Annotated in this window: 47 protein-coding genes (1 of these 47 running past the window's edge); 36 read left to right on the top strand and 11 right to left on the bottom strand. The window is 66.9% G+C overall.

Going from position 1 to position 50,708, the window contains the following annotated elements; genetic code table 11:
• Window positions 1-144: 144 nt before the first annotated feature.
• Complete coding sequence (locus ACFC0O_RS03820) at window positions 145-672, bottom strand: dihydrofolate reductase family protein (RefSeq protein ID WP_375953564.1); 528 nt, start codon at window positions 670-672, stop codon at window positions 145-147.
• A 1-nt stretch (window position 673) separates the two neighbouring features.
• Window positions 674-1,594 carry a helix-turn-helix domain-containing protein gene (locus tag ACFC0O_RS03815; protein ID WP_375953563.1) on the bottom strand — a complete coding sequence of 307 codons (921 nt, stop codon included), beginning with the start codon at window positions 1,592-1,594 and terminating at the stop codon, window positions 674-676.
• Between the two features lie 212 nt (window positions 1,595-1,806).
• Here ACFC0O_RS03815 and yajC point away from each other — a divergent pair, with 212 nt between their 5' ends.
• From yajC to ACFC0O_RS03790, 5 genes are all read left to right on the top strand, one after another.
• Entirely contained in the window at window positions 1,807-2,181 is a 375-nt protein-coding gene (gene yajC / locus ACFC0O_RS03810; protein ID WP_364632300.1) for a preprotein translocase subunit YajC, read from the top strand.
• A 97-nt stretch (window positions 2,182-2,278) separates the two neighbouring features.
• Entirely contained in the window at window positions 2,279-3,991 is a 1,713-nt protein-coding gene (secD, locus tag ACFC0O_RS03805) for a protein translocase subunit SecD (protein ID WP_375953560.1), read from the top strand.
• Window positions 3,991-5,220 (top strand): protein translocase subunit SecF, encoded by a 1,230-nt coding sequence (secF, locus tag ACFC0O_RS03800; protein ID WP_364632304.1) that lies wholly within the window; start codon window positions 3,991-3,993, stop codon window positions 5,218-5,220. Before secD ends, secF begins: the two co-directional genes overlap by 1 nt.
• A 133-nt stretch (window positions 5,221-5,353) precedes the next feature.
• Window positions 5,354-7,006 (top strand): ABC transporter substrate-binding protein, encoded by a 1,653-nt coding sequence (locus tag ACFC0O_RS03795; protein ID WP_375955923.1) that lies wholly within the window; start codon window positions 5,354-5,356, stop codon window positions 7,004-7,006.
• 35 nt (window positions 7,007-7,041) lie between these two features.
• Window positions 7,042-7,614: an adenine phosphoribosyltransferase gene (locus tag ACFC0O_RS03790; RefSeq protein WP_375953558.1), complete on the top strand. Its 573-nt coding sequence runs from the start codon at window positions 7,042-7,044 to the stop codon at window positions 7,612-7,614.
• A 34-nt stretch (window positions 7,615-7,648) separates the two neighbouring features.
• On the opposite strand, the gene ACFC0O_RS03785 is transcribed toward ACFC0O_RS03790, so the two are convergent.
• A complete protein-coding gene (locus ACFC0O_RS03785) occupies window positions 7,649-7,930 on the bottom strand; it encodes a hypothetical protein (RefSeq protein ID WP_364632310.1) in 282 nt (93 codons plus the stop codon).
• Between the two features lie 195 nt (window positions 7,931-8,125).
• Between ACFC0O_RS03785 and ACFC0O_RS03780 the strand changes: the two genes are divergently transcribed.
• Entirely contained in the window at window positions 8,126-9,316 is a 1,191-nt protein-coding gene (locus ACFC0O_RS03780; RefSeq protein WP_375953556.1) for a PucR family transcriptional regulator, read from the top strand.
• Window positions 9,317-9,323: 7 nt separating this feature from the next.
• On the opposite strand, the gene ACFC0O_RS03775 is transcribed toward ACFC0O_RS03780, so the two are convergent.
• Entirely contained in the window at window positions 9,324-9,611 is a 288-nt protein-coding gene (locus ACFC0O_RS03775; RefSeq protein WP_375953555.1) for a hypothetical protein, read from the bottom strand.
• A gap of 158 nt (window positions 9,612-9,769) precedes the next feature.
• Here ACFC0O_RS03775 and ACFC0O_RS03770 point away from each other — a divergent pair, with 158 nt between their 5' ends.
• From ACFC0O_RS03770 to ACFC0O_RS03740, 7 genes are all read left to right on the top strand, one after another.
• A complete protein-coding gene (locus tag ACFC0O_RS03770; protein WP_375953553.1) occupies window positions 9,770-11,752 on the top strand; it encodes a peptidoglycan DD-metalloendopeptidase family protein in 1,983 nt (660 codons plus the stop codon).
• Between the two features lie 165 nt (window positions 11,753-11,917).
• Entirely contained in the window at window positions 11,918-13,513 is a 1,596-nt protein-coding gene (locus ACFC0O_RS03765) for an ABC-F family ATP-binding cassette domain-containing protein (RefSeq protein ID WP_375953551.1), read from the top strand.
• A gap of 207 nt (window positions 13,514-13,720) precedes the next feature.
• Complete coding sequence (locus ACFC0O_RS03760) at window positions 13,721-16,078, top strand: RelA/SpoT family protein (protein ID WP_375953549.1); 2,358 nt, start codon at window positions 13,721-13,723, stop codon at window positions 16,076-16,078.
• A 134-nt stretch (window positions 16,079-16,212) separates the two neighbouring features.
• Window positions 16,213-16,848: a pyridoxamine 5'-phosphate oxidase family protein gene (locus ACFC0O_RS03755; protein ID WP_375953547.1), complete on the top strand. Its 636-nt coding sequence runs from the start codon at window positions 16,213-16,215 to the stop codon at window positions 16,846-16,848.
• 9 nt (window positions 16,849-16,857) lie between these two features.
• A complete protein-coding gene (locus ACFC0O_RS03750) occupies window positions 16,858-17,208 on the top strand; it encodes a hypothetical protein (RefSeq protein WP_375953546.1) in 351 nt (116 codons plus the stop codon).
• An 89-nt stretch (window positions 17,209-17,297) separates the two neighbouring features.
• The gene (locus ACFC0O_RS03745; RefSeq protein WP_375953544.1) at window positions 17,298-18,614 is read left to right on the top strand and encodes a serine/threonine-protein kinase; all 1,317 of its coding nucleotides are present in this window, start codon (window positions 17,298-17,300) and stop codon (window positions 18,612-18,614) included.
• Window positions 18,615-18,687: 73 nt separating this feature from the next.
• The gene (locus tag ACFC0O_RS03740; RefSeq protein ID WP_375953542.1) at window positions 18,688-18,999 is read left to right on the top strand and encodes a pyrimidine/purine nucleoside phosphorylase; all 312 of its coding nucleotides are present in this window, start codon (window positions 18,688-18,690) and stop codon (window positions 18,997-18,999) included.
• A gap of 70 nt (window positions 19,000-19,069) precedes the next feature.
• On the opposite strand, the gene ACFC0O_RS03735 is transcribed toward ACFC0O_RS03740, so the two are convergent.
• Complete coding sequence (locus ACFC0O_RS03735; RefSeq protein ID WP_375953540.1) at window positions 19,070-19,996, bottom strand: dienelactone hydrolase family protein; 927 nt, start codon at window positions 19,994-19,996, stop codon at window positions 19,070-19,072.
• Between the two features lie 100 nt (window positions 19,997-20,096).
• Here ACFC0O_RS03735 and ACFC0O_RS03730 point away from each other — a divergent pair, with 100 nt between their 5' ends.
• Window positions 20,097-21,068, top strand: a complete 972-nt coding sequence (locus ACFC0O_RS03730) for a zinc-binding alcohol dehydrogenase family protein (RefSeq protein WP_375953539.1) — start codon at window positions 20,097-20,099, stop codon at window positions 21,066-21,068.
• Between the two features lie 64 nt (window positions 21,069-21,132).
• Here the strand turns inward: ACFC0O_RS03730 and ACFC0O_RS03725 are convergent, their stop codons facing one another.
• Window positions 21,133-21,894 carry a 3-hydroxyacyl-CoA dehydrogenase gene (locus tag ACFC0O_RS03725; protein WP_364632831.1) on the bottom strand — a complete coding sequence of 254 codons (762 nt, stop codon included), beginning with the start codon at window positions 21,892-21,894 and terminating at the stop codon, window positions 21,133-21,135.
• A gap of 324 nt (window positions 21,895-22,218) precedes the next feature.
• On the opposite strand from ACFC0O_RS03725, the gene ACFC0O_RS03720 reads away from it, so the two are divergent.
• The 14 genes from ACFC0O_RS03720 to ACFC0O_RS03655 all read left to right on the top strand — a co-directional run bounded on the left by ACFC0O_RS03720 (window position 22,219) and on the right by ACFC0O_RS03655 (window position 36,064).
• The gene (locus tag ACFC0O_RS03720) at window positions 22,219-22,875 is read left to right on the top strand and encodes a hypothetical protein (RefSeq protein WP_375953537.1); all 657 of its coding nucleotides are present in this window, start codon (window positions 22,219-22,221) and stop codon (window positions 22,873-22,875) included.
• 18 nt (window positions 22,876-22,893) lie between these two features.
• Window positions 22,894-23,769, top strand: a complete 876-nt coding sequence (locus tag ACFC0O_RS03715) for a MinD/ParA family protein (protein WP_375953535.1) — start codon at window positions 22,894-22,896, stop codon at window positions 23,767-23,769.
• Window positions 23,766-24,419, top strand: coding sequence for a hypothetical protein (locus ACFC0O_RS03710; RefSeq protein ID WP_375953533.1), 654 nt, complete (start codon window positions 23,766-23,768; stop codon window positions 24,417-24,419). The genes ACFC0O_RS03715 and ACFC0O_RS03710 overlap by 4 nt, the downstream gene beginning before the upstream one ends.
• Before the next feature lie 105 nt (window positions 24,420-24,524).
• Window positions 24,525-24,779 (top strand): hypothetical protein, encoded by a 255-nt coding sequence (locus ACFC0O_RS03705; RefSeq protein ID WP_375953531.1) that lies wholly within the window; start codon window positions 24,525-24,527, stop codon window positions 24,777-24,779.
• A gap of 43 nt (window positions 24,780-24,822) precedes the next feature.
• Window positions 24,823-25,113 (top strand): hypothetical protein, encoded by a 291-nt coding sequence (locus ACFC0O_RS03700; RefSeq protein ID WP_364632339.1) that lies wholly within the window; start codon window positions 24,823-24,825, stop codon window positions 25,111-25,113.
• On the top strand, window positions 25,113-25,376 hold the full coding sequence (locus ACFC0O_RS03695; protein WP_375953529.1) for a hypothetical protein: 264 nt from the start codon (window positions 25,113-25,115) through the stop codon (window positions 25,374-25,376). The genes ACFC0O_RS03700 and ACFC0O_RS03695 overlap by 1 nt, the downstream gene beginning before the upstream one ends.
• Window positions 25,377-25,428: 52 nt before the next feature.
• Window positions 25,429-26,253 carry a hypothetical protein gene (locus tag ACFC0O_RS03690; protein WP_375953527.1) on the top strand — a complete coding sequence of 275 codons (825 nt, stop codon included), beginning with the start codon at window positions 25,429-25,431 and terminating at the stop codon, window positions 26,251-26,253.
• A 56-nt stretch (window positions 26,254-26,309) separates the two neighbouring features.
• Window positions 26,310-27,788, top strand: a complete 1,479-nt coding sequence (locus ACFC0O_RS03685) for a hypothetical protein (protein WP_375953525.1) — start codon at window positions 26,310-26,312, stop codon at window positions 27,786-27,788.
• On the top strand, window positions 27,785-29,275 hold the full coding sequence (locus ACFC0O_RS03680) for an SCO6880 family protein (RefSeq protein WP_375953523.1): 1,491 nt from the start codon (window positions 27,785-27,787) through the stop codon (window positions 29,273-29,275). Before ACFC0O_RS03685 ends, ACFC0O_RS03680 begins: the two co-directional genes overlap by 4 nt.
• 6 nt (window positions 29,276-29,281) lie before the next feature.
• Entirely contained in the window at window positions 29,282-32,761 is a 3,480-nt protein-coding gene (locus ACFC0O_RS03675; protein WP_375953522.1) for a hypothetical protein, read from the top strand.
• A 23-nt stretch (window positions 32,762-32,784) separates the two neighbouring features.
• Window positions 32,785-33,066 (top strand): transposase, encoded by a 282-nt coding sequence (locus ACFC0O_RS03670; protein ID WP_364632351.1) that lies wholly within the window; start codon window positions 32,785-32,787, stop codon window positions 33,064-33,066.
• A gap of 190 nt (window positions 33,067-33,256) precedes the next feature.
• Window positions 33,257-33,784: a hypothetical protein gene (locus ACFC0O_RS03665; protein ID WP_375953520.1), complete on the top strand. Its 528-nt coding sequence runs from the start codon at window positions 33,257-33,259 to the stop codon at window positions 33,782-33,784.
• 37 nt (window positions 33,785-33,821) lie between these two features.
• Window positions 33,822-35,681, top strand: a complete 1,860-nt coding sequence (locus tag ACFC0O_RS03660) for a type IV secretory system conjugative DNA transfer family protein (RefSeq protein WP_375953518.1) — start codon at window positions 33,822-33,824, stop codon at window positions 35,679-35,681.
• Window positions 35,678-36,064: a DUF4913 domain-containing protein gene (locus ACFC0O_RS03655; RefSeq protein WP_364632357.1), complete on the top strand. Its 387-nt coding sequence runs from the start codon at window positions 35,678-35,680 to the stop codon at window positions 36,062-36,064. Before ACFC0O_RS03660 ends, ACFC0O_RS03655 begins: the two co-directional genes overlap by 4 nt.
• A 114-nt stretch (window positions 36,065-36,178) precedes the next feature.
• On the opposite strand, the gene ACFC0O_RS03650 is transcribed toward ACFC0O_RS03655, so the two are convergent.
• Entirely contained in the window at window positions 36,179-36,733 is a 555-nt protein-coding gene (locus ACFC0O_RS03650; RefSeq protein ID WP_364632359.1) for a hypothetical protein, read from the bottom strand.
• A gap of 425 nt (window positions 36,734-37,158) precedes the next feature.
• Window positions 37,159-37,947 (bottom strand): peptidylprolyl isomerase, encoded by a 789-nt coding sequence (locus ACFC0O_RS03645; RefSeq protein WP_375953516.1) that lies wholly within the window; start codon window positions 37,945-37,947, stop codon window positions 37,159-37,161.
• A gap of 128 nt (window positions 37,948-38,075) precedes the next feature.
• Between ACFC0O_RS03645 and hisS the strand changes: the two genes are divergently transcribed.
• The 3 genes from hisS to ACFC0O_RS03630 all read left to right on the top strand — a co-directional run bounded on the left by hisS (window position 38,076) and on the right by ACFC0O_RS03630 (window position 41,443).
• The gene (hisS, locus tag ACFC0O_RS03640; RefSeq protein WP_375953514.1) at window positions 38,076-39,356 is read left to right on the top strand and encodes a histidine--tRNA ligase; all 1,281 of its coding nucleotides are present in this window, start codon (window positions 38,076-38,078) and stop codon (window positions 39,354-39,356) included.
• 143 nt (window positions 39,357-39,499) lie between these two features.
• The gene (locus ACFC0O_RS03635; RefSeq protein WP_375953512.1) at window positions 39,500-40,147 is read left to right on the top strand and encodes a hypothetical protein; all 648 of its coding nucleotides are present in this window, start codon (window positions 39,500-39,502) and stop codon (window positions 40,145-40,147) included.
• A gap of 285 nt (window positions 40,148-40,432) precedes the next feature.
• Complete coding sequence (locus ACFC0O_RS03630; protein ID WP_375953511.1) at window positions 40,433-41,443, top strand: malate dehydrogenase; 1,011 nt, start codon at window positions 40,433-40,435, stop codon at window positions 41,441-41,443.
• Window position 41,444: 1 nt separating this feature from the next.
• Here ACFC0O_RS03630 and ACFC0O_RS03625 read toward each other — a convergent pair whose 3' ends face one another.
• Window positions 41,445-42,317 carry a TIGR03619 family F420-dependent LLM class oxidoreductase gene (locus tag ACFC0O_RS03625; protein ID WP_364632369.1) on the bottom strand — a complete coding sequence of 291 codons (873 nt, stop codon included), beginning with the start codon at window positions 42,315-42,317 and terminating at the stop codon, window positions 41,445-41,447.
• 252 nt (window positions 42,318-42,569) lie between these two features.
• Between ACFC0O_RS03625 and ACFC0O_RS03620 the strand changes: the two genes are divergently transcribed.
• On the top strand, window positions 42,570-43,319 hold the full coding sequence (locus ACFC0O_RS03620) for an SDR family oxidoreductase (RefSeq protein WP_375953509.1): 750 nt from the start codon (window positions 42,570-42,572) through the stop codon (window positions 43,317-43,319).
• A 157-nt stretch (window positions 43,320-43,476) separates the two neighbouring features.
• Here ACFC0O_RS03620 and ACFC0O_RS03615 read toward each other — a convergent pair whose 3' ends face one another.
• Window positions 43,477-44,988 carry a hypothetical protein gene (locus ACFC0O_RS03615; protein ID WP_375953507.1) on the bottom strand — a complete coding sequence of 504 codons (1,512 nt, stop codon included), beginning with the start codon at window positions 44,986-44,988 and terminating at the stop codon, window positions 43,477-43,479.
• Window positions 44,989-45,035: 47 nt separating this feature from the next.
• Window positions 45,036-45,365: a type VII secretion target gene (locus ACFC0O_RS03610; protein WP_364632376.1), complete on the bottom strand. Its 330-nt coding sequence runs from the start codon at window positions 45,363-45,365 to the stop codon at window positions 45,036-45,038.
• Between the two features lie 177 nt (window positions 45,366-45,542).
• On the opposite strand from ACFC0O_RS03610, the gene ACFC0O_RS03605 reads away from it, so the two are divergent.
• The 4 genes from ACFC0O_RS03605 to ACFC0O_RS03590 form a co-directional block, all read left to right on the top strand.
• Window positions 45,543-46,532 carry an NAD-dependent epimerase/dehydratase family protein gene (locus ACFC0O_RS03605; RefSeq protein ID WP_375953504.1) on the top strand — a complete coding sequence of 330 codons (990 nt, stop codon included), beginning with the start codon at window positions 45,543-45,545 and terminating at the stop codon, window positions 46,530-46,532.
• Window positions 46,533-46,582: 50 nt separating this feature from the next.
• On the top strand, window positions 46,583-47,599 hold the full coding sequence (locus ACFC0O_RS03600) for an Rv2578c family radical SAM protein (protein WP_375953502.1): 1,017 nt from the start codon (window positions 46,583-46,585) through the stop codon (window positions 47,597-47,599).
• A gap of 132 nt (window positions 47,600-47,731) precedes the next feature.
• Complete coding sequence (locus ACFC0O_RS03595) at window positions 47,732-49,654, top strand: 2-oxoacid:acceptor oxidoreductase subunit alpha (protein ID WP_375953500.1); 1,923 nt, start codon at window positions 47,732-47,734, stop codon at window positions 49,652-49,654.
• On the top strand, window positions 49,651-50,708 hold the 5' portion of the coding sequence (locus ACFC0O_RS03590) for a 2-oxoacid:ferredoxin oxidoreductase subunit beta (RefSeq protein ID WP_375953498.1). The gene runs 22 nt beyond the window's last position; the window shows 1,058 of its 1,080 coding nt (coding positions 1-1,058); its start codon is at window positions 49,651-49,653; its stop codon lies beyond the right edge, outside the window. The genes ACFC0O_RS03595 and ACFC0O_RS03590 overlap by 4 nt, the downstream gene beginning before the upstream one ends.

The following is a 50,708-nucleotide window of genomic DNA, read 5'->3' as shown; positions in this document are numbered from 1 at the left end:
CGATTCCCCCCACCGCCGCGTCGTGCCGTGGGGGCGTGCCCGGGGGGTGGGGTTGGGGGGGGGACGGGGCCGCGGGGGCGGGGGGGCGGCCCCCCCCCCCGCGGCCAGGTCTCACGACATCGGCGCTATTTCACGACATCGGCGCTATTTCACGACTTCGAAACGGGCGCAGACGAGTTCACCGTTCAGAGCCGTTTCGACCGCGCGCAATTCCTGTTTGCGCGGCAGCAGCGGCGCACCCGAGCCGAGGGTGACCGGCGCGTACGAGACGATGATCTCGTCGAGTAGACCGTGCTCGGCGAATTCCGCCGCCAGCCCGCCGCCGCCGACCACCCACAGGTTCTTGTCCCCGGCGGTTTCGACCATCTGCCGATAGATCTCCGGAATCGGAGCACTGGTGAAGCGGATATCGCGTCCGGGCTTCGCCTCGAATTCGCGATGCGTCACCACCCACGCGGGCATGGTGTACGACCACTCGTCGGGTTCATGCTCGATCACCCACTGATAGGTGTTGGCGCCCATGACAATCGCGCCGATCTCGGCGATGAACGGGTTGTAGCCCATCGGCCCGTCACTATCGGCTTTGCGGGACAGCAGCCAATCCAGGGAATGCTCCGCATCGGCGATGAATCCGTCCAGACTGCTGGCGGTGTAATAGGTGGTGAAGGACATCTCAACCTCTCTGTCGCAGCCACATAATGGGATCCCCGTGGCCGATTTCCATTGCGTCATCGGGTGATTCAGCGCGCAGCCAGGCTCGGACGAGCAGTCTGCGATGCGCCGAATAGGTCAGTACATGTGCGATCACGCTGCCCAGCACGAAGCTCTCCGGCGGTTCGCACAGCGCGTCGATGAGGGTGTCGTTCCAGCCGCCGCGCCCATCGATCTCGCGCACGGCGGCGAGCCAGCGCGGGGTGACCTCCTCGAATCGCGCGCGCAGCGCCGCCGGATCGTCTGCCGTCGCGGCCGGGGTGTCCGCACCCTCGATCGCGGCCAGCCAGACCTCCCTGGTCCGGATCAGGTTGGCCAGCACCCCGGCGATGGATTCCTCCACCCCGTCCCACTCCAGCACCGAGAACCCCGGTGCGCGCACCTGCCGATACCGTTCATCGGTCAATCCCGCCGCCCGCTCCAGCAGTTCGCGGGTGTCATCGACGTCGTGGTGCAGCATGATCGCCGTCGGGTCCATATCGGGTCGTCCCTTCGGTTCGCTCTCCACCCACAGGGACATGGGCGGATGAAAGTGCACACCGTTGGCCGCCGGGAGCCAGCGCGCCGCCCGCTCGGTGCTCGTTCCGCTCGGCGGATGCCCGTACGCCCGGCTGTATGCCCGGCTGAACCCCTCGACCGAGTCGTATCCGGCCTCGAACGCCACCTCGGTGACGCGTTCGCCCCGGCTCAATTGCCAGGCGGCGCGTTCGAGCAGCACCCGCCGCCGCAGCGCGACCGGGGATTCCCCGGTGCCGCGGGCGAATTGCCGGGAAAAGTGGAACGGCGACGAGAACGCTTCGGCCGCCATATCTCCCAGCGTCGAATTGTCCTGCGCCAGCACCGCGTCCAGCAGTTCACGAAGTCGATCTCGTCCGATGTGCACCTGATAAGTCTTGCGTGCGAGCCGCCCGCCGCGCTTGACCGATCTTGCTCTGTGTCGGCCATTCGCCGGGCGAGGTGTCGTCCGCACGTCCGGCCAACTCATTCGCCCTGGGCGAATCCAATACAGGTCGGCGCGCCCTATCTCAGGTTCTCCTGGCAGACTGTCGGGGAAACGACCCATTCGACCACTCAAATTAAGGGCTGACTTCGACGATGGACCTTCTGCTGCCGCTGCTGCTGGTTGCTCTGCTCATCCCGATGTTCCTGGGGGTCCGCCGCCAGAAGCGGGAGATGGCCAAGGTGACCGAGATGCAGGAAGCCCTGAAGGTCGGCGACCGGGTGGTCACCACCTCGGGCCTATTCGGCACCGTCGTCGAGGCCGATGACGATTCGGTCGATATCGAGATCGCCGAGGATGTCGTCACCACCTGGCTGCGCGCGAGCATCCGCGAAATCCGCAAGGACGACGCCGCGGTCACCGAGGAGTCGACCGACACCGATACCGAGGCCCCGGCCGTGGAATCGGTGTCCGACAGCGTTCCCGCGTCGGAGAACTCCGAAGACGCCCCCAAGCTGTCCAAGGACTGACATTCCCGCGCGCCGTCGGCCCGCCGCGATCCGGCGGCCGACGGCGCTGCGGTGTGCCCGCTCGATCCATCACTGATCCGCCTAGGAGATAAGTACTGTGCCACCTTCCCAGGGAACGGCGCATCCGTTGCGCCTGCTCGGCGTCTACGCCGCACTGGTGGCCGTGATGTTCGGCCTGATCTTCTTCACCGGAGACAAAACGGCGAGCCCCAAGCTCGGCATCGACCTACAGGGCGGTACCCGCGTCACGCTGACGCCGCGCACCCCCGACGGCGGCAAGCCCAGCCAGGACAGTCTGCGCAAGGCGCAGAGCATCATCGAGCAGCGCGTCAACGGCCTGGGTGTCTCCGGTTCCGAGGTCGTCATCGAGGGTGACAACCTGGTCATCACGGTTCCGGGCGAGGACGGCGCGCAAGCCAAGGCGCTGGCCACCACCGCCAAGATGTACGTCCGCCCGGTGATCCAGGCCATCGCGCCGCAGGTGAAGAACGGCCAACCGGTCAACCAGCAGCAGCAACAACCGCAGCAGCAGCCGGCCGCGCCACCCGCCTCGGTCTCCCCGAGCGCCCCGGCCGATGCGCCGCCCGCTGCGGATGTCGCGCCGACCAGTGAGGCCCCGGCACAGCAGAACCGGGTGTTCCCGGCACAGGCTCCCACCACTCCGCCGACCGCGCCCCCGGCGCAGCCGACCCCGCAGCAGACGCAGAAGGAGATCGCGGACGCGAAGGCCCTGCGCCAGAGCACCGATCCGACGATCCAGCAGACCGCCATGCTCACCATGGACTGCACCAAGCCGGATCCGTTGCAGGGCAACGACGATCCGAACCTGCCGCTGGTGACCTGTGGCGTCGAGGGCAATGAGGTCTACCTGCTCGACAAGAGCCGCCTGGACGGCCAGGAGATCAAGGACGCCTCCGGACAGTACGTCCAGAAGGAATCCAAATGGGTTGTGTCCGTTGACTTCAAGTCCGGCGGCGCCGACACCTGGGGCAAGCTGACCACCGAGTACTACAACAAGCAGCTGGCCTTCGTGCTCGACACCAAGGTCGTCAGCGCGCCCGTGGTGCAGCAGGGTGGCCAGTACGGCGGTAGCACCTCGATCTCGGGTCCGGGTATCAACAAGTCCTCCGCGCAGGAGCTGGGCAATACCCTCAAGTACGGTTCGCTGCCGCTTTCGTTCCAGACCTCGGAGGCCGAAACCGTCTCCGCGACACTGGGTTTGAGCTCGCTGCGGGCCGGTCTGATCGCCGGCGCGATCGGTCTGGTCGCGGTGCTGCTGTACTGCCTGCTCTACTACCGCATGCTCGGCTTCCTGGCCGGCTTCTCGCTCGTCGCCGCCGGTGTGGCGGTGTACGCGCTGATCATCCTGCTGGGCCGGTCCATCGGCTTCACCCTCGATCTCGCCGGTATCGCCGGTTTGATCATCGGTATCGGTATGACGGCGGACTCGTTCGTCGTCTTCTTCGAACGCATCAAGGACCAGATGCGCGGCGGGCGCAGTTTCCGCTCCGCGGTCCCGCGCGGCTGGCAGCGCGCACAGCGCACCAACCTCTCGGGTAAGACGGTCTCGCTGATCGCGTCCGCGGTGCTCTACATCCTGGCCGCCGGTCAGGTGAAGGGCTTCGCGTTCACGCTGGGTCTGACCACGGTGCTCGACATCATCGTGCTCTACCTGGTCACCTCGCCGCTGCTGATGCTGGCGTCGCGCTCGACCTTCTGGGCCAAGCCGTCGGTGAACGGTCTCGGCGCTGTTGCTGAAATTGCCCGGGAGCGCAAAGCGGCGTCCGGCGTCCTGGTGAAGGAGGCGTGATGGCGCGCGACAACAGTTCGGTTCTGGATATCGATTCCGAACTCGACTACGAATCCGAGCGGGCGACGCGTAAGCACAGCCTGTTCGAGCGGTTGTACACCGGCACAGGCGGTTTCGAGATCGTCGGACGGCGCAAGCTGTTCTACGGTCTCGCGGCGCTGCTGCTGCTGATCGCGATCGCCTCCATCGCGGTGCGCGGTTTCACCCTGGGCATCGACTTCGCCGGTGGTTCGCGCATCCAGTTGCCCGCGGGCGACGGGGTCACCACCTCGCAGGTGGAGAAGGTCTACGCCGACACCCTCGGCCATGACGCGGTCGCGGTGCAGAAGGTCGGCTCCGGTTCGGCCGCTGCCATTCAGATCCGGTCCGACAGCCTGGACAAGGATCAGACCGACAAACTGCAGAACGCCCTGTTCAACGCCTTCAAGCCGAAGGATTCGAACGGGCAGCCCAATATGAACGCCATCTCCACCGCGGAGATCAGCGAGACCTGGGGTGGCGAGGTCACGCATAAGGCGCTGCTGGCGCTGGTGGTCTTCGTCGTATTGACCATGGTGTACATCGCGATTCGCTTCGAACGCGATATGTCCATCGCGGCCATCGGCTCGCTGTTCTTCAATCTCGTTGTGACAGCGGGCATCTACTCGCTCGTCGGTTTCGAGGTGACGCCCGCGGCGGTCATCGGCCTGCTCACCATTCTGGGTTATGTGCTGTACGACAACGTGGTCGTCTTCGACAAGGTCGAGGAGAACACCGAGGGCGTACTGCATCTGACCAAGCACACCTACGGCGAGAAGGCGAACCTGGCGGCCAACCAGACGCTGATGCGCTCGATCAACACCACCATCATCGGCATTCTGCCGATCATCGGCATGCTGGTGGTCGCGGTATGGCTGCTGGGCGTCGGTACCCTCAAGGACCTCGCGCTGGTGCAGCTGGTCGGCATGATCGTCGGCGCGTACTCCTCGATCTTCTTCGCGGTGCCGCTGCTGGTGACCATCAAGGAGCGCTTCGGCCCGGTGGCCGCGCACACCAAGAAGGTGCTGGCGCGTCGCTCGGGTGCGGTCAGCGGACGGGCCACCGAGGCCGCCGCGCAGCGTGCGGGCGCGGCCAGCCGTCCGGTGGCGGCGGGTGCGGGCCGCGAGGGCTCGGCACCGCGTTCCCGCGGGGGCGATGCGCCGCGACCGGGTACCCGACCGACCGGGAAACGAACCAAGCGAAGGCACTGAGCGCAGGGGGTTGCGGCAAGTGATCGGAAACAAAGCTCGCCGCGACAGCGCTTCTGTCGTGGCTCGCCACGGAGGAATCAACGCGGCTCGCCGCGGTTCGGTCATCGTGCTCGCCGGTGTGGTCGCCGCGGGCATGGTGGCGGGCTGCGCCGGGAAGAATCAGGTCCCGTCCATCGGGTACGGCGTCGACACCGCCGTCGCCAGCTATAACGGCGGCAGCACGCTCGGCGCGAACAGCGGTGCGGCGGCGGTGTTCTCGCGGGTGATCACCGGGTTCTTCTACACCGGACCCGATGGGCAGCCGGTGGCCGATACCGATACCGGCACCGCCAAGGAGGTGCCGGGCGAGGCGCAGACCATCCAGTACCGCCTGAATCCGGACGGTAAGTACTCCGATGGCGCGCCGACCTCCTGTGACGATCTGGTCATGGCGTGGGCGGCGCGCAGCGGGCGCTTCACCAAGGCCGGTCCGGGCGGACCGGTGCCCATGTTCGATGCCGCGAGCACGGCCGGATACAGCGATATCGAGCGCGTGGACTGCCAGCCCGGATCCAAGGACGCCACCGTGGTGTTCCGGCCGGGCCGGCACTATACGGCGTGGAAGACGCTGTTCAACGCCTCCGAGCTGATGCCCGCGCATGTGGTCGCCACGGCGGTGAAGGTGCCGAATGTGGTGGCGCCCTTGCAATCCGGTGATCAGGGCACGGCCGAGCGGATCGCCGATTTCTGGAACAACGGCTGGAAGCTTGCCCCCGGCAAGCTGGATCTGACCGCGCTGCCGTCCTCGGGCCCGTACCGGATCGAATCGTTCAGTGATAAGGACGGTCTGGTACTGGTCAAGAACGAGAAGTGGTGGGGCAATGCCGCCAAGACGCCGCGAATCGTGGTGTGGGACAAGAACACCGATCTCAAGGCCAAGGTCGATTCGAAGGCCGTCGGGGTGCTCGATATCGGTGCGGGCGCGCTCGGCGATGCCAAGCTGAGCGGGTTCTCCTCGGAGAATCTGCCGGGTCGCGGGGTGGAGCAGCTGGTGCTGAGCACCGGCGGGGTGTTCCAGAATGTGGCCGCGCGCCGCGCGTTCGCGCTCTGCGTGCCACGCCAGGCGCTGTTCGACAAGCTCGGGCATCCGGGCTACAAGGTCGATGTGGGCCTGGGTGCGGGCATTCTGAATTCCCGTACGGTGCAGCAGGATTCGCTGTACTACCCGGCCATCTCGGGTCCGGGTGACAAGTACAACAAGGGTGACGGCGGCGCGGCCGGTCAGGCCATGGCCTCCGCCGGACAGGCCAATGCCACCATTCGCATCGGCTATCTGCGGCCCGATGAGCGGCGCGCGCAGACCGTCGCCATGATCGCCGACGCCTGCAAGGCCGGTGGCGTCACGGTGGTGGACGCGGGCGCCCCGGACTTCTCCCCGCAGCAGCTCGTCGACGGCAAGGTGGATGCCATCCTCGGCGGTACCGCCGCCATGCCGGGACCCTCCGGATCGCTCACAGCTACCGATGCGATCGCCGCGCTTCACACAGGTCAGGGGCTCAATTTCAATAGGTTCGGCAATGGCCGCTACGATGCCATCGCGGATCAGCTTGCGGCGGAGGACAACTCGACCACCGTGCTGAACTTGCTCAACGAGCAGGAAAACCTGCTCTGGAGCGAGATGCCGTCCATCCCGTTGTTCGCCTCCCCGCGCACCATCGCGTTCGGGGACGGACTGAAGGACGGGATCGCCAGCCCCACTCGGGCGGGCGCGGGTTGGAATATGGATCGCTGGGTGCTCGAACGGTGAGTGACCGTGGTGGCGAGGTGACGAGGAGTGGGTCTATGAGCAAGCATGGAATCGCGGATACCGCTGAAACGGTGGAGCAGCGCACCGCCAGGGCCGCGGACTCGGTACAGCGGCTGACCCGCTGGCATGACGACTTCCCGACTCCGGGAGTGCGTTTCGCCGATCTCACGCCGGTGTTCGCCGATGCGGAGGGCTTCCGCACGGTGCTGGACTGCTTCGCCGCGTGCGCGCCCGATGCCGATCTGGTCGCGGGCGTGGACGCGCGCGGCTTCCTGCTCGGTGCGGGCGTGGCCGCGATCCTGGGCACCGGTGTGGTGGCGGTGCGCAAGGCGGGCAAGCTGCCGCCGCCGGTCATCAGCCGCGAGTACACCCTCGAATACGGTTCGGCCGCACTGGAGATCCCGGCCGACGGTATCGATCTGAAGGGTCGTCGCGTACTGCTGCTCGACGATGTGCTGGCCACCGGCGGCACCCTCGCCGCCGCCGCCGAGCTGTTCCACGCCGCGGGCGCCGAGGTCGTGGCCGCGGCCGTGGTGCTCGAACTCGGCTTCCTGGGTGGGCGGGATCGCCAGGGCGATTACCCGCTCACCTCGATCGTCACGCTCTGAGCCGTTCGTCGCGATTGGGCCGTCGACGCCCGGGTCACGCCACGACCCGGGCGATCAGGCCGGTGACGAACAGCCAGAACACCGCTGCCAGACCGTAATTGATGACGATGTCCAGATTGCCGTTGCCGGTGTGGAACAGTCCCGGGAAGAACAGCGCGAGCGGTTCCGCCCAGCCCTTGATCAGGGTGAAGAAGCGATTGGACTGGTCCGCGCCGAAGACCAGCAACAGGATGTAGACGACTTCGACTATCGCGAACAGAGCACCGATGCCGCCGATCAGGCGGGCGGCCATGCTCTCCCGGTAGGTTTGATACATGTAAGGCATATATGGGCGATTCCCCATGTCAGCCGATTGAAACGCGGGCGGAGCCCTGCGATTTCCGGGTGCTCGGCCGCGCTCCCGGGTCCGTGAGTTTGTGCGGATGACAGGATATGGACCAGTCGGTGTCTTGATTGCCCTGTTGTGTCCCGTTGTGCTGCGCGGGGATTCGTTCGCGCCCACAATGTCGAGATGAGTACTGCACCGGGGGAGCAGACACCCTTCACCGAATTCTTCAGTGCGCACCTACCCGAGGTGGCCCGCGAGGTCGTCCACGCGGTGGTGCGCACCGTGCCCGATTACGAACAGTTGCCGACCGAATTGCTGGAACAGGACCTGATTCGCCGCTCGGAGGAGAATCTGCGGCTGTTCCTGCGGCTGGTGAGCGAACATCGGGAACCGCGCGCCGGGGATCTGGACGAGATGATCGAGGTCGCGGTACGCCGTGCGCGCGAAGGCATTCCGCTGGATTCGGTGCTCTCGGTGTATCACCGGGGCGCGCTGGCAGCCTGGAATTTCCTGGCCGCCGCCGCGCAGACGTCGGAGCAGCGCGAGGAACTCATCGCCGCGGTACCGCAATTGCTGGGTTATCTGGGTGCGGTGATACCGGGCGTCGCGGCCTCGTATCTGCGCGAGCGCCAGGATCTGCACTGGGAGCAGCGGGAAGTGAAACGCGCTCTGGCGCAAGCGCTGCTACAGGGTAAGCCCGCCGAGATGCTGGCCGACCGGTTCGGAATCACGCTGGGGTCGTATCACGTGCTGGCGCTGCGCACCTGTGGCGGCGCGGAGACCGCGGACGGTGCGCGGCCCGCCATGCGCGTCATCCACGGTGAGATCGACACGCTGTCACCGCACGCGCTCACCGTGCTGGATCGCGCGGGCGGCTGGGTGCTGGTGCCCGCCACCGAATCCTCGGCGCGGCTCGATGCCGCGATCGTCCGCATCGCCACCGCCGCGGGTGTCCGGGTGATCGCCGGAACGGCTACCGCCGCAATGGTTTCGGAGATTCCGCCGCGCGCCGAGGAGGCCGGTGAGATCGCCCGGCTCGCACTGGGTTTGGGCAGACCGACCGGTGTGTATCGAATGGCCGATCTGGCATTGCAGTATCAGTTCGCCCGGCCCGGACCCGCGCGCACCTGGCTGGTGGGCCTACTCGAACCGCTTACCGGACATCCGCATCTGATGGAGGCCTTACGCGCGTTCCTCACCCACGATCACAATCGGGTGGCGGCTGCGGAGTCCCTGGTGGTGCACCGCAATACGCTCAACTATCGATTGAACCGGATCGCCACCCTCACCGGTTACGATCCGGGCCGCTCCGAGCACACACCGCTGTTCGCCGCGGCGCTCACCGCGTTCGATCTGGCCACCGCCGAGATGTAGCGCACGCTCAGCGCGCCACCATCCGGGCGACGAAACCGCTGACGACAAGCCAGAAGACTGCCGCCAGACCGTAATTGAGGATGATGTCGATGGTTCCGTTGCCGGTGTGGAACAGTCCCGGGAAGAACAGCGCCAGCGGCTCGGCGAACCCCTTGATGAAGGTGAAGAACCGATTCGACTGATCGGCCTGCAACACCAGCAGCAGGATGTACAGGCCCTCGGTGAGAGCGAACAGTGCCCCGACGCCGCTGATTATGCGGGCGGCGGTGGCCTCATTGCGGGCGACATAAGGCATTGGCGAAGGATGCCCGTTGTGTGCCCTTCGAAAACCGCGAACCGGCGGGTCGCGGACGACGCGCTGGCTCGCCAAACCGAATGGCTGGTCCGTGATTCGGCGTGTCCGGCATGGCATGATGACCGAGTGATCACGACGGCCACCGGAAGCGTTCTGGCGTGAAGGCCAAGTACCTCATCGGCGGTGCCGTCGGACTCATTCTGAGCCTGGTAACCCTGGTGCTCGTGGTCATCCTGCCCGCCACCGAGTCGACCTGCGGTGCGGGCACTCCCGGAATTCCCGCGGCCACCAGCGCGCGCACCGAACCCAATTGCCCCGCCACCGGTTCGGCCGCCGAGGCCGGACTGCAGGAGGGCGCGCTGCGCGCATTGCGCTGTGTGGTGGCGCGTTTCGGCATGATGGATATGCGCGGGGTCATCGCCGATGACGCGTACCCGGATCATCGCGAGGGGCGCGCGGTGGAATTCATCGTCGGCAATGATCAGGCCAAGGGCGATGCCATCGTCGACTTCCTGCGCGACAGCGCCGCGAACTTCCATGTCGACTATGTGCTGTGGCGGCAGCGCAGCTGGACTCCGGAGGCTTCCAGCGGTATTCAGTGGACGCCCATGGAGGATCGCGGGGATGCGGCGCGCAATCATATGGATCGCGTGCAGGTGACCATCAAGGCCGTCACCGCCACCTCGACCGTATCCGGCCCGACCGAGGTGTCCCTGGCCGCCATGCCAGGAACGGTGAACGAGGCGGGCAAGCTCACCGGTGCGGGCCGTCGCCAATACCCCATGGCCGCAGGCACTTTCACCGTCTCGGATCCGTTCGGCGCTCGCGGCGGCACCCACCTGGGCGTCGATATGGCGGGTGCGGCGGGTACGCCCATCTACGCTGCCTCGGATGGTCTGGTGGTCGCCTCGGGTCCGGCGTCGGGCTTCGGCGACTGGATCGTCATCGACTCCCTCGACGAGAGCGGCCGCCGCTACTCCACCGTGTACGGCCACATGTACGAGTCCGGCATCTTCGTGCACACCGGTGACATCGTCACCATGGGCCAGCACATCGCCGATGTCGGTTCCAACGGCGAATCCTCCGGTCCCCATTTGCATTTCGAGCTGGTCCCCGGCGGTCGCCTGACCGGCGGCCATCAGGTCGACCCGATGGCCTGGCTGTCGGGTTCCTCGCTCCCGACCGCGACCGTCCCGAACAACTGCGAGAACGGATTCGGTTCCGCCGGAGGCAATCTCGCCCCCGGTAAGGTTCCGGCCGAACTCGAGGTCTGGTACCGCCGCGCCGGTTCGCTCTGCCCGCAGATCAGCTCCTCACTGCTGGCCGCGCAGGGCGAGGCCGAATCCGGCTTCCGCCGCGGCCTGACCTCACCCGCCGGCGCGGAGGGTCTGGCCCAATTCCTGCCCAGCACGGCGGCTTCGCTGGCCCCGGACGGTCAGCCCTATGTCATAGACGCCGACGGTAACGGCACCGCCAGCCTCTGGGACGACGGTGACGCCATCATGGGCCAGGGCCGGTATATGTGCGCCATCGCCCAGGCGGTGCAGGGCTGGATCGATCAGGGCAAGGTGACCGGTGATGTCACCGCCCTGAGCCTGGCCGCCTACAACGCCGGTGAGGGCGCGGTGCTGGCCTCGGGCGGTATGCCCAATCAGGTGCCCGGTCACTTCAGCGAAACCCGTCCCTATGTGGCGAGAATTTTTGCCGCCGAGGCGAACTTCCGCAGTATGGGCAGCGCGGGCCGCTTCACCCCCGACGCCGCTGCCGCCCTCGGGCCGCAGATCGCCGAGGCGGGTCACGAATGGCTCGGCACCCCATACGTTTTCGGTGGCGGCACCACATCGGGCCCCAGTGACGGCGGTTTCGACGAACCCGGCCTGACCGCCGCGGCCGTCTTCTCGGCCAGCAACGGCACCATTTCGCTGCCCGGTACCGCCGAACAGCAGTGGGAGATCGGCACCGAGGTGGCGCTGCTCAAGGCCAAATCCGGTGACCTGGTCTTCGGCAACTTCGGCCCCCGCGGCCCGGCCACGGTGGGCATCTACCTGGGCAACGGCCGCATGCTGCACGCCGAACCCGGTGGCAAGGTCGCCGAGGTTCCGCTGTTGAACGGTATGAAGGCCCGCCGCATCGGCCAGTGAGCCCGCTCACGAAATAGACACTTGCACTGGTTCGTTGGCCTTGGTTAGAGTGGCAAACGTTCTTGCCCCGATCGATCGGAGACAATGCGTTGATTTCCTGAGGTAACCGCCGCGTGGCCCGCAGTCCTTGCGCGCCGCATCTCGCGAGTACCTGTGGGAGTCCGCATGTCATTACCTGTTATTTCCATTTCCGATCTCGCATTCGCATGGCCGGACGGCACCCCTGTTTTCGATGGTCTCGATGCCCGGCTCGGTCCGGGGCATATCGGCCTGGTCGGGAGCAATGGCGCCGGTAAATCCACGCTTTTCCGCCTGATCACCGGTGAACTCCAGCCAGGCCGTGGCTCGGTGACCGTTCCCGGGGTGCGCGGATATCTGCGGCAGGACCTCGGTCTCGCGGCGGGTCAGCGGGTGGATGCCGTACTGGGGATCGCCGAGATCCGGAAAGCGTTGCACCGCATCGAATCCGGAACCGCCGATGCGGCGGACTTCGATATCGTCGGGAACGCCTGGGATATCGAGGAACGCGCACTGGCCTTGCTCGGGCGACTCGGATTGCACTATGTGGCAGGCGATATCGCGCAATTGGATCGGCGACTCGAAACGCTCTCCGGTGGCGAGACCGTACTGCTCGGGCTGGTGGCCGAACTGCTGCGCGAGCCCGAGATCCTGCTGCTGGACGAGCCGACGAACAATCTCGATCAGGTGGCGCGCGAGCGGCTCTACGACGTGGTCGGGCAGTTCGACGGCACCGTGTTGACCGTCAGCCATGATCGGGAACTGCTGGAACGGGTGGATGCCGTCGCCGAGCTGCGGCAGGGCGAAATCCGTTTGTTCGGCGGCAATTTCAGTGAGTACGAGCGCATTGTCGAGGCCGAGCAGGAGACCGCGCGGGCCGCCATTCGCGATGCGCGCGGCGATGTCCGCAAGCAGGCCCGGGAATTGGTGGAGACCCATATCAAGCTCGATCGGCGTAAGCGGTACGGGCAGAAGATGTGGGATCAGAAGCGCGAACCCAAGATCGTCATGGGCAATCGCAAACGCGAGGCCCAGGTATCGGCGGGCAAGTTGCGCAATCAGCACATCGGGAAACTGGAGGACGCCAAAGATCAGCTCACCGAGGCGCAGGAGAAATTGCGCGATGACCGGGAGATTCGGGTCGATCTGCCCGATACCCGGTTGTATCCGGGGCAGGATGTCATCGAATTGGATGAGATCACCCTGGCGTGCGGGCCGACCGTATCGCTGAAGGTGATCGGACCCGAGCGGATCGCGCTCACGGGGCGCAATGGCGTGGGCAAAACCACTCTGCTGCACCGTATTCGGCAGGAATCGCCGAAGGTGCCGTGGCGCATGCTGCCGCAGCGCCTGGACGTCTTCGACGAGAACCTGTCGGTCTTCGAGAATGTGGCCGCGACCGCGCCGCACGCCTCGCCGGAACGGATTCGGGCGCAACTGGCCCGTTTTCTTTTCCGGGGGAGCGCCGCGGATGTGCTCGCGAGCGCGCTCTCGGGCGGGGAACGGCTGCGCGCGGCGCTGGCCATGATCCTGCTGGCCGAACCCGCCCCGCGACTGCTCCTGCTCGATGAGCCCACCAATAATCTGGACCTGCCCAGCCTGCGGCATCTCACCGAGGCGCTGGCCGGATTCCAGGGTGCGCTCATCGTGGTCAGCCACGATCCGCGCTTCCTGGCGGAGATCGGGGTGACGCGCCGCCTGGAGCTCACCGCGGACGGTCTGACAGACGCCCCGGTCGACTAGGGGATGCGGTTTCGGGACCGGAGCAATCCGGACGCAATGCCGCCGCGAACTGTCGGTGCGGGGGAGTAAGGTTCAACGCTCCGGGCAGGTCCGGTCAGGCGGCGTTCGGCGTTCCGGTCTCGAAACGTTTCCAGGACTAAAGTGGGTGGTCTACGTGGTTGGACGGTCCGGTACGGTGTTCCGATCGAGGCCGGGAGAGGTGGTGGCATGACACAGAATCTGGAGAAGGCGAACGCCGGGCAATCGGAGAATGGCGAGTCCGCCGCTCCCGTGCCCGGCGCTCCTGTGCGTCCAGCCTCGGCCGCCGTCCCCACTTCCGCGTCCCGCCGCGTGCGCGCCCGCCTCGCCCGCCGGATGACCGGCCAGCGCGGTATCGCCGCTGTGAAACCGGTGCTCGAGCCCTTGGCGACGGTGCATCGCGAGCTGTATCCGAAGGCGAATCTGGCTCTGCTGCAACGGGCTTTCGATGTCGCCGATGAGAAGCATCAGCATCAGTTCCGGAAGTCCGGCGATCCGTACATCACCCATCCGCTCGCGGTCGCGAACATTCTCGCCGAGCTCGGCATGGACACCACCACGCTGGTGGCCGCGCTGCTGCACGACACCGTCGAGGACACCGGCTACTCCCTGGACGAGCTCACCAATGAGTTCGGCACCGAGGTCGCCCACCTGGTCGACGGCGTCACCAAACTGGACAAGGTCAATCTGGGCGCGGCCGCCGAGGCCGAGACCATCCGCAAGATGATCATCGCCATGGCCCGCGATCCCCGCGTACTGGTGATCAAGGTCGCGGACCGGCTGCACAATATGCGCACCATGCGCTTCCTGCCGCCGGAGAAGCAGGCCAAGAAGGCGCGCGAAACCCTCGAGGTCATCGCCCCGCTGGCGCATCGCCTGGGTATGGCCACGGTGAAATGGGAGTTGGAGGACCTCGCCTTCGCGATCCTGCACCCCAAGAAGTACGACGAGATCGTGCGCCTGGTCGCCGACCGCGCGCCCTCGCGCGATACCTATCTGGCAAGGGTGCGCGACGAGATCGTCAATACCCTCGCCGCGAGCCGCATCAACGCCATCGTCGAGGGCCGCCCCAAGCACTACTGGTCGATCTATCAGAAGATGATCGTCAAGGGCAAGGACTTCGACGATATCCATGACCTGGTCGGCATCCGCATCCTCTGCGATGAGGTGCGGGACTGCTATGCCGCTGTGGGCGTTGTGCATTCGCTGTGGCAGCCCATGGCCGGGCGTTTCAAGGACTACATCGCCCAGCCGCGGTACGGGGTCTACCAGTCGCTGCACACCACGGTGGTCGGACCGGACGGCAAACCCCTGGAAGTGCAGATTCGCACCCAGGACATGCACCGCACCGCCGAATTCGGCATCGCCGCGCACTGGCGGTACAAGGAGACCAAGGGTAAGCATTCCAACGACTCCACCGAAGTCGACGATATGGCGTGGATGCGTCAGCTCCTCGACTGGCAGCGGGAGGCGGCCGATCCGGCCGAATTCCTGGAGTCGCTGCGCTTCGACCTGAAGTCGCCGGAGATATTCGTCTTCACCCCCAAGGGTGAGGTCATCACGCTGCCGCAGAAGTCCACCCCCGTGGACTTCGCCTATGCCGTGCACACCGAGGTCGGCCACCGCTGCATCGGCGCACGCGTCAACGGGCGATTGGTCGCGCTGGAACGCCAGTTGGAGAACGGTGAGGTCGTCGAGATCTTCACCTCCAAGGCGCAGAACGCCGGACCCTCCCGGGACTGGGCGAATTTCGTGGTGTCCCCGCGCGCCAAGGCCAAGATCCGGCAGTGGTTCGCCAAGGAACGCCGCGAGGAAGCTCTCGAGGCGGGTAAGGACCAGATCTCCAAGGAGGTCCGCCGGTCCGGGCTGCCTTTGCAGCGTCTGATGAGCGCGGACGCCATGACCAGTCTCGCGGCCGAGCTGCACTACGCGGATATCTCCGCGCTGTACACGGCGGTCGGCGAGAGTCAGGTCTCGGCGCATCACGTCGTGCAGCGTCTGATGGCGCAGCTCGGCGGGGTCAGCGATGTCGAGAACGAGTTGGCCGAAAGGTCAACGCCGTCAACGGTTCCCTCGCGGCAGCGGCTCACCGGCGATGCGGGCGTGGAGATTCCGGGTGCGCCCGGTACGGTCTCCAAGCTCGCCAAGTGCTGCACCCCGGTGCCCGGCGACGAGATCATGGGCTTCGTGACCCGGGGCGGTGCGGTCAGCGTGCACCGCACCGACTGCACCAACGCGGATTCCCTTCGCGCGCAACCGGAACGGATCATCGAGGTCAAATGGGCCCCGTCGCCGTCCTCGGTGTTCCTGGTCGCCATTCAGATCGAGGCGCTCGATCGCACCCGCCTGCTCTCCGATGTCACCAAGGTGCTGGCGGATGAGAAGGTCAATATCCTCTCGGCGGCGGTCACGACTTCCGGTGACCGCGTTGCCATTTCGAAGTTCACCTTCGAGATGGGCGATCCCAAGCACCTCGGCCACCTGCTGAACGTGGTGCGCAATGTGGAGGGCGTCTACGACGTCTACCGGGTGACTTCGGCCGCCTGATCCGCACGACTCCGCACGGCGGCGCTTCCCATCCGATGGGAAGCGCCGCTTTTTCTTTCCCGCATCGGGAATCAAAGCCGCGTGACTAACTGTTCAAGCACGTATAGGCGGTTAAAATGTGAAGGAGTCGTGTCATGACGGGGCACTATGCGCAGGTGGCGTTCACGCCCGCCGTGCGCGAGCATCAGCGCGAACACGGCAGTCTGCGTGCCTATGAGCGGATGGCGGCGGTACCCGAGGTGCCCGATCGCCTCGGCCCGAACGAGGCGTTGTTCATCGCCGAACGCGACAGCTTCTACCTCGCCACGGTCGGCGAGACCGGCTGGCCCTATATCCAGCATCGCGGCGGCCCGCGCGGATTCCTGAAGGTGATCAACGCGAACACCCTCGGCTTCGCCGACTTCCGCGGCAATAAGCAGTACATCAGCCGCGGCAACCTCGATCATGACGGCCGCGTCGCACTGTTCCTGATGGACTATGCCGCCAGGACCCGGTTGAAGATCATGGGCCGGGCCGGAGTGGTTGAGGCGCAGCAGGATCCGGACCTCATCGCCGCACTGGGCGATAAGGACTATCCGGCCCGGATCGAGCGCGCGCTGCTCATCGAGGTCGAGGCGTTCGACTGGAATTGCAGCCAGCACATCCCCGAGCTGTATCCGCGCGAGGAAGTCCTCGAGGCGGTGCAATCCCTGCACGACCGCATCGGTGAACTCGAACGCGAGAACGCGCGCCTGCGGGCGACCCCGCCTGGTTCCGATCTTGGTCGGTAGCATCGAGCGATGCCACTGATCGAGGTCACCTACGCCGCCCATGTTCCCGAATCCGCCCTGCCCGCCCTGGCTGATGTTCTGCCACATCTGGTTTCGACCGCGGTGGAATGTCCGGAGGAGCCATACGACGGCGATCTACAACCGGGTGATGTCGAAATGCGCTTCCGCGCCCTGGGACCGTTCGATGTGAGCGGTCTGGACGTCGTGATCGAGGTGCGCTCCAAGTTCTTCGAGAGCCGCGCGAAGAACCGCCAGGACCGGGCCGATGCATTGCACGCCGCCCTCGAAGCCGCCACCGGCCTGGAGAACTTCGGCGTCTACCTCACCTTCCCGATCGCCGCCTGGGCGCAGTCGGAATAGGCTCGAACACCCAAAAACGTTGGGTGGCACTACGATCGTCGTGCACGCCGTGCGGTGGCGTGTGAGTGATCGGGGGTCGTATGGCTGGAATGTTCGAACCAGCCCATGCCGTGTGTGGTCGATATCGGCTCGTCGAGGTGCTGGGTTCGGGTGGTTTCGGGCGGGTGTGGCGGGCGCACGATGAGGCGCTCAATGTCGAAGTGGCACTGAAGGAAGTGACGTTCGCGCGGATTCTGCCCGATGACGAACATCAGGAATTGCTGCTGCGGGCCAAGCATGAGGCGCGCAATGCCGCTCGGCTGCGGGATCATCCGAATATCGTCGGCGTCTACGACGTGGTCATCGAGCACGGGATTCCGTGGACGGTCATGCAGATCGTCAACGGCCAATCACTGGAGCAGCGGGTCAAGACGGGCGGGCCGCTGTCGGTCGAGGCCACCGCGGATGTCGCCGAGGCGCTGCTGAACGCCCTCGAGGCCGCCCATGACGCGGGCGTCGTGCATCGCGATGTGAAGCCCTCCAATGTCATGCTCGCCGCGGGCGGCCGAATCCTGCTGGCGGACTTCGGAATAGCCGTGCACGAATCCGACACCCTGGTCACCAAGACCGGGGTGCTGATCGGCTCGATGGAGTTCATGGCACCGGAACGCACCGGCGATAAACGCAGCGAACCACCGAGCGATCTGTTCTCCCTCGGCGCGACCCTGCATTACGCGTGCACCGGTATCTCCCTGTTCCACCGCGATAACGTGACCGCCACCCTCAGCGCCGTACTCTTCGAACCGGTGCCGCCGATGCCCGCGGCAGGACGCCTGGAACCGCTCATCACCGCGTTGCTGGCGAAGGATCCGGCCGAGCGCCCGAGTATTCGAGCCGCCCGCGCCCTGCTGAATCGCCCGCAGCACACCGTGATTCGCCCCGAGAAGGCACCGGAGCCGATGCGCGAGCGCGCTCCGAACCCGCCCGTCCCTGCCCCGGAGTCCCCGCCCGCACCCGAATCTCGCCCGGCGCGAGCGCCTTTCGGCAGAACCCGGCTACTGCGCACCCTCGCCGTCGCCGTCACAGTGATCATTCTCGGCACGGCCACGGTGCTGACCCTCTACCGGAACAGCGTCTGGTTCTCGAGCTTCGCCGATGACACCTTCGACCTGGCCGATGGCCTGTCCGTCGCCCCCGGCAGCTGCATCCGGAAACGCGACAGCGCCAACCCACCCCGCACCGCCGTCCCGTGCGCCGCCGCCGAAGCCGAATGGCTCATCGTCGATCGCCTCCATTTCGCCGCACCCCAGCCCACCGATGACGCGGCCAAAACCGATTTCAACCTGCGCTGCGATCGCACCGGCGGCGTCTCCTTCACCTACCCGGCACCCTCCGAACTCGAACTCTGGTGCCTGCGCCGCCGCTGACCCGGCCACCGCGCGGCGGGTGTCCGGGCCACCGGTAGGCTGACCTCTCCCAGCGTCACTACCAGGAGAGTTCATGACCGCGTTCGAGAATGTCAGTGTCACCAAGAAGGCGAATGTCTACTTCGACGGCAAGTGCGTCAGCCACAACATCACGTTGGCCGATGGCACCAGCAAGTCGGTCGGCGTGATTCTGCCCGCGACGCTGACCTTCAATACCGGCGCGCCGGAGATCATGGAACTCATCGAGGGTGAGGCCAAGGTGACCCTCGCGGGCTCGGACGAGACCGTCGTCTACCGGGGCGGCGAGTCGTTCTCGGTGCCCGGGGACAGCAGCTTCCAGATCGAGGTCGTGGAGCCCGTGCACTACGTCTGCCACTTCGGCTGAGCTTCCGGTCGCGCTCTCGGCGCGCACCGCACGCCCGTGTCATCCCCGCGATGACACGGGCGTTGTGCTGTCAGTCCAGGTGCTGGGCGTACCAGTCGGTGACGCGCCGCCAGGCCATGATGGCGGCGGTCGGGTTGTAGCGGGGCCCGGTGTCGTTGAAGAAGGCGTGGTCCGCGCCGTCGGCGACGAAGGATTCGTGAGTCGCGCCGATCTTGTCCAGGGCGGCTTCGGCGGCGGGGCGGGAGGCGTCGACGCGGGAGTCGAGAGCGCCGTAGACGGCCAGTACCGCGGCCTTGGTCTTGATCTCACCGTTGTCGGGGAAGGGGCCGTAGAACGGGGTGGCGGCCGCCAATTCCGGTGTGCCGGTGGTCAGTAGCAGCCAGACCAGGCCGCCGCCGAAGCAGAAGCCGGTGGCGCCGAGCCGCTTTCCCGGTGTGCGGCGGCCGAGTTCGGCCACACCGGCCTGCAGATCGGCGACGAAGCGTTCCTGGGGGAGTTTGCCAAGGGCCGCGGTGGCGGCGGCCGGATCGGTGAAGGTGGCGGTGCCACCCTCTTCGGAGAGCAGGTCCACGGCGAGGGCGTTGTAGCCGATGCCCGCGAAACGCCCTGCGATGGAACGGATGTGGTCGGTGAGGCCCTTGTTCTCATGGATCACCAGGACACCGCCGCGCGGTTGCGCGGCTGCGGCCCAAGCCGCCTGCAAGGTGCGGCCGTCGGGGCCGGGGAAGGTGATGGCGGCGGTAGGTAGCGCGGTCGCCGATCCGGGCGGCGGACCGGCTGGTGCGCCGGAACTCGGCGCGGCGCCACCGGTCGCCGATGTCGCTGGGGGAGCACCGGATTCATCGGCCTTATCGGCGCAGGCGGCCAGCAGCGCCACGGCGGCCGGTGCGCCCAGCCCGAGCATGCCCAGCCGGCGCAGCGCCTCGCGGCGGCTGAGCAGGCCCTCGACATGGTCGGTGGCGATTTCCTCTGCGATATAGCGCTGCAGCGGCGTCATGAAGATCAGCCTAGGCGCATTGCGGGCGAGCCGGGGAACACAACGGCCTTGTCTTCGTTATGACTTCACGTCGCTGTAAATCAGGATCTGGAGGTGCCGCATGCGCGGTGTGCGTTTCGAGGAGTTCGGCGGACCGGAGGTACTGCGGGTGGTCGAACTCGATATCCCCGAACCCGCCGCGGGCGAGGTGACCATCGATATCGCCTACATCGGCGTGAACTTCGCGGATCTACAGGCGCGGTCCGTCGGTTACCGGGTGCCCGGACTGCCGTTCGTGCCGGGTCTGGAACTGTCCGGCCGGATTCGCGCCCTCGGTGCGGGCGTCGAAGGTTTCGAGATCGGCCAGCCGGTCGCCGCGATCACCGAGGGCGGTGCGTACGCCGAGGTGGTGCGGGCCAAGGCCGCCACGGTGTTCCCGGTTCCCGAGGGCGTCGATTTGCGAACGGCCGCAACGCTTCCCACCGTGCTGCCGACCGCGTACGCGCTGGTGCACACCGTGGGCCGGGTGCAGCCGGGGGAGACCGTGCTGGTGCAGGCCGCCGCGGGCGGTGTCGGCACCGTGGCCGGACAGGTGGCCAAACTGGCCGGTGCGGGCGCGGTCTACGGCGTGGTTTCCAGTGCGGCCAAAGCGGATTACGCGCGCAAGCTCGGCTACGACGACGCTTTCCTCACCGACACGTTCGATGACGAGGTGCGCGCCGCCACCGACGGCCGCGGTGTGGATCTGGTGCTGGACCCGGTCGGCGGTGAGACCATGCGCCGCAGTCTGGACACCCTGGCCCTGTTCGGCCGCCTGGTGTCCTTCGGCAACGCCGGCGGTGAACCCGCCTGGCAGATCGGCCAGCCCGAGCTGTACCCGCGCGGGCGTTCGATCGCGGGCTTCTCGATTCTGAGCCTGACCGCGAGCGAGCCTCAGGTGCTGCGCGAAATCGCCTCGCACGCCTTCGAATTGGTGACCAGCGGCAAGGTCGAACTGCCGATCACCGCCGAATTCCCGCTCGCCGAGGCGGCCGATGCCCATCGCCTGATGGACAGCCGCACCTCGACCGGGAAACTCATCCTCGCGGTCTGAGCCGCGAAACCGGCCGGGAGTCAAAGACTTCCGGCCGGTCCCGATGTTCAGGCGTTACCGGGATCTACCGCGGCGCCATGCGGATCGCGCCGTCCAGCCGGATGACCTCACCGTTGAGCATCGGGTTCTCCACGATGTGGCGCACCAGCGCCGCGTACTCGGCCGGATCGCCGAGCCGCGCCGGATGCGGCACCTGTGCGCCGAGGGCCGCGATGGCCGAATCGGGCAGCGTGGCGAAAAGGGGCGTGTGGAACAGGCCCGGCGCGATGGTCATCACGCGAATCTTGATCGGGGCCAGGTCACGTGCCACCGGCAGGGTCAGGCCCACGATGCCGCCCTTGGAGGCGGAGTAGGCGGCCTGTCCGATCTGGCCGTCGAACGCCGCGACGGAAGCGGTATTGACAATCACTCCGCGTTCGCCGTCGGCCTCCTCGGTCGCCGAAATGCGCTCCGCCGCCAGGCGAATGACATTGAACGTGCCGATCAGGTTCACGTTGATGATCTTCTTGAACGCGTCGAGCGGGAACGCGCCCTGCTTGCCGACGGTCTTGATCGCATTGCCGATTCCGGCGCAGTTCACCGCGATTCGCAGCGTGCCGAGGCCCTGAGCTGCATCGAGGGCGGCGGTCACATCCTCTTCGCTGGTCACGTCACCGGGCGAGAACACCACGCGCTCACCGAGTTCCTCGGCCACAGCCTTGCCGTCGGACGAGGGAAGATCGAGGATAACGACCTTCGCGCCGGCCGAGTGCAGTTCGCGCACGGTGGCCAGGCCGAGTCCCGACGCGCCACCGGTAACGACCGCGGCGATGTCTGCTGTCTTCACAAAACCTCCAAATATCTGGTCTTGTGAATGTAGATTCTGCTGTGGCGGTGCGGAAGAGCGGGTCCCCGGCGTGGTGCGCACACCATGCTCGCGGGCCTGCTATCGCACGCGCGCGTGAAAACAGGAGTGCGCTTCCGGCGCGTCGACGCGCTGGAATCCTGCACATGCGAAATAATTTCCGACTGGGACCGTCCTGACTGCGACGCACCCGGCGGCGCGGTGACGGCGGGCCGCCGTACGACGATCGATCGTCCCGTCACGACCAACCGCCGAGAGGGTCCGACGATGCAGCAAGACTCGCCTGGCTCCACGGAGACCCGAGCAATGTTGAAGTCGTACAAAAAAGTCTCGCGCTGGTATCCGGCGCTGGAACCGGTGGCAGCCGACGGGAGTACGCCCGCACCCGCGGATGCCAACGGCGAGACGGTCTTCGGCGGCGAGGACGGCCCCGCGCGCTTCCCGCACTACATCCAGGATGACGAGCCCGAGCTGGAAATCCCGCCGGTGCCCGAATCGGTGCTCAAGCGCACACACTTCTCCGGCGCGTGGTCGGATTGGATGACCGATCGCGAGACCGTTTCGTACACACCGAAACTCCGTTATCGCGATTCCACGGTGGTCGAATTCCCGTGGGAGGGTGAGCAAGACGATGCGCGCCCGGATGCCGCCACGGCACTGCTGGACGCCGTCGACACCGAGGCGGAGGCGCCCGCGCGCCCGGCTCCGGTGTCCCCGGCGCAGTTTCGCCGCAGACGGCTGTACGCACTCGGATTCCTGATCGTTGCCATCCTGTTGCTAGCCGCTGCCGGTGGAGTTGCCCTATATGTGCTCAACTCACACGGCGGCACTTCGCAATCCATCGGCACACTCGGTATGGACTCGCAATCGGGTACGAGCGACCTCCCGGCGGCGTACAACAAAATGACGGCCACCGTGGCGATCGGCGACCATATCCCTACCGCGGGCACACCGGCTGGATAAGAGGGAGAGCTGACAGAGATGGATCAGGACTGGAGCCGCTGGCTCGACGAAGTGCCCGAAGAGGGCGAATCGTCGGACAGTGCCGCGCGTTCCAAGGCTCCGGTGGTGCGGCTGCGCAAGCGTCGCGGCGACTCCGGTGAGCCCGGCCCGGCGCAACGGCCGATTCTGGTGGTCGGCGGATGCGGTGGCGCGGGCGTGACAACGACCGCCCTCGGCATCGCCGGTGAGATCGGTGCCGCGGGTGCGCAAACTGTAGCCGTGGACGCCACTTTCGCGGGCAGCGATCTCGCATTACGTGGCGCCGATGAGCATTTGAGCCCGATCAGCCTGCAATCGTGGCTCTACGGGCGCGGTGACGATGAGGCCGCACCGCTCAAGGAATGCCTGTCCCGCGCCACCTCCGGCATCGGCCTGCTGTGGCGCGATCCGGCCCCGCTGCGCCGCCGCGCGACGTACCTGACGGTCGCGCGCGCCATCAACGACTCCGGGTACACGCCCGTCTACGACGGCGGCAGCCCGATCGCGAGCCGGCATCTGCGGCCGCTGCTCGAGGACGGCGATATCGCTCTGGTGCTTGCGATCCCGGCGCGCGTGGACGCCGCCAACCGGTTGCGGGTCACCCTGGAGTGGCTCGACGATCAGTTCGGCGGACCCGGCGAGGGTCAGGGCGGCGGAATTGTCGGCGATACCACAATCGTCGTCTCACATCAGTTGCCGGGCAGCGACTCTCGGATCGCTGATCATTTGCGGGAACACCTCGACGGTTGGGTGGGCGATATTCTCGAGCTGCCGTACGACCCTCACCTGGCCCGCGGAGAGCTGGTGCGGCACAGCGACCTCGCGGCCGAGACACGCCGTGCGTATCGCCGCCTGCTTGCTGGAGTGGCATCATGACCGCAGCCATGAAGGAACGCCGATCTTCCTCCGAGACCGCTATGGCGGCAGGCGTGGTGCCGCCCCCGGAGGCCCGCCGCGCACCGATTTGGGACCGACCCGTACCCGGCGGCGGCCGCGCACCCCTGGTGTGGCTGCTCGGCGTACACGGCGGCGCGGGCGCGAGCACCCTCGCGCATGTGCTTGCCCCGGCGGCGGATTCGTACCGCCGCTGGCCCGGCGTCTTCGATCGCGAATCCCCGTTCGTGGTGCTGGTCGCCCGCGAAACCATCTCCGGCCTGACCCGCGCCCATGACCTGCTGCGCCAGCATCACGCGGGCCTGGCGGGCGACTGCGAGGTGCTGGGCCTGGTGACCGTGGCCGCCCGCCCGGGCCGCATCCCCGCCGAAATCCGCCGCTATCGTGATGTGGTCGGCTCGCTCGCCGGTCAGGTCTGGCAGATGCCCTGGCATGAGGAGTGGACGCTGGTCGAACCCGATCAGCTCCCGATCTGGTCGCCCGGCGATCAGCCGCCGGTGCAGCGCAAGCGCAAACCCGATGCGCTGCAAGAGGTTACAACCGATGTCCGGGAACTGGGCCTGAGCATCGTCTCCGCCGCGCAGGAGGCGCTGGACGCCCCCCGCCCGGCGCCCCCGGAAGCCGGGGAGTGATCATGTACAGCGATGTAATGCGCTGCGCGCGAGCCCATTCCGCGCGAGAGTTGTCCTGTGACGCCGTGATCGACGGCGCCCCAGGCTGTTTGGAGATCCGAAACCATGATGCTCGCCACCCTGCACGCCGCCACCGAGGTGCTGGCTCAAGTCGGCAACCCCACACCCGAGGCGCCGCCGGAGTCGGACAAGTGGATGAAGTTGGTGCGCTACGCCGTATGGCTGCTCGTGGTTCTGGGTGTTCTGGCGGTGCTGGCATGCATCGTCGCCGCAGTGGTTCTACTGATCCGGCACCTGTCGCGGCCACGGCCGCCACAGGGTCCATACGGGCCGCCCCAGGGTCCGTACGGACCTCGTTGAGCGACATTGTGATTGACGATTTGCTAGTGAATAAGGACAGACAATGAGCATGATCCTCGCCGTGCACGACGCGTATGGGCAGTTCCTCGCCCAGGTCGGTAATCCGACCCCCGAGGCGCCGCCCGCATCCGACAAATTGCTGAAGCTGGTTCGGTACTTCACCTGGTTCGTGCTGTTGTCCGGAATCATGGGAATCACCTACGCGGGCGGCAAGTTCGCCTGGGAGAAGTGGACGGGAGGCGGTTTGGAGTCGCCGAAGATGGTGGCAGGGGCCATGATTGGTGGAATCATCGCCACCAGCGCCGGAACCATCATGAACGCTGTGATCACCTAATGTCCGCCACAGTGGCCGTACTGGCCTACAAACAGATGCCGGCCGATGTACTGCGGCCGATGATGCAGCTGATCGACTGGCTGCTGTGGTGCGTACTGCTGTTCTGCCTGGCCTGGATGATCCTCTCGGCGGGGCGGCTGTGGTACGCGTTCCGCGACGATCTGGCCGCCAATGACGCGACGCACGGGGTGGTGGTGAGCCTGCTCGGCGCGATCATGGCGAGTTCGGCCAGCGGCATCGCACTCGCGCTGCTCCCGACGTAAGAGTTCAGGCATCGCAATTGTCCAGTGACGAAAAGACTTTGGAGGCGCCGTCATGAGCGAGAAGGAGTCGCCCGAGCGCGACCGCGTCTCGTTCGGCGTCATCGCCTCGGCCGCCGTGGTGGCGTTGATCATCATCGCGGGCATCGTGGTGTACATCAACCACGGCGACAGCACCCCCTCGGCGGCGAAACCCGATGGGACGGCCCCCACCACCTCCGAACCGGGCGCGACCGGTTTCGCCTCGCCCGAGGTGGATCTGTTCGGCCGCCGCGTAGACATACCCAATAACGCTGCCGGGCAACCGCTTCCGCAGCAGCCGAGTAAGCGCAAGGCCACCGATCAGGATTGGCTGACCGCCGCCCCCGAGGGCACCGTCGAGCCGCACGGCTGGCAGCGGGTGTACGGCGCATCGGTACCCTTCTCCACCTCCGACGGCCCCACCCGGCTGGAAGACGGTCTGGCCGTTGGCTATTCGCACACGCCCCAGGGTGCGGCGCTGGCGGCGGCGCAGATCACCTATCGCCTCAACGCCCGCCCCGCCGACCGTGAACTCTATGTGCGGCAGGTGCGTGTTTCCGCCCAGCAGGTGTCCGCCTACGACCAGGCGCTCGCGGATCAGCGACTGCCGAAACAGCAGCCGGAGAAGGTGACCCGCTATCTGGTCGCCCCGGACGGCTTCCAGATCGAGAACTACGCCGACGATATGGCCATCGTGCGGCTGGCCGCACGCGGTCCGGTGCTCGACAGCAGACAGACCTGGGCCGCGGTGCGACTGATCATGGTGTGGGACGCCGGTGACTGGCGCCTCAAACCGTCGAGCTCCAAGGCCTCGCAGACCGAATACGTGGACTCCCTGGCCGGGTGGACACGGTGGTAGACGAACGAGTGGTGACCAGTGAAGTGGCCCAGCGACCCATTGAGGGGTGGAACCACATGGTGAGGCGTATCTTTACGATCCTCGCGGTCGTGTTCACCGTCATGATCGCTACGCCGACCGTGGCGTACGGACAGGACTACGGATTCGATCCGGCCTGCAACCAATTACACGACTCGCTCGACGGTCTCGGCATTCCGGGGCTGTCCCTGGGCGATGCCGCCTCGGCCGCGTGCAAGGCGGGCAATGTCGCGACCCATCCGACCGACGCGGCCGCCGCCGTACGCGATAAGGCGTGGGACTCCACCTTCGGCAAGGTGGTCGACTCGCTGATGAACGGCCTGGGCGAGGCGCTGATCCTGGCATTGACGTTCTGGATGAAACTGCCCAATGAACGGGTCAGCGATTCCGGATCGCTCTTCACCAAGATCAACGACTACACGTATCAGGTCCAGATACTGCTGTTAATGGTCTCCGTAATCCTTTCCGGCGCAAAGCTCGCCGAGGCCAGACGCGGAGCCGCGGTCAGTGAGGCCGCCGAATCGTTCCGAATGTACGCGCGCGTGGTCTTCAGCTCCTGGATGCTGGGCGCGGTGATCGTCGCCGCGACACAGGCTTCGGACAAGTTCTCCGAATGGGTGATCAACGACGCCACCAACGGCCAGGCCAAGGATCTGGCCGAGCTGATGGTGAAAACCTCGAAGCTGCAAGCGTTCTCGCCCGGCCTGGTGTTGATCATCGCCATCGTCGGCCTGCTCGGCGCGCTCGCGCAGATCGTGCTCGCCATCGTGCGCCAGGGTCTGCTGGTGGTGGCCGCGGGCGTATTGCCGCTGGCGGCAGCGGCTTCGGGCACCAATACCGGTAAACAGTCCTATCCCAAGCTGATCAGCTGGATCATCGCGTTCATGCTCTACAAGCCGGTGGCGGCGATCGTCTACATGATCGCCTTCGTCACCGCGGGCAATACCGATGATCTGACCTCGACGGCCGGTCTGCCCGACGCCGATCAGGCGCAGCGCATGCTGGTCGCCATCGTGCTGCTGTGCAGCGCGGCCTTCGTGCTCCCGGCGCTGATGCGCCTGGCCACCCCCGCCGTCTCCATCGTGGGCAGCGGTGGTTCGGGTCTGACCGCCACCACCGGCACCCTCGTCGGTGTCGCCGCGGTCGGCGCGGTCGGTACCCGCGCGGTGGCCGTGAAGGCAACGGCCGCACCGGGAGCCGCGGGATATGTCGGACCCGGCCGCGGCGGACGACCGCCGGGCGGTGGTCCGCGCGGTGGCGGCGGAGGCGGCGGTCCGCGACCGCCCGCACCGCGTCCGGCTCCGAGTGGCGGCGGCGCGGCGGCCGCGAATCCTTCCGGTCCGGGGACCTCGGGCGCAGTACCGTCAGGCGCGGCGCGGTCCGCGGCGAACCGGGTCGCCCAGGTCCGGGCGGCCACCGCCAGCCTGAACAAGGCCGATGCCGCCGCCGGCGATCTCGCCGGTGACCGCTGGGCCAACCGCGCACCCGACCTCGGCAGGAGCACCATTCCGCGATGACGATGACCGATACCTACGAGCGCCGGGCCTACGGTCTGTGGCAGAAGCCGCGCAGCGCAGGACTTTTCGGTCTGCGCTGGGGCGAGACCCTGGTCGGTTTCGCCGTCGTGATCAGCGGCCTGCTCACGGCGATGATCTTCGGGCCGATGCCCGCGCTCGTCGTCGCGGTATTCGGTCTGATCGTGATGGTTCCACTGGTGTGGCGGACGGGGGGCCGCTCGGGCTACGAGAACGGATTGATGATGTTCCATTGGTTGCGCGGCCGCAGCAAGGGCGAGCACGTCTACCGCGGCGGCCGGTTCTCCCGGATTCCGGGCGGTGTGACCCGGCTGCCCGGGCTGATGGCGCCGTCGCGGCTCTACGAGGGCATCGACGCGGGCGGTTACAGCTTCGGCATGATCCACCTACCCCAATTCGGCCAGTACACGGTCGTTTTGCGGGCCTGGCCGCAGGGGCACGAGGCCGTCGATCAGCCGGTCATCGACCGCTGGGTGTCGGCCTGGGGCACCTTCCTGGCCTCGCTCGGCCAGACGTCGGACATCGTGGCGGTGGTACCGGTCATCGACACCGTGCCCGAGACCGGAAACCGTTTGCTCACCGAGGTTTCCGCGATCACCCGCCCCGAAGCGCCGGATCTGGCGCAGCAGGTCATGTACGAGCTGGCCACCGAACTGCCGCAGGAGCGAGTGCAACTGCTGCCGCGCGTGGCCATCACGTTCAAGGCGACAACCGCTGAGCGGCGCAAGAATCCGGCGGAGGAGGCGGTCGAGATCGGCCGTCGCCTGCCCGGTATCTGCGCGGCGCTGGCGGAGGCGGGCGTGCGCGCCCAGCCCATGTCGGCCGACGATGTCATCTCCTTCATCCGCCGCAGCTACGATCCGGCCTCGCAGGCCGATCTCGAGGTGGCGGCGGGCGAACCCGGTGGGCACGGGCTGGATTGGGCCGATGCCGGACCGGTCTCGCATGAGGAGCGCTGGGATCACTTCATCCACGACGGCGGCCGCTCGGTCACCTGGGAGATGGACACCGCACCCGAGGGCGCGGTGGACGAGCGCGTGCTGCAGCGCCTGCTCGCCCCGAATCCCGAAGTGCCGCGCAAGCGCGTGACCATCGTGTACCGCCCGCACTCCGCGGGCGACGCCGCCCAGATCGTGGACGACGATTTCAAGAACGCGCTGGTGGCGCAGCAGAGTGAGCGCGGTGTCGTCTCGGCGGCGGCGTCCATTCGCGTCGGCGCCACCCAGCAGGCGCGTGAGGAGCAGGCCAGGGGTCACGGTGTGACCCGCTTCGGGGCGCTGGTGACCATCACCGAACCCCTGCGCGGCGATCTGCCGCGCATCGAAGCCATTACCCGCGATCTGTCCACACAGTCGCGTTTGAAGATCCGGCGCTGCTATCGCTACCAGGCGGCGGCCTTCGCGGCCTCGCTCGGCTGCGGGGTGATCCTGCCGGAACACGCGACAATTCCGAAAGCGCTTGCGGGGTAACCCTTCATGCCACGTGACTTCGAACCTCCGGTCCGGGAACGCGATACCGCGCCGCCCGCCCGCCGTTCCACGCGCCGGGACACGCCCCCGGAACCGGACCTCATCCCGGAGGATCCGGCGCTGCCGGTGACCCGCGTGGCCCGCGATGAACACCGCCCGCGCCGCGGCACCCTGCCGGATCGCCGCATGCTGCGCCGCGATCCGCTTCCCGACGGTCCGGTGCAACTCGGCCCGGATCCGGAATCGGCGGAGCCGGAACAGCATTCGAATTCGGAGACGCCCGCGGGCCCGGATGCGCGGAACCGGGAGGAGCTCGCCGGCACGGCTGCGGAGTCGCGGCCGGAGCCCGAGGTGGTTGCGCCGGAACCGGAGCCCGATCCGTGGTCTCGGGCCGGGCTCGGCGGAGTCGCGGATAGTGCTGTGCCGGAACTGTTCTCGGAACCGGAGCCGGAACTCTCCGCCGAGGAGGCGCAGGATCGCGCACGATCCACCGATGCGCTGCGATCGAGTGCGAGCTGGTCACTCGGCCGCCGGAAGAAGTTGCCCAGTCTGGAGCCCGAACCGTATTCGGGGCCGGAAACGGTGTCTCGCACCGAGATCGGCAGGTCCGAGGGCGCGAACGCGTCCGCGGCGGACACGGCGGGCGGACCGGAATCCGCCGATGGCTCGAAACAGTCGGAGCGCGAACGCGCGCCCCGCGCGGCGGAGGGGATGCGCCCGCGCGGTTCGGATCGAGTCGAGGGGGAGCGCATGGACGAGGACCACACGCGAGGGTTAGCGGGTAGTGAGACCGCGGCCACGCTGGAAGCGGAAACCGCCGGGCGCGAACGGACTCCGGGACACGACTCCGGGGAAGCCGCGGTCAGTGCGCGGCGGTCGCGCGGGACCGAGGGTGCGACGGCCGAGGGTTCGGCGCACGGTACGGAATCGGATCCGGCGATCCGGCGACGGGAAACGCCGCCGGGCCGGGAGGTCGCGCGCCGCGCCGACGCGGGCGATCGGACGGCCGATCCGGCCGGACGGGAACACCGCCGCGCGGCGGGGCCCGAGCGGGAAGGACGACGCGGTGAGGGCCGGGACGCCCCGCGCGGTAGCGGAACCGAGAGTGTGCGCGGTCGCGGTCGCGAGTCGTCCCCGGGTGACGGCCGCGATATCGCGGGCGATGGGCACGAACGCGGGCATCGGGAGGGATACGACGCCACCCGCGGTGACGGTCGTGAACCCGGCCGCAGGCGCGCTGACGGTCGAGATGCGAGCCAGGGACGCGAAATCCCGCGTGGCGACGGTCGTGCGGCCGGGCGCAGCGAGATTCGCGGTGAGCGCGGTGAGGTTCGCGAGGGCCGCGGGGAGCGTGACGGGCGCGGTGAGGTTCGCGAAGGCCGCGGGGAGCGTGACGGGCGCGGCGAGGTTCGTGACGGGCGCGGTGAGCGCGACGGGCGGGCCGAGGCGCGCGAGGGTGCGCGAGATCCGCAGCGCGCCGCGGGAAGTGACGCGCGCACCGGTGCGGGCCGTAAGCGGCCCACCGATCCGGATCGGGTGCATTTGGGCGGGCGGACCGGTTCGCCCGGGCGTACCCGGCGGCCGCGGCCGGACGGTGAGCCGGGGGAGCGCACGGGGCGGGATCGGCGCGGCCGGACCGAACGCGGTGCGGCCGAAGCGCAGGGCCGCGGGTCCGCGGGTAAGGGCAAGGGCGAGACCAGGAGTGAGCGCGCCGAGCGGACCAAGGCCGCGAAATCGGCTGCCGCCAAACGCCGTGCCGCCGCGAAGAAGAAGCAGAAGCAGGCCGGTCCGAAGCTGCTCGATGATTCGACGCGCGCCAAGCTCGAGGTCATCACCCGCGAGCAGAACGGGCTCGGTGCGCTGTGGGCGACCTTCCGCCTGCACACCGATGATCTGCGGCGGCGCAATTTCGCGGCGCGCGCGGAGCGCATGGAGTACGGCAGCTTCGACGAATTCGACCGCACCACACAGCAATTGACCGATCGCGGCTATATCGGCGCGGGCGGCGGGCGAATGAACGTGGTGGGCAGGCCGGTGGAGTACCGGGCCACCACCGCGCAGGTCGCGGGCCTGTGGCCGTGGTCGGTGGGCGCGGGCGCGCCGCTGATCGGTACGCCGCTGGGTTCGCATCTGCATACCGGCGCACCGGTGTGCTTCGACCCGATGAACTGGTTCATGCGCGGCAGCTTCATCACCGCGCCGAGCCTTTTCGTGCTGGGGCTCAACGGTTTCGGCAAATCCTCGCTGGTGCGCCGGATCGTGCTCGGCGGTGTGGCGCAGGGCATCACCCCGCTCATCCTGGCCGACGTCAAGCCCGACTACCGCAAGCTGGTGGAACTGGTCGGCGGTCAGGTCATCGATCTGGGTTACGGCCACGGCAAACTGAATCCGCTGGCCGCGGGCGTGCTGGGTTCCATCGTCCCGATGCTGACCGAGCTGCCCGCACTGCACACCCAGGTGATGCAGGAGTTGCGCGCCCGCCAGGTCACCCTGGTCGCGGGTCTGGTGGAGCTGGTTCGCGGTGCGCGCGTACGGGATTACGAGGAGACCCTGCTGGCCACCGCGCTGCGCATCCTCTACCGCCCGGGCAGCGCGTTCACCCCGGACAAGCCCCCGATCATCGAGGATCTGCTCACCGTGATCGTGGCGGGCGGTGATGAACTCCAGCTCGACGCGGGCGCGGACAATCCCGACGAATACCAGAACGCCATCAAGGGTCTGCGCCGCTCACTGCGCGCGCTCACCCAGGGTCCGTTCGGCGCGGTCTTCAACGGCCAGACCACAACTCCCATCGACACCACCGCCACCGCGGTCTGCATCGACGTCTCGCATATCCCGAGCGGTGACAAGAAGCTCAAGGCCGCGGTCATGCTGGCCTGCTGGGCTGACGGTTTCGCCTCGGTCGAGGCCGCGCACGTGCTGGCGGACGCCGATCTGGGTCCGCAGCGCTACTTCCAGGTGGTGATGGACGAGCTGTGGCAGGTGCTCGGCCTGGGCGACTTCATGGTCGACCGCGTGGACGAATTGACCCGTCTGCAGCGCGGTATCGCCACCTCGCTCATCATGATCAGCCACACCATCAAGGATCTGCAGGCCCTGGGTTCGGAAGCCGCCATCGCCAAGGCGCTCGGCTTCCTGGAACGCGCCCGCGCCAAGATCTTCGGCGCGCTACCGGCCGAGGAGATCGCCCGCCTGGACTCCACGGTCCCGTTCACCTCCGCCGAGGAGGATATGGTCACCAGCTGGTCCGCGCCGCAGGCGCTGACCGGTGAGGCGCTCAAACCGGGGCAGCAACGCCCGCCCGCGCCCGGCACCGGCAAATTCCTGCTCAAGATCGGTGAGGACCGGCGCCCCGGTATTCCGTTCCACATGGAGTTCACGTGGTCCGAGAAGGAAAGCGGAATCCACGACACCAACCAGCGGTTCAGTGAATTCACCGAATCCACCGCCCGCCGCGGCACCGACGACGGGAGTGTTACCGAATGATGCCGCACAGGTCCTACCGAAGAGTGTCGCCGGAAGTGCGCCAGGCCGCCGTCGAGCAGGTCATCGCACTCACCGGAAAACTGCGCTCGGAATCCGAGGCATGCCGGGTGGTCGCCGAACAGATTGGCGTGCACACCAATTCGGTGCGCAACTGGGTTCGCGCCGCCGAAACCCCCGGCCTGGAACAGATGGACGCCACCAACCTGCGCCGCAAAGTAGCTCTGCTGCAACAGCAGCTGGCCGCCGCCGCGGAAATGAACCGCACCCTGGTGGAAACCCTCTACGACGCCAAGCGGGGCATGTGACCGCGGGCCGGGTGACCCTATGACCGCACCGCCGGTACGCGGACACGCCGGGCCGGGAAACCCGCTGGTATGGCCCGGGTGTCGGTCACAGCGTCTAGCCTGGATATCAGGTCCGCAATCGCGCGAACAGCGCGCGACGGCCGGTGCGGCAACCGTACGAAGGACTGGGCAACGCACGAAACTGGTGGTGATGCTGGTGCTGAGCGTCGCAATGCTGGTGTCCGCGTGCAGTAGTGGCAGTGACGGTGATTCCACGCCGAGCAGGCTGAATCCGCCGACATCCACCACGCGCCTGCTGCAGAGTGCCCCGGCACCGGACCCGACCACCGCGGACGGAGTCGCGGTGGCGGCGCTGCGCGAGATATTCACCTGGTATCCGGTCACCGAAACCCAGAGCGCGTCGCTGGGCCGGGCGCGGAAATGGCTGGGTCCCACGCTCATCCGTACACTGGACACACCACCCACCAGCGCCGAAATGCCGAAGGCGACGCTGCAGTGGGCCGACTGGGCCAAGGCCGGAGCGCATATAGAGGCGTTCGCCTTCGCTTCGGGTGAGACCGCACCACCCGGGGCGGATCCCAATCGGGCGCAGTACAAGATCGGTATCGAACAGACGGTCGTCTATCCGGACGGGCGGCGCAGCCCGCTCCCGGCCAGTACGGTCGTCGCTACCGTCGTACGAACCAACGGCACCTGGCAACTCGACGGATTCCGTTGAGCGGCAACGACATACAGGTCATCTGAGGAGGCTGGAGATGGCGAAAGCACCGGTGAAGGATCCGGCCGAAGCGGGCCCGGACCATCAACTGAACATGATCTACGCGGGCTTCGCGGTCTTCGGAACCCTGTGGCTGGCAATCCAATTGGGCAATCTGCTGTCCACACCGAAGCAGGATGTGCCGATCAACCCGATCGCCATCGGCGTCGCCCTGGCCAAGGGCAAGCTGGAATGGCGCTGGAGCTCGACCATCATCGTGCTGCTGGTGATCGCCGCCGCGCTCGGATACCAGCTGTACAAGCGCAGGGCCAAGGCGCGCAAGGCCATCGGGCGACTCCCGGTCGACGACAAGGCCGACGTCATGGGCAATGGCGGCGCGATCAAGGCGCTCACCGATGCCGGTGTGCGTGAGAAGGCCGAACAGCTCGGTATGCGCCTGGGCCGCGAGGATATGCCCGGCGTGCCGATCGGCATGTCCGTCGCGGACGGCTGCATGCTCTACGGCTCGTACGAGGATCTGCACATCGACATCTGGGGTCCGCGCCAGGGCAAGACCACCTCGCGGGTCATCCCGGCGATTCTCGCCGCCATCGGCCCGGTGCTGGTCACCTCCAATAAGCGCGATGTCGTCGATGCCACCCGAGATGTGCGCGACAGCAAGGGCAGTCCGATTTTCATCTTCGATCCGCAGGACATCGCGGTCGATCCGATGAACTCCGATGACCGCGCCCGCACCTGGTTCTGGGATCCGCTGGCCTGGGTCGACGCCCGCAGCGACGGATGCGAAATGCGCGCCGCCCGTTTGGCCGGACACTTCGCCGACGGCGATGACAGCTCCGGTTCGGTCGCCACCTCCACCGACAGCTTCTTCGATCAGGAAGCCGAGGATCTGCTCGCCGGTCTGTTCCTGGCCGCCGCGGTGGACGAGCGCCCCATCACCCAGGTATGGGAGTGGGTCACCAACCCGCAGGACACCGAACCGATCGAATTGCTGCGCCGCTCCGGCCGTTTCCACTTCATGGCCTCGGGTCTGGCACAGCAGTACAACGTCGACGAGCGCACGCGCAGTGGCGTTTTCGGCACCGCCAAGAAGATGGTGCGCTGCCTCAAGCTGTCGAATGTGCACCGCTGGATCACCAAGGAATTCGGCGGTCAGCAGTTCGACGAACTCGCCTTCATCCGCGATAACGGCACCCTGTACTGCCTTTCGCTCGAAGGCCGCGGTTCGGCCGCACCACTGGTCAGCGCGCTCACCGAGGCGGTCATCGACGTCGCCACCCGCGAGGCGTCCCGCTCACACGGCGGCCGCCTGGAGATCCCGCTGCTCGCGGTGCTCGACGAGGCCGCGAACGTGGTGCGCTGGAAGGATCTGCCCAAGCAGTACAGCCACTTCGGCTCGCGCGGCATCGTGGTCATGACGGTGTTGCAGTCGTGGGCGCAGGGCGCCCGCTGCTGGGGTGCGGACGGTATGGAAGCGCTCTGGGCCGCGGCCAATATCAAGGTGCTCGGCAGCGGTGTCGACGATACGAAATTCCTCACCGAACGCTCCGAGGCCATCGGCGATTACGACAGCATCTCCCAGTCCGTCTCGGAATCCTCTGGCGGCAAGAGCTATTCGCGTTCGCTGGGCTCCTCGCGCACCTTCAGCGTGAACGGCCTGGCCACCCTGCCGCGCGGGCGCGCCATCGTATTCTCCTCCGGCACACCGGCGGTGCTGGTGCGCACCGTGCCGTGGTGGGAGGGTGAATACAACGAAGAGGTGAAGAAGTCGATCACGCATCACGATCCCTCACCTCGCCGCAAGACCGAAATCGTTGATCTGATCGGCGCGCCGTCGCTGATCAAGGCAGAGCCGGCGAGCGACGCCGGGCAGATTGAGGAGGTCCGGCCGCTGTGAACGAACAGCAGGAAACACCGATGGTCTACGCCAGCGTGGTGGAGTTCGTGGAGAACTACCTGAGCCTGGTGTACCGGCGGCAGGTGACCGATATCAGCGATACCGTCTGGTGCCCGGAATGGTGGAAGCACGCCGAGGCGGTGGCGCGCCTGGATGCCATGTGGCGCGCATGGGAGCATTTCCGCAAGGACGGCAAAACCGGTCTGTCGGTGTGGTTCTTGGATCACGCCGATCCGCATATGGCGAAACTGTTCGACCCCAAGGGGCCGTTCAAGTACTGCAGCGTGCGCAACGGCCATAAGGACATGCTCACGCCGCTGCCGTTGAAGTCGCCGGTGGGCGGACTGTTCAGCGATCCCACCATGGGTGATTTCCGGATGTAGCACGCGGATCACCCCGGGCGGACAACGGGCCGAATCGGGGTCGCGCTGTCGGAAGCTATGTGGCGGATCGTGTTTCGACGCGATCCGCCGCTTCGCTTTATCGAGCCGAGTGGATCAGGAACGAACGCGTTCGCGCCCGCGGGCTTCCTGTTCCCGGGCCCGGCGCTGTGCCACCGCGGCCTCCTGCTCCTTGGCGCGCACGGCCTCGGCCGCGGACTGCGCCTGCCCGACCTCCATCAACATGCGCACCGCCGCCAATTCGGGAGCGATACCCATGCGCGAAAGATGTTGGGCCAGAGCGGTTCGGCGCTCGACGGAGTCATAGCGCACCAGGGACTTGTTCATCGCGGCCTGGGTCGCGGCCATACGGGTGGCCTCGGCCTGCGCGGCGAACCGGTCCTTCTCGAGGGATACACCCTTGTCGAGCGGCGGCTTCTCGATCATCCGCGCGAGAGCCACATTGCGCGGATCCTTGGCCTTGGCATCCGCTGCTTCCCGGAGCTGACGCTCACGGGCTTCCTTCTGCCGGGCTTCGGTGACTTTGACGCGGGCTTCCGCCTCTTTCTGGCCACGTTCCCGGGTTCGCAGCGCGACAAGTGTCGCGAGCTGCAACATTTGCCTCATCATCGCCGCGGTTTCGCGGCCGATGTCGTCGAGTTCCTCGGCCATCGCATGCTCCCCGATGCTGCAGTGATCACTATGGATGATTGTGGTGCTTCGTCACGGACATCGCCACACGAACGGTAATTCGGGTAGTCATGTCCCGCCTGCAAACGTGGACACCGAGAGCACTTGGAGGCGTTGGGGTTACTGCCCGTTGGGGGTTGCCCGGTGGGCTGTACTACGCCGCTTCGTACTCCGTTCTACGAGATTACCAGCGAAAACTCGGATACCGCCGCACGCGCGCGTCGCGATACAGCATATATCGCACAATTCCGGCAGTGTGCGGAAAACTCAGGATTTTCTTTGGTTAGGAAAGCCTTACACAGAAGGTTCGGTGGCCGCTTCCAGCACGTTTCGCCGGAAACCAAACGGTCCCGGTGTCGAGTGACACCGGGACCGAAAGACCATGCCGGTCAGTCGTTTTGGGGCGATCAGTCGATTTTGACCGACTTGATGGATACGTTGTCGACCGGCGCGCCGTCCTGTCCGCCGCCCTGCACGCCCGCGGCCGCGATCTTGTCGAGCGTGGCCAGACCGGCCTCGTCGACCGTGCCGAAGATGGTGTACTGCGGCGGCAACTTGGAATCGCCGTAGACCAGGAAGAACTGGCTGCCATTGGTTCCCGGCCCGCTATTGGCCATGGCCAGCGTGCCGCGCTTGTAATCGATCGGGGTGTCCGCCGCCGGATCCATCGGGCTGATCCCGGCGGTCGGGTACTCATTGTCGAACTCGTAACCGGGGCCGCCCGAACCGGAGGCGCTGGGATCGCCGCACTGCAGCACCTTGAGGCCCTCGGTGGTGGTCATCCGGTGGCATTTGGTGTCGTCGAAGAACTTCTGGTTCGCCAGATTCTCGAAACTCTTTACCGTGCAAGGGGATTGCTCGGCGTTCAGCTGAACCGGGATCGGTCCCTCGGTGGTGTCCAGGGTTGCCTTGGCGTTCTTCACATCCGAGAGCTTGCCCACCTTGCCGGGCTTGTCCACCGGGCGCGCGGCCGGCGACTGCGCGGCGCGGAAATCACACGCGCTCGCGGTCGTATCGGCGTCATCGCCCTTGGTCCAGTAGTAGATGCCGACACCCGCCGCGACCGCGACCACGACGCCCACCGCGGAGGCGAGGATGGTCATCTGCTTGCGCTTGCGCGCCCGCTGGGCCCGGCTGGCGACCTGACGCTCCAGCTTCCGTTTCGCCGCAGCGCGTCGCTGTTCATTGCTCGGCACTAGCTAGTCCCTCCGTATCGGTTGCTTCCGGGCTAAGAGTGTGCCATCAGTTCCTGAGACAATCCCTTATAACCGCTGCACGATAACCGGTTGGACTTGCGGAAGCACCATGGGGAAAACTGGACGCCGTGACCAAGACCAGCAGCTTCCGTGCCCCGAAGGGTGTGCCCGACTATCTCCCGCCCGTATCGACGGAGTTCATCGCCGTGCGCGACGCGCTCATGAACACCGCTCGACTGGCCGGATACGGGCATGTGGAGCTGCCGATCTTCGAGGAGACCGCGCTCTTCGCGCGGGGTGTCGGCGAGTCGACCGATGTGGTCTCCAAGGAGATGTGGACCTTCGCCGATCGCAACGGTGAGAGCTTCACGCTGCGGCCCGAAGGCACCGCCGGTGTCATGCGCGCGGTCATCCAGCACGGGCTCGATCGCGGGCAGCTGCCGGTGAAACTCGCCTACGCCGGGCCGTTCTTCCGCTACGAACGACCGCAGAAGGGTCGGTACCGGCAGTTGCAGCAGGTCGGCGTGGAGGCCATCGGCGTGGACGATCCGGCGTTGGACGCCGAGGTCATCGCCATTGCCGATCGGGGTTTCCGCTCCCTGGGCCTGGACGGCTTCCGCCTGGAACTGACCTCGCTCGGTGACGACTCCTGCCGCCCGCAGTACCGGGAGTTGTTGCAGGAGTTCCTGTTCAAGCTCCCGCTCGATGAGGAGACGCGCCGCCGCGCCGAGATCAACCCGCTGCGGGTGCTCGACGACAAGCGTCCCGAGGTCAAGGAGATGACCGCGGGCGCGCCGCTCATGATCGATCACCTGTCCGAATCCGCCAAGGCGCACTTCGATCTGGTGCTCGGCTACCTGGACGCGCTCGGCGTGCCGTACGTGGTCAATCCGCGCATGGTGCGCGGACTCGACTACTACACCAAGACCACCTTCGAATTCGTGCACGACGGTCTCGGCGCGCAATCCGGTATCGGCGGCGGCGGCCGCTATGACGGACTGATGGCCGAACTCGGCGGTCAGCCGCTGTCCGGTATCGGTTTCGGCATCGGGGTCGACCGCACCGTGCTGGCCCTGGAAGCCGAAGGCAAGTCCGCCACGGACGGTTCCCGGGTGGACGTGTTCGGTGTATCGCTCGGTGATATCGCCAAACAGCGCCTGGTCGTGCTCGCCGCACAGTTGCGCGCGGCGGGCATCCGCACCGACCTCGCCTACGGCGGGCGCGGTGTCAAGGGCGCCATGAAGGCGGCCGACAAGTCCGGCGCCCGTTACGCATTGGTGCTCGGCGACCGCGAGGTCACCGAGGGCGAGATCGGGCTCAAGGATCTGAGCAATGGCGAACAGCGCCAGATCCCGCTGGACGAGGCCGTCGCCCGGGTGACCGCAGCCCTTGCGGGCCAACAGGATTGATCGACCTTCCCGGACGGCCTGAGCGCCGTCCGGGAAGCACGGCCATATCCGGGCGGACAGACCGCTCCGACTGGTAGCGTCCCGTGCGGCGCGCGGCCAGTGCGCCACGCCCACCGGCGCGCCTCCCGGATGAATGCGCAACCGTGACTGAACAATCCGCACCGGGGCCCGTCGCCGAGATCGGGCTCGATCTGATCGCACCCGAGGTACTCGCGCCCGCACTGCGCCGATTGACGCTGGCGGCCATCGGGATCGGGGCGGGGGTGGGACTGCTGGCCGCGGTACTGGTGAGCTGGCAGGTGGGCCTCGCGGTGGGGCTGGTGCTCGGAGCACCGACCGCGCTCTACGCGATCGCCGTGCAGCGCAGGCGAATTCGGCTCTCCGGCACCGAAATCCGGGCCCGGACCTGGCGCGGGGAGAAACGGCTCGATCTGGCCGCCGCCACCGGGGTGGAAATCCTGGTGCATCCCGGCCGCCTGAGCCGAATCGTCCTGCGCGCCACCGCAGGACCCGATACCCGCATCGTCCCGCTCGGCATGTACACCGATACCGGTGAGGGTCGCGAACTGCACCCGCTGGGCTTGCGCAAACTGGCCGACGCGCTATCGGCCTGCCCGCTCGCCGCCGCCCTGGCGGTCTCCGATGTACTCATCCTGCAATCGCGGACCGAGGCGCGCGACGCCTACGCCGAGGAGCGGCCGCTGTACCGGGCGGTCCGGCTGGTGCGGGATCGGGACGCGGTGTCCACGATTGTGCTGACCGACGCCGATATCGCCCAATTGGCCCGCTGATCGCTGTGTCCGCGCCGCGCGGGTGGCCCGGTCGATCAAGGGCGCACACCCCGGCCACATCGGGGTTGCCACGCCATATCGGCGGGCGCGAAATACTCGCACGTCGCAGACTGCCGGAGGGTGCGGATTCGGGCGCGGAGCACCCGCCGCGACGCCCCGCGAGCGGTGTCCGGGGGTCCCGCGCGCGGTGTCTGATTGCTCACGAACGGCCTCACGAGCCGGGTGTTCGGACGGTGAGCACGGTTAGGGTTGGGGCGGAGAATCGACTACCGCTAGGAGTTCGTCGTGAGCACTGCCGCTCGGCCGGAGCCTGTGACCGTCACCGTTACCGGGGCCGCCGGACAGATCGCCTACGGGTTGCTGTTCCGGATCGCGTCCGGGGCACTGCTCGGGGCCGACACGCCGGTGCGCTTGCGACTGCTGGAGATTCCGGCGGCGGTGTCCTCGCTCGAGGGCGTGGCCATGGAGCTCGAGGACGGCGCGTTCCCGCTGCTGGCCGGGATCGATATCTCCGATGATCCGTGGGTCGGGTTCGACGGTGCGAATATCGCGCTGCTGGTGGGCGCGCGCCCGCGCACGGCGGGTATGGAGCGCGGGGATCTGCTCGCCGCCAACGGGCCCATCTTCACCGATCAGGGTGCGGCCATCAATGCCAATGCGGCGCAGGACATCAAGGTGCTGGTGGTCGGAAATCCGGCCAATACCAACGCTTTCATCGCCGCGAGCAACGCCCCCGACGTGCCCGCCGCGCGTTTCACCGCGCTGACCCGCCTGGACCACAATCGCGCGATCGCGCAGGTGGCGAAGAAGACCGGTGCGGCCGCGGCCGATATCGAGCGAATCGCCATCTGGGGCAATCACTCCGCGACCCAGTACCCGGATCTGAGCTATGCCACGGTCGGCGGTAAGCCCGCGCTCGAGTTGATCGGCGATCAGGCGTGGGTGGAGAACGACTTCATTCCGACCGTGCAGCAGCGCGGCACCGCGATCATCAAGGCGCGCGGCGCATCCTCGGCGGCGAGTGCGGCCAGCGCCGCCATCGACCACATCCACGATTGGGCGCTGGGCACCGCACCCGGTGAATGGGTCTCGATGGCGGTGCCGTCGGACGGTTCCTACGGTGTGCCCGAGGGTTTGATCAGCTCGTTCCCGGTCACCTGCGCCGATGGCGAATACCACATTGTGCAGGGCCTGGATATCGGCGAATTCTCCCGTGCCCGAATCGATCTCAGTGTCGCGGAGCTGGCGGCCGAGCGCGATGCGGTCATCGAGCTCGGCTTCGCCAAACGTTCCTGACCTAGCGCACCTTGGCGATGATGTTATCGCCGTACCACTTGATCTTGGTGATCTTCTCCTCCAGGGTCTCCGTATCGTGCTCCTTGGCGTAGGAGTTGCGGAAACCGACGATCAGATCGGTGATGCCCTTCTCCTCGACGCGCTTGACCCCGTCCGGGGTGTAGCCGTCGTAGGAGACGGCGTGGATCTCGAACTCGCCGGGATTGTCACGCTCACTGCGCAATTCGTTGATCCGGGCCAGATACTTGTCCAGCTCCTCGGCATTGCCGCCCGCGTGCATCCAGCCGTCGGTCAGGCGCACCGCGCGCTTGAGCGCGGCATCGCTGTGCCCGCCGACCAGGATCGGCAGCGGCTTGGTCGGCGCGGGGGTGAGCTTGATCTTCTGGATGTCGTAGAACTCACCGTGGTACTCGAAGTACTCGCCGGTGGACAGGCCCTTCACGATCTCGATGCATTCGTCCAGGCGCTTGCCGCGGCGCTCGAACGGTACGCCCATGATGTCGAAATCCTCCGGCCACGGGCTGATGCCGACGCCCAGGGCGAAACGGTTATTGCTCAGGCGCGCAAGCGAACTCGCCTGCTTGGCGACCAGCACCGGCGGGCGGATCGGCAGTTTGAGCACGAACGGGGTCAGCCGCAACGTGGTGGTGGCCGCCGCGATGGCCGCCGACAGCACGAAGGTCTCGATGAACGGCTTGTCCTCGAGGAATTCGCGGTTGCCGTCGGAGTTGTACGGATACTTCGAGTCCGATTCGGCCGGATAGGCAATGCTGTCCGCCACGGTGATGCTGTCGAACCCGGCCGCCTCGGCCGCCTGAGCGAGGGGGATGTAGTAATCCGGGTTGGTCATCGCCTCCGCATAGGTGAAGCGCATCGGGTTCGTCCTCTCGACGGTGAGCAAGTTCGAAAACTAGAACAGATTCTAGTTGTTGTCGTGATGCTAGCCCGATATCGGCCGCGGCGGCAGATGAACCGGCCGAAACCTGCCACCCGGCCGCGATATCGCTGAGGTGCAGCATTTGTTGTAGCGCAGCCGTCGCCGACCGGCCCGTGAGGGTCTCGGTAGCTGAGATGGCCCACCCGAGGGGGTTGCCTTTCGAATCTGCACCTTGTTCTAATCCAAGGCATGACCATCGCCATCACCGGATCCGGGTCGGGCATCGGAGCGGCCACCGCCGCCGCGCTCACCGCGGCGGGCCACGACATCATCGGCATCGACCTGCGCAATGCCGATGTGACCGCCGACCTCACCGATCCGGCAGCCCGCGCCGCCGCCGTCGAGGCGGTGCTGGAGCGTTCCGGCGGTGTGCTCGACGGCCTGATCCTGTGCGCCGGTGTCGGCCCGCACGTGCCGGACCCGAACTTCGTGGTCGAGATCAACTACCGCGCCACCATCGCCTTCCTGGACGCGCTGTTCCCCGCCCTCCAGAAGGGCGAATCGCCTGCGGCCGTGGTCGTTTCGTCGGTGGCCTCCACCCACATCAAGTGGGAGGACAATCCGATCAACAAGGGTACCGAAGCCGAATCCTTCGCCTCCGCAGGCGATTTCGCGGGCCAGTACGCCTACGCCTCCTCCAAGAACGCCGTTACCGTCGCGGTTCGCCAGCGCGCCGTCGAATGGGGTAACGCCCGCGTTCGCCTGAACACCGTCGCCCCCGGCAGCGTCGACACCCCGCTGCTGCAGGCCGGTATGGACGATCCGCGCTACGGCGACGCCATCCGCAACTTCGTCGCCCCCATCGGCCGCAATGGCACCCCGGCCGAAATCGCCTCCCTCATCAAGTTCTTGATCGGTCCCGACGCGGGCTTCATCCACGGCGCGCAGTTCGTCATCGACGGCGGTATCGACGCCCAGGTCCGCCCCTCGGCGGTCTGACCCGGCGCCGGGCGATCCCCGGCCCACGAACGGTGGCCGTCGCCCGCGAGGTGTACAAATCCGCAATCGGTCTCGGCCCCCACGATGCCGCGGTCCCGGAGCAGCTACTCCGGGACCGCGGCATCATTTCGTTCGCACCCGGCGTTGCCGGATCGGGTCAGAGTTGGTCCGAGGTGTGGTCGCCGGTGCTTTCGCCGTCGGGCTGACCGATGACTTCGGGGCTGGCCGCGCCGAGGTTGCCGGTGAGTTCGCTTTCGGCGGTGCGGCTTTGGTGGGGCTGGACGGTGCGGGAGGAATCCTGATCGGAGCCGCCGCGCTGGCCCGCACCCGCTGCCGGGGAGCCCATGAAGCCGGGGTTGGCGGGGCCGCCCATGCCGGGGGCTCCCGCCGCTCCGGAGCCGAAGGGGTTGGCCTGGGCGGCGATTCGGCCGCCGGGGACCGAGGAGCCGGGGCCGCCGGGGACCGAGGGGATGCCGCCGCCGAGGCCGCCGCCACCCGCGCCGCCGCCACCGGCCGCACCACCGCCGCCTCCGCCCAGGCCCGCGGCCTTGGTGTCGAGATCGGTGGGGGAGTTGGGGTTCGGGTTCGCCGGGGTGGTCGCGGACGGGTTGATCGCGCCCTCCAGGAGCGACTTGGCCTGTTCCAGGATGGGCTGGCCGACGTTCTGGGCGAGGGATTGGGCTACCTCGGCGGGGTTGACGCCGGTGCCGTTCCGGCCCAGGAGTTGGCCGATGACGGCGTTGAGTTGGGTGGTGTAGCCGGAGAGTTCGCCGTGGGTCAGGTTGACGACCGTGATGGCCGAGCCGAGATGTTCTGTGGCGGAAGCGATCAGGGCGGTCTGGCCCGGGGGAGTCAGGGCCACCGGGGCCAGTGCCGTGGCTTGTGCGGCGAAGGATTGGGCGATGGCGGTGAGCTGGATATTGCCGCGCTGCACCACCGCGGCGGCCTGTTCGGTGAGGGTGGACAGGTCGAAGCCGCGCTGGGTGGTTTCCTGACCGTGCGCCTGCGCCTGCTGACCCGCCGACTGCGCCTTATCGGAAGCCTGTCCCTGCCACAGTGATTCGACGGTTTTGAGCGCGCCGCCGCCGACCTGCACGGCGCTCTCGATGAATTTCGAGCCCTGGCTCAGCAGCGTCGCCGGGTTCACCGCGCCCAGGACGCCGGTGCCGAAGCTGTTGATCAGATCCAGGAACGGTCTGAACAGGGCGTCGATACCCGGAATCGCCGGGACGGACAGGCCCTTCATGAGGTCGCCGACCGGATCGGCGGGCAGCGGCGGCAACACCGGGTTACCGGTGGCCCGGGTGAACGCGGCCTGTGCGGCATCGAGCGCGGCGGGGACACTGTTCAGCGCGGTCTGGGCATTGCCGAGCACACCCTGGGCATCGCTCAACGCCCGTTGAGCTCCGGAGAGCACACCGTGCGCGGAATCGAGTGCGGGCGAGATCGCACCGTCCAGCACCGAGGCGGCATGCGTATCGCCGCCGGAACCGCCCGGAAAATGCGGCAGGCCACCCGCGAGCGGGGTGCCGTCCTGCTCGAATTCCTTGCGGGACAAGGCGAATGCGGGCGGTTCGAAGTCGGCGATATCGGCGGGGAGATCACCGAGCGGCAGCGTGGGCAGCGCACCGGGGTACATGGCAGGCAATGCATGGGCGGGATCGGCCATCGGAGCGATCGGATGGTGCATTCCGATCACGCCGGAATCGAGGGGCCTCATACCTGCTCGCCGATCCGGCTCGCCGCACTGCCCAGCCCGCTCGCGAAGGAGTCGTCGGTGGCGTCGTAGGTGGCGGCGGAACCGAAGGCGGTCTGCCCGATATGTGCGAATCTTTGGGACAGCGCGTTGATATCTCTATCGTGCAGTAGCTCGGCGACCGCGAAGCTGGCCAGGAAATCCGCGCCGATGAGCCCGAAGACGGGTGTCATGGCGGCAACGTGCGAGGCCGTGTCGATGCCGCCGGTGGCGGCGATATCGGCGGCTACGCCGTGCTGTGCGGTAGCGAAGCCGCGGACCGCGTCGGTGTCGACCGAGAGATCGGCCATGGGAGCCCCCCAATCAGCGTGACTGGCATCGAGTCGAAAACACATGCGGTTGCGAATATAGCCCACCGAGAGTCCAGCTCGGCGTGCCGTTCGTCTCCACGCCGCAGGTAGAAGCGGTTTCCGGATCGTCGCCCGGCCGTTCTTGCAAATTAGAACAAGTTCTATATTCTTCATCACATGAAGGTCGCAGTCACCGGCGCCGCCGGGTTCCTTGGCACCAATTTGCTTCGCCTGCTTACGGATCGCGGTCACGAGGTGACTGCCATCGATCGCGTCCGCCCCGCCACCGATACGCCCGGCGTGACGTGGGTGAGCGGCGATGTGCTCGATCCCGCCTCGATGCGCAAGACCCTCGACGGGGCCGAGGTGGTCTACCACCTGGTGGCGCTCATCACCCTCGCGCACAAGAACGATCTGGCCTGGCGGGTGAACACCGAAGGCGTGCGCGTGGTCGCCGAGGCCGCCCTCGAGGTCGGTGCGCGCCGCATGGTGCACACCAGCTCCATCCACGCGTTCAACCAGTACACCTGCGGTGGCGTCATCAATGAGCGCGCGCCGCGGTCCATCGATCCGGAACTGCCGGTCTACGACCGCTCCAAGTTCCAGGGCGAGATCGAACTGCGCAAGGTCATCGACAAGGGCCTGGATGCGGTCGTCTGCAATCCGACCGGTGTGTATGGCCCGATCGACCACACCGATTCGCGCATCAACAAGACGCTCTGGGATGCCGCGCGCGGCCGCGTCCCGGTCATGATCAGCGGCGGCTTCGATCTGGTCGATGTGCGCGATGTGGCCGGCGGCCTGGTGCTCGCGGGCGAGCGCGGTAAGACCGGTGAGAACTATCTGCTCGGCGGCCACTTCACCAATATGTTCGACGCCACCCGGCTCGCGGCAGAGGTGAACGGAAAGATGAAGCCCGCCTTCGCGATTCCGGCCAAGCTGATCAACTCGCTGATGCCGGTGATGGAACCGGTCGCCAAGGCCATGGGCAGCGATCGCATCTCCAAGGCCGCCATGGGCGCGCTGCTGTCGGCTCCGATTGTGGAGCACGACAAGGCAACCGCCGAAATCGGTTACCGGCCGCGGCCTGCCGAGGAGACCATTCGCGATCTCGTCGCGTTCTACAACGGCCAGAATTTCAAGGTCGTCACGCAGAAGATCGCGTGACGCCAGCGGAGACGCTTGACTTACGCTAGAACAAATGTTCGACTTGGGTGGTGCGGTGGCAGAGCCAGACCTTGGAGGCCGATAACGGCGCGCTGCCCGGGCTCGAACGCGCGGGATTCGTTCGCAGCGTACAGACTCCGGACTTCGAAGGCATCACCTTCCACGAGGTGTTGTGCAAGTCCGCGCTGAACAAGGTGCCCGACGGCGGGAGCCTGCCGTTCAATTGGACGATCAACCCCATGCGCGGCTGCTCGCACGCGTGCACCTACTGCTTCGCACGCGGCACCCACGAATATCTGGATCTGGACGCGGGCGATGATTTCGACCGTCAGATCGTGGTCAAGACCAATGTCGCGGCGGTGCTGCGCCGGGAGCTGCACAAGCGCTCCTGGCATCGGGAAACCGTTGCGCTGGGGTCGAATACGGATCCCTATCAGCGCGCCGAGGGTCGTTACCGGCTGATGCCGGGCATCATCGGCGCGCTCGCCGAATCGGGGACGGGCTTCTCCGTCCTCACCAAAGGCACCCTGATGCGCCGGGATCTGCCGCTGCTCACCCAGGCGGCGCAGCAGGTGCCGGTGCATCTCGCGGTGTCCATCGCGATTCTCGATCCGGAACTGCACGCCAGTCTCGAGCCCGGTACGCCTTCACCGCGAGCGCGCCTGGAGTTGGTGCGCGCCTTGGCCGATGCCGGTTTCGCCGTGAATGTCATGGTGGCCCCGATCATTCCGTACCTCACGGACAGCCGCGCCCACCTCGATGAGTTGATCACCGCCATCGCCGATGCGGGCGCGGCGAGCGTGGTCGCATTCCCCATGCACCTGCGCGGCAGCACCCGCGGCTGGTTCCTCAATTGGCTCGCCGAACAGCACCCGGCGATGCTGCGCCGGTACCGGCAGCTGTATGGTCGCGGTGCTTCGGTGACACCGGAGTACTCCGCATGGCTACGCGGTCGGATCGAGCCACTGCTGGAGAAGCACGGTTTGAACGGCGAACGGCAGGCCGAACCCGAGGTGCGCGCCGCCGTATCGCAGACGCCCGACCCGCAACTGGCCCTGTTCGCCTGACGCCAGTCGCGCAATCTTTGCCTGATTCACCAATCTCTGCCCGTTTCACCGCTCACATCGCGGGCGTGCCGCGAATATAGCGGAGTAGTTTGGCGTTGGTACCTCTCACGGACGAGGAAGTGATGTAGGCGCATGGGAAACAGCGGTGCCCCAGAGAAATTGGAAAAGGTTGTAATTCGGTTCGCTGGCGACTCCGGCGACGGTATGCAGCTCACCGGTGACCGATTCACCCACGAGGCAGCCGCATTCGGCAATGACCTCGCCACCCAGCCCAGCTTTCCCGCCGAGATCCGCGCGCCCCAGGGCACGCTGCCGGGTGTTTCCTCATTCCAGATCCAGATCGCGGACTATGACATCCTCACCGCCGGTGACCAGCCCGATGTGCTGGTAGCGATGAATCCCGCTGCGCTGAAGGCGAATCTGGAGGATCTGGCGCGCGGGGCGACCTTGATCATCAATACGGACGAATTCACCAAACGCAATCTCGCCAAGGTCGGGTATGCCGGTGATCCGCTCACCGATGACACTTTGACCGATTTCGTGGTGCACAAGGTGCCCATGACTTCGCTGACTCTCGGTGCGACCGAACCGACCGGTGTGGGCAAGAAAGACGGTCAGCGCGCCAAGAATATGTTCGCGCTGGGATTGCTGTCCTGGATGTACGGGCGGCCACTCGGCGGCACCGAACAGTTCATGCGGGAGAAATTCGCCGCCACGCCGGATGTGGCCGAAGCGAATATCCTCGCATTCCGGGCAGGGTGGAATTATGGCGAAACCACCGAATCCTTCGCCACCACCTACGAGGTCGCTCCCGCGACGCTGCCCGCGGGCACCTACCGGCAGATCACCGGCAATACCGCGCTCGCCTACGGCATCGTCACCGCCGGGCAGCTGTCCGGGCTGCCGGTCTTCCTGGGGACCTATCCGATCACGCCGGCCTCGGACATCCTGCACGAGCTGAGCAAGCATAAGAACTTCGGCGTCACCACCTTCCAGGCCGAGGACGAGATCGCCGGAATCGGTGCGGCACTGGGGGCTTCGCTCGGCGGGGCGCTGGGGGTCACCAGCACGTCCGGTCCCGGACTGGCGCTCAAGAGCGAAACCATCGGCCTGGCCGTGATGACCGAACTGCCGCTGCTCATCGTCGATGTGCAGCGCGGCGGGCCGTCCACCGGACTGCCGACCAAGACCGAACAGGCCGATCTGCTGCAGGCGCTGTACGGGCGCAATGGCGAATCGCCGGTCCCCGTGGTGGCACCGCGTTCGCCCGCGGACTGTTTCGACGCCGCCGTGGAGGCCGCGCGCATCGCGCTCACCTACCGCACGCCCGTGCTGCTGCTCTCCGACGGCGCGATCGCCAATGGCTCCGAACCGTGGTCGATCCCCGAGGTGAGCGAAATGCCGCGCATCGACCCGGGATTCGAGCCCGCGGGCGATCCGGGCGATCCGTTCGAACCCTATGCCCGCGACCCCGAAACCCTGGCCCGTCCGCTCGCGGTGCCCGGTACGGTCGGGCGCGCGCATCGCATCGGCGGCCTGGAAAAGGCCGACGGCAGCGGCAATATCTCGTACGAGCCCGCCAATCACGAACTGATGGTGCGGCTGCGGCAGGCCAAGATCGACGGCATCACCGTGCCCGATCTCGAGGTCGAGGATCCCAGCGGGCGGGCCGAACTGCTGCTCATCGGCTGGGGCAGCTCCTACGGACCGATCGGCGAGGCGTGCCGCCGGGCGCGGAGGCGTGGCGTGCCGGTGGCGCAGGCGCATCTGCGGCATCTGAACCCGTTCCCCGCCAATCTCGGTGCGGTGCTGAAGCGCTATCGCACCGTGGTCGCACCGGAGATGAACGGCGGCCAGCTCGCCATGCTGCTGCGCGCCCGCTATCTGGTCGATGTGCAGCCGTGGACAAAGATCGCCGGGCTGGCCTTCTCGGCACAGGAACTCGTCGGCGTCATCGACGCGGCACTGGACGGATCCATCGCGGAGATGGAACAGGCCAAGGCCTTCGCCGCCCGAGCGCGGGCCACCTACCGCACACCAGGGGGTAACGCATGACCATCCTCGAAAACCCGTTCGTGGGAACCGATCTCGGCCTGACCGGGCTGTCCGGGGTACCGCGCGCGGACGGACCGCAGAAGGCCAAGGACTACACCACCGATCAGGAGGTGCGCTGGTGCCCGGGCTGCGGTGACTACGTCATCCTCGCCACCGTGCGCGGCTTCCTGGCCGATCTCGGGCTCGAACGCGACAACCTCATGTTCGTCTCCGGGATCGGATGCTCGAGCCGCTTCCCGTATTACCTGGAGGCGTACGGGATTCACTCGATTCACGGGCGTGCGCCCGCCATCGCCACCGGGCTCGCGGTCACCCGGCCGGATCTGTCGGTATGGGTGGTGACCGGTGATGGTGACGCGCTGTCCATCGGCGGCAATCATCTCATTCACGCGCTGCGGCGCAATGTGAACATGACGATCCTGTTGTTCAACAACAGGATCTACGGGCTCACCAAGGGGCAGTACTCGCCGACCTCGGAGACCGGCAAGGTCACCAAATCCACGCCGATGGGGTCGATCGACCATCCGTTCAACACGCTGTCGGTGGCGCTCGGTGCCGAAGCCACCTTCGCCGCACGGGCTTTGGACTCCGATCGGGCCGGGCTCAACGAGGTGCTGCGGGCCGCGGCCGAACATCGCGGCACCTCATTCGTGGAGATCCTGCAGGACTGCCCGATCTTCAATGACGGTTCCTTCGACGCGCTGCGCCGCGACAACGCCGAATCGCATTTGATCCGGCTGCGGCACGGTGAACCCATCCGGTTCGGGGCCGAGAGTGAATTCGCCGTGGTGCGAAGCGGTTTCGGGCTGCGCGTGGTGCGCGCGGACAGCGTCGCCGACTCCGAGATCGTGGTGCACGACGCGTACACCGATAATCCGGAATACGCGTACGCGCTCTCGCGGCTCTCGGATCAGGACCTGTCACACGTGGTGACCGGCGTCTTCCGCAGCGTCGCCCGCTCCACCTACGACGACGGTGTGCGCGCCCAGTTGGAGACGGCGGCCGAACGCAAACCGGTACAGGAGAATTCGCTCCAGCACCTGCTCACCGGCCG

This window comes from Nocardia sp. NPDC056100 (assembly GCF_042266325.1).
Classification (GTDB): Bacteria; Actinomycetota; Actinomycetes; order Mycobacteriales; family Mycobacteriaceae; genus Nocardia.
The sequence above is the reverse complement of the archived record's forward strand: the minus strand, read 5'-3'. Positions and strand labels throughout refer to the sequence as shown.

Coding starts and splice junctions, on each gene's coding strand:
- ACFC0O_RS03685 (WP_375953525.1), top strand. CDS start 26,310: ATGGTGAGGCGTATCTTTACGATCCTCGCGGTCGTGTTCACCGTCATG.
- ACFC0O_RS03820 (WP_375953564.1), bottom strand. CDS start 672: ATGTCCTTCACCACCTATTACACCGCCAGCAGTCTGGACGGATTCATC.
- yajC (WP_364632300.1), top strand. CDS start 1,807: ATGGACCTTCTGCTGCCGCTGCTGCTGGTTGCTCTGCTCATCCCGATG.
- ACFC0O_RS03745 (WP_375953544.1), top strand. CDS start 17,298: ATGTTCGAACCAGCCCATGCCGTGTGTGGTCGATATCGGCTCGTCGAG.
- ACFC0O_RS03765 (WP_375953551.1), top strand. CDS start 11,918: ATGTCATTACCTGTTATTTCCATTTCCGATCTCGCATTCGCATGGCCG.
- ACFC0O_RS03735 (WP_375953540.1), bottom strand. CDS start 19,996: ATGACGCCGCTGCAGCGCTATATCGCAGAGGAAATCGCCACCGACCAT.
- ACFC0O_RS03610 (WP_364632376.1), bottom strand. CDS start 45,365: ATGGCCGATCTCTCGGTCGACACCGACGCGGTCCGCGGCTTCGCTACC.
- ACFC0O_RS03715 (WP_375953535.1), top strand. CDS start 22,894: ATGGATCAGGACTGGAGCCGCTGGCTCGACGAAGTGCCCGAAGAGGGC.
- ACFC0O_RS03660 (WP_375953518.1), top strand. CDS start 33,822: ATGGCGAAAGCACCGGTGAAGGATCCGGCCGAAGCGGGCCCGGACCAT.
- ACFC0O_RS03750 (WP_375953546.1), top strand. CDS start 16,858: ATGCCACTGATCGAGGTCACCTACGCCGCCCATGTTCCCGAATCCGCC.
- ACFC0O_RS03650 (WP_364632359.1), bottom strand. CDS start 36,733: ATGGCCGAGGAACTCGACGACATCGGCCGCGAAACCGCGGCGATGATG.
- ACFC0O_RS03785 (WP_364632310.1), bottom strand. CDS start 7,930: ATGTATCAAACCTACCGGGAGAGCATGGCCGCCCGCCTGATCGGCGGC.
- ACFC0O_RS03790 (WP_375953558.1), top strand. CDS start 7,042: ATGAGCAAGCATGGAATCGCGGATACCGCTGAAACGGTGGAGCAGCGC.
- ACFC0O_RS03795 (WP_375955923.1), top strand. CDS start 5,354: ATGGTGGCGGGCTGCGCCGGGAAGAATCAGGTCCCGTCCATCGGGTAC.
- secF (WP_364632304.1), top strand. CDS start 3,991: ATGGCGCGCGACAACAGTTCGGTTCTGGATATCGATTCCGAACTCGAC.
- ACFC0O_RS03710 (WP_375953533.1), top strand. CDS start 23,766: ATGACCGCAGCCATGAAGGAACGCCGATCTTCCTCCGAGACCGCTATG.
- ACFC0O_RS03700 (WP_364632339.1), top strand. CDS start 24,823: ATGAGCATGATCCTCGCCGTGCACGACGCGTATGGGCAGTTCCTCGCC.
- ACFC0O_RS03760 (WP_375953549.1), top strand. CDS start 13,721: ATGACACAGAATCTGGAGAAGGCGAACGCCGGGCAATCGGAGAATGGC.
- ACFC0O_RS03740 (WP_375953542.1), top strand. CDS start 18,688: ATGACCGCGTTCGAGAATGTCAGTGTCACCAAGAAGGCGAATGTCTAC.
- ACFC0O_RS03680 (WP_375953523.1), top strand. CDS start 27,785: ATGACGATGACCGATACCTACGAGCGCCGGGCCTACGGTCTGTGGCAG.
- ACFC0O_RS03730 (WP_375953539.1), top strand. CDS start 20,097: ATGCGCGGTGTGCGTTTCGAGGAGTTCGGCGGACCGGAGGTACTGCGG.
- ACFC0O_RS03690 (WP_375953527.1), top strand. CDS start 25,429: ATGAGCGAGAAGGAGTCGCCCGAGCGCGACCGCGTCTCGTTCGGCGTC.
- ACFC0O_RS03605 (WP_375953504.1), top strand. CDS start 45,543: ATGAAGGTCGCAGTCACCGGCGCCGCCGGGTTCCTTGGCACCAATTTG.
- ACFC0O_RS03705 (WP_375953531.1), top strand. CDS start 24,525: ATGATGCTCGCCACCCTGCACGCCGCCACCGAGGTGCTGGCTCAAGTC.
- ACFC0O_RS03695 (WP_375953529.1), top strand. CDS start 25,113: ATGTCCGCCACAGTGGCCGTACTGGCCTACAAACAGATGCCGGCCGAT.
- ACFC0O_RS03595 (WP_375953500.1), top strand. CDS start 47,732: ATGGGAAACAGCGGTGCCCCAGAGAAATTGGAAAAGGTTGTAATTCGG.
- ACFC0O_RS03625 (WP_364632369.1), bottom strand. CDS start 42,317: ATGCGCTTCACCTATGCGGAGGCGATGACCAACCCGGATTACTACATC.
- ACFC0O_RS03620 (WP_375953509.1), top strand. CDS start 42,570: ATGACCATCGCCATCACCGGATCCGGGTCGGGCATCGGAGCGGCCACC.
- ACFC0O_RS03665 (WP_375953520.1), top strand. CDS start 33,257: ATGCTGGTGCTGAGCGTCGCAATGCTGGTGTCCGCGTGCAGTAGTGGC.
- ACFC0O_RS03775 (WP_375953555.1), bottom strand. CDS start 9,611: ATGCCTTATGTCGCCCGCAATGAGGCCACCGCCGCCCGCATAATCAGC.
- ACFC0O_RS03720 (WP_375953537.1), top strand. CDS start 22,219: ATGTTGAAGTCGTACAAAAAAGTCTCGCGCTGGTATCCGGCGCTGGAA.
- ACFC0O_RS03615 (WP_375953507.1), bottom strand. CDS start 44,988: ATGGCCGATCCCGCCCATGCATTGCCTGCCATGTACCCCGGTGCGCTG.
- ACFC0O_RS03755 (WP_375953547.1), top strand. CDS start 16,213: ATGACGGGGCACTATGCGCAGGTGGCGTTCACGCCCGCCGTGCGCGAG.
- ACFC0O_RS03675 (WP_375953522.1), top strand. CDS start 29,282: ATGCCACGTGACTTCGAACCTCCGGTCCGGGAACGCGATACCGCGCCG.
- ACFC0O_RS03780 (WP_375953556.1), top strand. CDS start 8,126: ATGAGTACTGCACCGGGGGAGCAGACACCCTTCACCGAATTCTTCAGT.